This window comes from Streptomyces sp. NPDC057474 (genome assembly GCF_042802555.1).
Taxonomy (GTDB): domain Bacteria; phylum Actinomycetota; class Actinomycetes; order Streptomycetales; family Streptomycetaceae; genus Streptomyces.
In genome coordinates this window covers 1-45,216 of record NZ_JBHVDX010000057.1, presented here as the reverse complement: position 1 = coordinate 45,216, position 45,216 = coordinate 1, and the positions used below count along the sequence as shown (strand labels likewise).

Here is a 45,216-nt window from a genome sequence, read left to right as displayed (position 1 = left end):
GCCGGACGAAAACGGTCCGGGCCGGGAACACCATGTCGGCGTTCCCGGCCCGGACCGCTCGGCGCGCGCCGGGGTCGTGCTCAGCGCGCCCCGGGGTCGTACTTCCGCAGCGACTCCTGGACCTCGCGGGCGTACGGCCCCTCCCACCACGGGATGGTCTCGACGAGGACCGGCTTGGTGCCGGAGGCGAGGACGAGGGCGCGGCCGGGGGGCATGGCGCCGAGGTCGGAGACGCCGAGGACGCGTTGGCGGCTGACGGACTCGCTGACCGTGCGGTTGCCGCTCCAGCCGCCGAACTCCGACTCCCGGCTCGCCTGGTACTCGCGCTGGTCGTACTCACCGGCCAGCTCGCTGAGATCGCCCAGGAAGCGGGTGTCGGAGACACCGCCGCCGTAGACCCTGATGTTCGCGGCCGACCACAGCTTCTCCATGCCGCGCTCGCCCCACACCTCGATGCCCTGCGCCCAGGACTGGAGGATGGTCATGAGGATGATGCCGCGCGAGCCGTAGTGGGAGTACAGGTCGGGCAGAGTGCGCCAGCGGCAGACGTTGGCGGCCTCGTCGAGGACGCCGACGAGGGGGAGCGCGAGGCGGCCGCCGCGCTGCGTGGTGGCGTACTCCTCGGCCGCCTCGACGACGGCGACGGTGAGCGCGGTGACGAGCGGCCCGGCGGAGTCACGGCCCTCCCGGGAGAGGGAGTACAGGGTGCCGCCGGTGCGGACGAACGCGTGCGGGTCGAACTCGGGCGCGTTCGGGTCGGCCGGCGGCGTCACCCAGCGGTTGACCTCCGGGTTGACCAGGCAGGACGCCATCTGCTGGGCGACGCCGTAGATGCCGCTGCGCTGCTTGTCGGGGGCGGTGAGGACACCGTTGAGGCCGTCGGCGGACATGGTGTGCCCGGCGCCGCGCAGGATGCGCTCGGGGGTGTCGTCCTTGGGGTTGGACAGCCAGGTGTAGAGCTGGGTGATCGGCATCTTGCCGCAGGCGGCGGCGAGCAGCAGGTTGGCGAGCAGGTCCTGGCCGGCCGGGTCGAAGAAGGCGTCCGTGGAGGCGTTGGCGTCTCGCGACCCGCTGGCGAAGTGGTCGGCCATCTTGCGGGCCTTGGCCACGTCGGTGACGTACGACAGCGGGTTCCACCACCAGCTGGGCGTCTCGGCGGCGACCTGCTGCGGGTCGAAGACCCACACGGGTCCGCGCGCGGTGCGGGGGCCGCGGGTGGAGTCCACGATGTCGCGCTTGTTGGAGGTGACGAGGACGGCGCCGGGCGCGTCGAGGATGGCGGGGACCGCCCGCCGGGTGGTCTTGCCGGTCCTGGGCCCCCAGATGTCGACGTGCATGTCCTCGTACGAACCGAACAGCGGCTGCCGTCCCTTGACGGACCGTCCGATGAAGACGCCCGGGGTCCGCGCCTTCACGCCGAGCCGCTCGGCCGTGGCCGCCGCGCCCTTCATCGTCAGCTTGCCCAGTTCCTCACCCTTCGCGAGGTGCTGCGCCGCGCCGTCCACCTTCGGCTTCTTCTTGAACCGCTGGACCACCCGGTACGCGGCGGTCCCCAGGATGCCGAGCAGCACGGCCTCCCCGGCGGCCACGGCGCTGGCGGCGGACCCCGGCCAGCTGTAGTCGCCCTTGACCATGGCGACGACGAACGTCAGCGGGTTCGACGCCGGTGCCGGCGCGTCCGCGAACGGCGCGCCGATCTTCGCCGCGAGCCAGGCCCCGACGACACCCAGGAGCACGATCGCGACCACGATGACGATCTCGATCGTCCAGTCGTCCTCGGCGCGGGGCTTCTTCTGCTGTTCTGCGGTCACCCGCGGGTCCGTCCTTTCTGGGGGTGGGGGGTCGGGGCTGCGTCCGCCACGACGTCCGCTGCGTCTACTGCTTCGCTTCCGGGGCGAAGACGAAGAGATCCTGACCCGCCAGCACCGCGTAGCCGTCCGTGGTGAACTGGAGGACTTCGGCGTCCGCGGTCAGATCGGTGATCAGGTCCGGGGCGAGGTCGGAGGCCAGGACCTTCTTGGTCTTCAGCTCCAGCGCGGTGAGCCCCATGGTGTCGACGGAGGCATAGAGGACACCCCCGGCGGTCAGGCCCAGGGGCGTGATGGCGTGTTCGTCCGTCTCCTGCCGCCACAGTTCGGCGCCCGTCTCCGTGTTCCAGGCGACCGCACCGCCACCGAACCGGGTGACCACGGTGCCGCCGTCCGGGGCAAGGACGGTGTTCCCCCGGCCGCGGGACTTCTCGTCGAGGTCCTGCTTCGGCCCCTCGGCGATCAGCCGGCCGGTCCTGAGATCGACGACGGTCAGGATCTCGTCGTCCGCGTCGTCACCCGGCTGTTCCCAGGCGAGGATGCCCTGCTCGTCGGTGAGCGGGAGCAGACGGGCCTCCAGGTCACCGGAGTCCTCGACATCGGCGAGGGCGACGGGCCGGTCGACGTCCTCCAGGTTCCACAGCTCCTTGCCGGTGAGGCGATCGCTGACGGACAGGCGGCTGCCGCTGCCGTCGACCACGGACCAGGTCGAGACGGCGCGGTAACCGAACCCGGCACCCACCGGTGCCTGATCGAGGCCCCGGTCCCTGACCTCGACGGGGGCGCCGCCGCCGATGGGGGTGTACGTGTCGCTCTTGTACTCCTCCTTCGTGAGCAGATGGCCCGCCTCGACGGTCAGTCCGGAGCCGTCCTCACCGCTGAGGGTGGAGCTGCCCAGCTCCTTCCCGGACGGCGCGTACATGGTGTACGTCGTGGTGATCGAGGCCTTCTTCAGACCGTCGGCCTCGACCACGTCACCGGAGACGACCAGGAGCGCCGGGGAGCCGTCCTTCCACTCGGAGACCTGCATGAACTGATCCAGGGTGCGCTCACGCTCGCCCCGCCACTCGGCCGGGACCGTGACGTCGATGGTCCGGCGGACCTCGCCGGTCGCAGGGTCGTGGAGACGGGCCCGGAAGCGGCTCTCCGTCTCCTCCCCGCTCTGGGAGGACTCCGTCAGGTCCTCGGTCAGGACCACGGCGTCACCCAGCACACAGGTCTGCGCGTCGAAGTTGACGACCTCTGTCGCGGCGGCCTTGGCCGGGTCGTCGGCGCAGCCCATGGGGCCGGCGCCCTTCAGCCTCCACACCGGTTCCGCGGACAGGCCGGGCAACTCGGCACCCTCGTAGGCGGGGCCCGTCCGCTTCGTGGTGGAGGATGCCTTGGGCTTCGCCTCGCCGGTCGCGTCCGTGCTCTCGGGATCGCCGTCTCCGCCACAGGCGGTGACGAGCCCGAGAGACAGGATCGTCCCGGCGACCAGGAACGTACGGGTCTTCGTCAACGTGCTTGCTCCGTGGGGTGCTTGATGCCTGTGCGGCGATGAGTACGGGGTGCGCCTCATGCATGTTCCGTGTCGGTCTTGCCGTCCCCCTCGACCACGTTCGTGCCGGCCGGGATCGGCACGCGGTAGACGCCGGTGATCTCGTCCTGGACGTCCCAGGTACTGAAGGAGACGGACTTGCCGGGACGCGGGGCGTGGATGATCTTCTTGGTCTTCGGGTCCCAGACGATGCCCACGTGCCCGGAGAAGCCGCCGCCCTCGGGCCGGAAAAAGATCAGGTCACCGGGCTGCGCCTCGGACAGCGACACCTCGTACTTGCGGAGCCGGGGTTCCTGATCACGGGTCGTGGCACCGATGTTGATCTTTCCGTCGCTGGCCATGTAGTACGCCCACTGCGTGAGGCTGGAGCAGTCGAAGCTGGTCGGGTTCCGGCCCTGCAGACGCGGCGCGCCGTACACGTAGGGGACGCCGATGCCGCGCTGCGCCCAGCCGAGGACCGCCCGGATCACCGGGTCGTCGGAGTCGGGGAGGACACCGGAGGCGCCGGCGCCGTCGGGGGCGACGGCGGCGCCGCCGTTGTCCTCGGCGCACTCCTCGTACTGCGCGTTCCGGCCCTCGCTGCCGCTGTCGCCGGGGACGGTGCCGTAGTCGGGGTTGGCGGTGACGCGGCCCGCCATCCACGCCGCGGGGTCGACCATGCCGGGGCCCTGGTCCTGGCCGCCGACGAACGGGTTGTCGACGCCCGGGACGAGGACCTCCCAGTGCAGGTGGGGGCCGGTGACGTTGCCGGTCGCGCCGACCGTGCCGATCTGGTCACCGCGCTTGACGGACTGACCGGCGGACACCTTGATCGAGGTCTGGTGGGCGAAGAGCGTGATGACGCCGCCCGCGTGCTGGAGCTTCGTCATGTTCCCGTACGACCCGCCGGGGCCCGCGGTCACGACCTTGCCGTCGGCCGGGGCGTAGATCGGGGTGCCGCTGGAGGCCACCAGGTCGAGGCCGGTGTGGTAGCCGAGGCTCCACATGTTGCCCTGCTTGTGGTACGGCGTACCCATTTGGTACGTGCCCTGCTTCATGGGCCACTGCCAGTCCTTGCCCCCGGGGATGGGCTTGGCGACGGGGAGGGCGAGGGTCGTCGTGTCGGTGGAGTACGCGGCCAGCGACATCGCGGTGGTGGTGTCGTCGCCCGCGTCGTCCAGCGGCGGTGTCGACCAGGAGCGGGCCGGGGTCGCGGCGATGCTGAGGGCCCGGCTGGGCTGGGCGCCGTTGCCGACCGGCTCCGGGATGTCCGACTGCTTGCCCAGGGTGGGGAAGCCGGGGTTCTTCTCGATCGTCTCCGCGAGGTGGGCGTACCAGCGCTTGATGAGGTCCTTGTCGCCGGTGAGCACCCCTCGGTAGCGGGCGGACTGGGTGAGGACGACGCGCGGGTAAATGCTGTTGGAGGAGGACGAACCGGAGTAGATCTGCAGGGCCTTGAAGGGCTGGGTCTCCGCCTTCTTGGCGTGCAGGAAGTTGGCCGCGGCGTAGGCCGCGTCGTCGATGTTGTACAGGTCCTTCTTGCCGTCGCCGTTGCCGTCGTCGCCGTAGTCCGTCCAGGCCGGCTTCCCGAACTGCAGGATGCCCATGTAGCCGAGGAAGTTGGCGCCGCCGGGCGCGGCCGACGGGTCCTGGCCGTACTTGGTCTCCTGGTACATCTGCCCGGCGATCATCGTCCAGTCGAGGCCGTCGTAGCGGGCGGCGGCGCGCATCGAGGCGAGGATCATCTTCGGCGGGATCTCGTTGCGCGCGGTCGTGCTCGGCAGGTACACCTTGCCCGCCGGCATGACCGGGTTGGTGGCCGCCGCGTCGTCGGTGTTGCCGGCCTCGGCGTTGTCGGCGTAGTCGTCACAGGCCGCCGCGGCGGCTCCCGCACCCATCCCGCCGAGGAGCGACCCCAGCAGGACCAGGACGAGCGTGCCGATCCCGGCCAGGGGCAGGAAACCGACACCGGCGGCTATCCACAGCCACTTCTTGTTGCCGTTCTTCTTGCTGCCGCCGCCCGAGCCGTTCTTGGCCTGGGCCACCGCCTTGGCCGCCTTGGCGACCTTCGCCGCCTTGGCGGCGGCGGCCAGTACCGCCGGAGCAACCATCGCGCGTCACGCCCCCGAGTCGTCGGAGGCGCCCACGTCACCGAGCCCGAAGATGTCGAATCCCGAGACGACCCACTTGCCGTTGACCTCCTGGACGCTCACCAGCCACTGGTTCGACTCGGTGGTGGTCTCACCGCCCTCGGTGCGCGTGGCCTTCACCTCGACCAGGCTGGAGATGGAACGGCCGCTGTCGCGCACCAGGTCGTCCGAGATCACCGCGTCGCGCTCCACGACGGCGGTGCCCTTGGACGTGCACTGTCCGGCCTGGCAGGTGGCCCACGCCTTGCCGGTGGGCAGCGCGGTCAGCTCCTTCATCCGCGCGTCGTTCAGGGTGAGTTCGAGGAGCGGGGACTGCCAGGCCGCCGACTTGGCCGTGTGATCGTAGGTGTTGATGCCGGCCATGTACCGCGTCATGATCTCGTGGGCCTCGGTGGCTTCGGCGACCGAGACGATCGGGACGGTCGCCGCGCTTCCGCCCCCGTCGGCCGCGTCCTCGTCGGAGTCGGAGGTGTCCTGTCCGCCCGATCCCGTCCCGCCGCCCTGGCCCGCGGTGGCGGTGGGGGCCTCCGAACCGCCGTTCTCGTCGCTTCCGTCGTCTCCGTCGAAGACGGTGAACACAGTCAGGACGGCGATCAGGAGAACGCCGAGCACTCCCAGGGCCAACAGCCCCGTGCGCTTGTTCTCCTCAGGCAACTCCACGCTCCCGCGCCTCCCTTGTGCTGAGCCGGTACGGCGGTCGACGGGTGACCGGGACACGGTAGGGGGAGGTGTGGTGCGGGGGGTCGGAGGAATTCCCGGCGGGAAAAGCGCGGGGCGGTATCGGGAAAGCTCGGGAAATCCGGGCGGTGGACCCAACGGGTGCGCCCGCCTCGGCGGATGCCCGGCGTCACTCCTCCTCGGCGGGCCGTGCCCACTTCACCGCGGTGCCGTAAGCGAGATAGCGGGGCGCTCCGCGGCTTCCTTCTTGGCCACATGCTTCGAGCAGTTCACCGCGCCGTCCTCTCGTACGTGCCCTACGTGTCGTACGTGTCCACGGCCATCACTCCGGCCGCGGATCCACCGGCAGCGGATCGAACGGGTACGCCGTGTGCCCGTCCTTGGGCGAACATGCCGCGAACGGGCCCGAGTCGGCGTCCATCAGCACCCGTAGATGCGGGTCGGCATGGTGCAGCCACCACGTCGACATGCCTAGCGCCGGGTCCTGGCGCAGGTGTTCCCAGGCCAGCCACAGCGCGGAGAGCCGGGCGCCGGCCTCGGGGTGTTCCCACCACCGGGGGCACCAGGTCGCCGACGAACCGTTGACCCGGCGGCGGACCATCTGGGCGAGGTAATCGGAGACGAAGACGTAGACGTCCGCGAAGTAGAACTCCGGCTGCTCGGAAGACCCTGCGGTACCGCTCATCGCTCCACTCCTGCGGGCTGCTGTTCGGGGACCTGGGGCGGCGAACTGTCAGGTCAGGACGATGCCGAGGAGCAGCAGCACGACCACCACCGCGCCCATCACGATCCGCGCCGTCGGGTCCTCGCGTTCCCACAGGTCGTGGACGAGGGCCCAGCCGGTCAGCCGGGCGGCACGGCCGCCGTGGAGGCCGGGGGCCTGACTCTGCTGGTCCTCGTCGGCGTCCTCGCCGTCCTCGGGAAGCGCCCCGGTCTCGGGGTCGGCGTCGAAACCGACCGGCAGCCCCTGCTGCTCCTGGGCCACCAGGACCATCTGCTCCAGGAGTTCGGGGATCGTGTGCGGGGTGAGCGGATAGGTGAACGTCCCGTACGGCGTCTCCATGCACAGCCGCGCCTGCCAGGGATTGCCGGGCTCGTAGCCGTCGACCCAGGCCTGGTCGGCCTGGAAGACCTGGGGGGCCTGCGGTGCCCGAGGCGCCTGGGGAGCCGGGACTGCGGCGGGAACCGGGACTGCGGCGGGAGCCGGGACAGGCGCCTGCTCGGCCGTCGGCGTCTGCTGGACCGGTGTGGCCTGCTGGGGAACGTCCCAGGTGCGCGGGTCGGGCTGCGACTGCTGCTGCGGGTGCCCGTTCTGGTCGGTCAACTCTCGTCCTTCGCCGGGTCCGTCGGGTGCAGGGGGTATCCGGGGCGTCGTGCGTACGGCCGACGCGCCCCGCGCATTGTGGGCCCAAGGCGGGTCAGGACAGCTAGCCCACTTTCCCGTCGTGTTCCTGACACTTTTCCCGGCCGGTTTCCCGAACTCGGACCCGACGGGAATCCCCGGTCTCCCGACGAGGAAAGTGACAGCGGTCCCGTGACAGGTCTTTGTCACACTGCCTGCGCACCTGGCTGGGCCAGGGCCCGTCGTGCGGTGCGGTCGTGACCCGCCCAGGCGGACGGGGAACCGACTCGCTGGAGTAACCGACTCGATGACAGACCACAACAGCCCTGCTGGCGCGGTCGGCGGAGGCCAGCCTTCCGGGCAGCCCGGGTCCTTCGGTCCTCCCCAACAGCCCCAACAGCCGCAGCAGCAGGCGTGGCAGGCGCAGGGCCAAGGGCAGCACCCCGCTGCCCCGCACCAGGGCCAGCCGCCGGCCCCGCAGGCCTCCCACCCCCAGCCACAGCACCCCCAGCCGCAGCAACTCCCCTCCGACGCGGCCCGCGCCCAGGTCGCCGCCGCCTGGGTGCGCAACACGCCCCAGGCCGGCCACGCCGCCGTACCGGCGCTCCCGCCGCGCGAGACGCGCCCCGCGAGCGAGTCGAAGAAGGAGAAGCGCGAGCGGGAGCGGGCGGCCCGCAAGGCCGCGTACGAGCAGAAGAAGGCGGCGAAGGAGCAGCGCAAGAAGGGCGGCTCGGCGTCGGCCCCCGCCGCGGCTTCGGCTGCCCTGACCGCGACATCGTCCCCCACCACGGCCACGCCTCAGGCGCCTGCCGCCGGTGGTGCCGCTCCCACGCCCGGGGCCCAGCCCGTCGCCACGGCCGGCCCTGCCCCCTCGGCCGGGGCCTCCACTTCGGGCGGGGCTCCCGCGAAGGCCGCCGCCAGGCCCGCCCCCGCCCGCGACTTCGGCGTCCCCAAGCCCGGCGGCCGCGTCCCCGCCGGTGGCCGCGGTACCCATGTCGCCCTCCGAGCCACCCTGCTGATCACCACCTGTGTGTTCGCGCTGGGCTCGTGCGGTGTGATGGGACTGGTGATCGGCAAGTCGTCGACCCCCGCGACCGCCGGGCTCGACCCCGCCGACGCCGCCAAGTACCGCCTCACCGAGTTCCCGACCCGGCAGGCGGCGACGTTCGCGGAGCAGTACGCGATGCTGTGCATGACGTACTCCCCGGAGACCGCGTCCACACGCCGCGACGACCTCGCCCGTTACACCTCCGCCGGCGTCGACGGCGAGTGCGGCTGGGACGGCAAGGGAACGAACAAGGCCGTCTCCGCCACCTGGGACGGCACCGCCGAGACGCTGTCCGAGTACGGCGACCACGGCCGCTACCTGGGAGTCCAGGTCCGCAGCGAGGGCGACAAGCTGACCACCCTCACCGTGCCCGTCTATGTGAAGGACCTCGCGACCGGCGAGGGCATGCGCGTCGCGGGCGACGTCGGCCAGATGCCGCTGCCGCCCCGCGCGGACGTGCCGTCGGTCGACCAGGACGCCGAGGTCGTCGACGACACCTTGTCCGACCAGTTGCGGGAGCAGGTGCTGCCGGGCTACTTCGAGGCGTGGGGCGCGTCCGACACCACGGCGATGGCCCGTTTCACCACGTCCGACGCCACGCAGGCCGCGACGACCGGTCTGTCCGGCGAGCTGAGCGACCCCACCGTCAGCGAGGTCGACGCACTGGTGCCGTCGAACGTCCAGGGCACCGACCCGTACGCCTACGCCAACGGGCAGGCCGTGCAGCTCCGGGTGGTGGTCGCGTGGACCGACCCGGCGGGCGGGGCCGTGAACCGCTCGTACCGGATGACCGTGGTGAGCACGGCGCAGGGCTGGTTCATCAAGGACGTCCGCGGCGGTGTGCTGGACGCGGAGGGCGGCCGGGCCGACACCGACGAGGAGACCGCCGCGCCCGGCGAGGACGAGGACGCCGCGTCCGACGAGGACACCGAACCCGACGATGGCGACGCCGTCCCGCCGTCCCCGTCCGCCTCCAAGTCCCCCCAGCCCGCGAAGGACAAGCAGTCCGACAAGTCCTGAGCGGGACCACGCCTTCCCACTTCACAACGCCTTTCACTCCCTGATCGAGAGGAACCACCCCGTGTACCTGGCAGCCACCCTGGATTCGATGTTCGGAGAGATCCAGGACATCCTCACCAACGTCGGCACGATGGTCGCCGTCATCGCCCTCCTCGTCCTCGGCATCCGCATGCTGCTGTCCATGAAGCGCGGCGACGGAATGCGCGAGGCCTTCCAGGGCTTCGGCATGATCGCGCTCGCCGCCCTGATCATCGGCGGTGCCAGCGGCCTCGCCGGTTTGCTCATCGACCTCGGCAGCCAGATCGGCGGCGGCGAGGGCGGCCAGGGCAACTGACGACTGACGACGCCCATCAGACGTTTTAGGAACGAGGGGAGTCAGCCGCGATGGCCCAAGAGGCACCGGAGCCGCTGGTCGCGTACGACCACACCGATCTGGTCAACCGCCCCAAGCGGATCTGGAACTGGGGCAACATCCCGCTGCCCGGACTGCTGCTGCCCGCGCTGGGCGCGGCCTTCGGCTTCGGTCTGGTCTGGCTCATCACGCTGTTCACGCTGTCCGCGTTCCTGCCGTTCCTCGGCATGTCGATGTGGACGTCGATCCTCTACTTCGGGCCGCCGTTCGCCGTCTACTTCGTCTGGGGCCGACCACTGCCCTCGGCGCTCACGCTGAGCCAGCAATTGGTGGTGTGGACCGACTGGTGGTTCCAGCCCAAGCGGCTGCAGGGACTCTCCGCCGACCAGGAACCGGAGGAACTGCACTGGCAGGTCATCCTCTGGACCCCCGGTTCACCACGCTGGCAGGCGCGTTACGACGCCGCACGCCAGGCGGCGGCCGAACGCGGCACGGCGTTCTCCGCGCACCGCTGAGCCCGCACCGTCCTACCCGACTCCACCGCCGCCGCACCACCGCTGACCACTCCGGTCAGCCCCCGACCCACCGCAAACCGACCTCGATTACCGCAGGGTGAATCCACCATGTTCATGATGATCCTTCTGGGCGGGGCGGCCGCCTTCTTCGTGGTCGCCATGATCATGGCCGCCTCGTCGGGCAAGAAGCAGGGCCAGGGCGGCGGCAGTCGCTCGTCTTCCTCCCGCTCCAAGTCGTCCGGCTCCTCGGCCTCCGCCCGCCGCGAGGACCTCCGCCTCCCCTACCGCTACGCCGACGACATGATCTTCGTCCACGGCGACTCGGTGTGGACGGGCATGGTCCTGCCCACCGCCATCGACGAGTACCTGAACGCCGGCGAACTGCAGGCGATGGCCGAGGGTCCGCCCCGCGGTCTGCTCAACCTCGCCCGCGGTGACCGCAACGTCGAGTGCCACTACCGCAAGGTGTACCAGCCGATCACGGCGCTCACCTGGGCGGAGGACCTCAACGCGGTCGCCTGGGACCCGACCGACAACTACAAGGCGTACAACCTGCGCAAGGCCGAGTACCAGGAGCGCATCGGCGCCAAGCGGGAGCGCAACATCCTGCTGGTGAAGCTGGGTTCGGTGAAGCGCACGGGCGGCGGCACGGGCGTGCTGTCCCAGGACGACGAGCCGCACGACGACGCCGGGCTGCTCAAGGGCGTGAGCGGCGTCGCCGACCAGGTCACCGCCACCGCGACCGGTGTCGCGGACGAGTACCTGTCCCCGTCCGTGGTCGCGGAGTGGACGCAGGTGGCGTCCGAGGTCCACGAGAGCCTGGAGAACCTCAAGGGCACCCCCCTCACCCGCGAGGAACTCGTCTGGCTGATCCGCAAGCCCCTCCACGGCGACCTGCCCGTCCCGCCCGAGCCGGTGCTCGGCTCGCGCGCGTGGGGCCCCAACGCCTTCGACCTGGTCGTCGACTTCTCCGGCGAGAACCGCAAGACGCACATCGTCCTCAACCAGTACGACGAGGTCACCGGCGAACAGCAGACCAGCTACACCACCACTCTCGTCGCCGCCAACTGGCCCGCGGAGACACGCTTCCGCCAGTCGACGGCGTGGGCGCGTTACGCGGCCCAGCACGTGGACTTCCCCGTCGAGATCGACATGCGCTTCACGCTCATCCCGTATCTGAAGTTCAAGGACCGCGCCGACAAGATCCGCGGCAACCTCGTCGACGAGATGAACGACATGGCCAACTCCGGCCGCAGCCCGGACACCAAGCTGGCCCACCAGGTCACCCGCGCCCAGGAGCTCGTCGACGACATCGACGAGCACAAGATGCCGGGGATGGAGGCGCAGATCCGCTTCACGATCTCGGCTCCGGACCTCAAGGAGCTGGAACGCCGCCGCCGCGTCCTGGAAATGCAGTTCAAGCAGGACCTGAAGGTCACGCTGCTCCGCCCGACCCGTCAGCAGTGGCGTCTGCTCCAGTCCCAACTCCCCGGCGACGCGCCGAAGCTGCCGATCGCGCCGTACATCCGCCTCCAGGAGGTCGAGCAGCTCGGCGCCGGACTCCCCACCGCCGGAACCGAGTTGGGCGACAACCCGGAACATCGCTCCGGCAAGCGCCTCGGCTGGGTCGGCAACCTGGTCGGCTGGGCCGGCAAGATGCCGGTCCACTACTCGCTGCACGTCGGTCCGGCGCGCAATGACGGCGGTGGCCTCGCCATCGTCGGCGCGTCCGGCGGCGGCAAGTCCTCCCTCGCCCTCCAAAAGTTCTACGAGGAGTCGGAGTCGGGCGTCCGCTGCCTGGTCATCGACCCCAAGACCGACTTCGCCCAGCTCTGCTACTACCTGGGCTTCGGCTCCCAGGTGAACGACCCGGAGTTCGCCGGCGACGCGGAAACGGGCCTCCTGGGCACTCCGCAGAGCAAGTTCCAGCCGGTGAACCCGGAGTTCTGGGCGGAGACGGAGGTCGTCGACCTCCTCAAGGGCCAGGCGGGCGTCCTGGACCCCTGGGTCATCGCCCGGGACGTCCCGGCCGGCCGTCTGCTGGCCGAGTCGATGCTGCGCGGCTTCCTCGGCGACGAGGACTACCAGCGCGTACGCCTCCCCGTCATCGAGGGGATGGCCACGGTCATCGGCCGCTACAACTCCGCGATCCGCCAGGCGGTCGACCAGGGCCTGACCGCCCGCGACGCCGACGCGCAGGTGCCGCGCCCGACGCTGTGGCAGGTGGTCGACGAGGTCGTGACGGCGTACGACCACGCCATCGCGACGAACGACCGGGAGGCGGCGAAGGACCTGAAGCTCGCGCAGATGCTCCTCACCGAGCTGCGCACGCTCCCCTACGCCCGCCTCGCCTTCGCCGAGCGCCCGCAGTCGCTGTCCAGCATGCGCAAGCGCCGTACGGTCATCACCCTCCGCGGCTTCCAGTCCCCCGCCGCCTCCGACCCGCGCAGCTGGAACCCGGCGGAACGCCTCGCGGCGACGGCCCTGATGGCGGTCGTGGAACTGGGCAGCCAGATGCTCGACGTCGGCTACGAGAAGAACCCGGTGACGGGCGAGATCGGCCTGCGCCCCAAGGCGCTGTTCGTGGACGAGGCGTACGTCGTCACGGCCACGGAGTCGGGCCGCGACCTGATGCGCCGCGCCCTGAAGCAGGGCCGCTCGTACCTGGCGGTCACCGTCCTGATCACCCAGCAGGCCATCGACCTCGTCCAGATCGAGGACTCCGAGGCCCGCAGCGGTGGCGCCAACCAGATCCACACGGTCTTCGCCTTCAAGCAGAAGTCCGCGCAGGAGGCGTCCCTGGTGGCCCCACTCCTCGGCCGCCCCGAGGACGACCCGAAGGTCATCGCCGCCCTCCAGGAACTCCGCACCGGTGTCTGCCTCCAGCGCGACGCCGACAAGCGCGTCGGCACGGTCGCCGTCGACCTGGTCTTCAAGGAGATCCTCGCCGCGACGGACACCAACGGCACGACCCGCCCGGCCCGGCAGGGCATCAACCCGCCGCTGAGCGTGTGGGACTGGACGTTTTTGCAGGAGATGGAGGAGGACCCGGTACGGGCGACCACCCCGGAGAAGGCCGCCGTGTGACCTCCCCCCTGCCCGAGCTTGCTGATCCCCCCACTCCGATGTCCATTAGGCGAAGAAGGACCATGCGAATCAAACGAGCACTCACCGTCGGCGCCCTCCTCCTGATGTCGACGTCGGTTGCGGCATGCGGCAGCGACGACGACAAGGGCAAGTCCTCCGAGAAGGCGAGCGCCGAGGCGGGCAAGCCGGGCGGGGAGGCGGACGCCGAGGAGACGAGCGGGGGTCTGCCTTCGGCTTCGGACATGGCGTCGATCGAGTACTTCCTCAACCAGTCCGTCGGTTGTCTGGACCTGATGACAGGCAGGGACTACGACAATTCCTCCCTGGCGGAAAGGGAGCCCGCTTGGGGTGACTCGGACATGCTCAAAAATCCTGCATGGGCCATCAAGGAACGCGCTGTCTGCAAGGACAAGTACGACGACATCGTCACGCTGGTCCTGACATCGGACATGAAGCAGTTCCAAACCACCATGAAGGAAAAGGGCTACAGCGGCATTCTGGTCGGCAAGGACTTCGCGGTGGACCCGGACGATGGCCAAACGACCCAGGACCTCAAGACCTCCGGCCTCGTGTACCTGTCGTGCGATCCGGAATTCGAGATCCCCAGCGGTTACAAGCAGGAGCCCGCACTGGTCGACGGGTGTCTCCTGACCGACCACTTCCCCTCCTGATCGGCCCCGAAGGACTTCTCATGCTGACCCTCAGCCGGCCCCGCGCCGACCGCCCGGCACGGAGCCGGCCGAGGCGCTCCCTCCTCAAGACGCTGATCAATGCCGGTGTCGCGGCACGCGCCACGCTGTTCGTGGTGCTCGGAGTGATCGCGCTCTCGTTCTCCACCCCGCAGTCGGCGAAAGCCCTCTTCGACACCTGTGACTGGACGTCCGACAGCATCAACCAAATGGCCGACATGCCGGGCGCCGCGGAGAACATCTTCCCCTCGGTGCAGCAGTGGAGCGGCAAACGTGAGCTCGTCTCCGGTGCCGTACGCCTGCCAGGCGATCCCGGCGACTACACCGTCTACGAACTCGGCGCCATGCGGGGTCTCAACTGGTCCTCGACCCAGCAGAGCCGGGACCAGGCAAGCCGGGGCGACACCGGGGAAAAGGCCGACAACGACGACTGCAGCGTCCAGAACGAGATCTACAACTCCATCGCCCAGATGGTTTTCGACATCAGCAAGTTCATCACTCGCGCCTCCATCAGCATCAAGGAGATCTCCTCCAACCCCAGTCCTCTCGCCGCGCTGTACGAGGGCACCGTCGAGGGCGACAACAGTGTCGTCGACCGTCTGAACGACAACGTGTTCAAGCTGGCCGTACCCACCATGATCATGCTCACCGGGATCTGGGTGTTCGGCAAGTGGCGCAAGGGGGACATGCGTGAGGTCTGGTCCGGTGTGGGATGGGCCGCGTTTGTCGTGATCGCCGTATCGGCCTTCCTGGTCGACAACAACTACACGCGCGTGGTCGAGACCGCCGACTCCGGAATCGCCCAAGGGAACGCCGCGTTGACCGAGGCGGTACTGGGCGGCGCGGTGGACGACATCGATCCGCCATGCGACCTGGCCGCCAACGCGCCGCAGCGCGGCATGCGGATATCCAGCTGCGCCATGTACGACACCCTGGCGTTCCGCCCATGGGCCATCGGCCAGTTCGGCGACCCGGGCAAGAAGCGCATGGAATACAAGGGCTCCGAAACGTGTGATTTCGGAGAGAAGGCGCGGTGCACCGATCTGCGAGCCAAGCAGGTCAATGTCCAGTCGGTGACCAACTTCGACTACTACAAGGACTGGTCGAAGGTGGACGGCGGTGTCATCAAGCACAAGGAGAACCAGTACGGGCAACTGCGCAACTACATCGCCAAGAACGAGAAGTCGCGCGTGTACGAGCAGTGGAGCGGCCACAAGCCCGCTAACCGCATCACCATGGGGATCTACGCACTCATCGCCTCGCTCATCGTCGGCATCATGGTGGTCGTGCTCAGCGCCCTCACGCTGCTGTGGCACTCGGTCACGCTCATCATGATCATCCTGTTGCCGCTGATCGCGATCATCTCGATCCACCCGACCCAGCAGAAGCTGCTCAGGGGCTGGTGGCAGACCTTCGTCCACAGCTTCGTCCTGCGCGCCGGATTCGGCGTGATCCTGACCGTCCTGCTGCTCTTCTACCAGCTGATCCTGCCGCTGGCGGTCCCGCTGGGCATGCAGCTGCTGATGCTGCTGCTGGTCACGATCTCCGTCGTCATGCTGCTGAAGAACCTGCTGTCCGGGAAGTTCTCGCCGCAGGTCGCGGGGGCAGAGGACGCCCTCGGTGTCGCGGACGCGGCGAACAAGGCAACCGCCATGGCCCCCGGCCTCGCCGCCTCCACGGCCCGTACCACCGGCCGTGTCGCGGGTACCACCGCCCGTGCGGGCGGCAGCGCCGCACGGGGTACGGCCTGGGCGGTGGATCAACGCCTCTTCAAGGGCAAGTACCGGGGCAAGATGCAGGAAAAGGGTTGGCTCGGCCAGTCCAAGCGCGAGCAGAACCAGTCCGCCTACTGGGCGAAGAAGGATGCGGGCGAGGCCCGAGCGGACAGGGCAGCCCGCGTGGGGAACAACGGCAACACACCGCCGCCCCAGCCGGAACCGGAGCTGGAGCCGGAAGGGCAGGACCCCGCCAGCCCCAGGCGCAGCGGACGCGTCAGCGGTTCGAGCGGCACGCGGACCCCGCAGCCATCGCCCACACCCACGCCGAGCCCCGCGCCCACGGCCCCCGCACCGCGCCCGGAGCCGCAGCCGTCGCCCCGTCGGCCTGCTCCGGCGGATCCGGCTCCACCCGCTCCGCCGCCGACCCCACGGGACCCCCGTGGCCCGAGCGGTCGCGTCTAGTCCGCCGCCCTGCACACCGCCCCACTCCGAGGAGCCGCCCCATGCCCGCCCTGACCGCCGACCGCACCCCCGACCAACTGGTCGGGGAGATGCAGCGGCTCACCGGCGTGGACTGGCCCACGGTGTGGGCGGGGGTCCCGCAGGACGCCGACAAGCGCGCCCAGTGGTGCGCGGGCTTCGGTTGGCAGCCGCTGTGGTTCCAGTCCGGCCTGCGGGTCCACACCTCGATGGGCGGCCGTCTGCAGCTCGTCTCCCTCGGCCCTGCCCTCCCGGTGGTCCGAGCCGAGTACACGGTGTGGGCGGCGCGGGCCCGGGACCTGTCCGAGAACGACCGCGTAACGGACCTCTCGGAGATCCGCTGGCAGGCCCACTTCAATGCCCTGCGCGGCTGTCTGGGAAACCCGACCCACCAGAGCACGTGGGACAGCCCGGACTTCCCGGAACTGCCCGGTCCTCATCCATGGCCGGACAAGCGCTGGCGCACGGAGCACCGCGATCCCCACCGGGTGGCGGTATGGCGCTTCGTTCCGCCGCACGCACCTGTCGTCGAACTGCGGATGACGCTCGGCGCGGCCACCCGGGGCGGTCCGGTACCGGCCAATGCGAGGATCGTGCTCGCCTGCCACGACCCCGCCCATACGGAGGCGGAGCGGCAGGCACGGCACGGGTGAACCGGAGCCGTCCGGAACGCGAGGAAGGTGACAGACGATGACGACCCTCAGGATCGACCGCAGCCCTGAGCAACTGGCTCAGGAACTCAGGGGTCTGGAGCACGTGGACTGGCCCGCGGTGTGGGCGGGTCCACCCAACCCCGGCCAGGCGCTGGACGACTGGTGCGCACTGTTCGGCTGGAAGCCGACGTCGGCGGAGCGGGTGCTGACGGTGCGCAGTGCAGCGGGCCAGAGCATCGAGCTCACCCCTGTCCGCGAGGCCGGCTGGGCGCCGATCAGGCAGCTCGGCTGGACCAGTTGGAAACTGTCGGCCGACAACGTGTCCGAGAACGACGAGGTCCTCACGCAGGCAGCCGAGACGTGGGCCGCGTACATGGCGGCCGCACGCCCTGTATTGGGTGAACCCGTCTTCGCGGGCGCCTGGGACGACCCTGCCTTTCCGGAACCGCCGCACGACCGGCACTGGCTCATGCCTCGCGACATCCGCATGGAGGACATGGACCCCTACCGAATGGCCCTGTGGCGAGAGAACAGCCCGGAGGGCCGCGTCACCGTACTCACCGTCGATCTGGGACCCGCTCCGTCACCGCGAGGGCTCCGCAGGACCCTGATCGAAGTCAACTGCTATCCGCCGGAGGTCGTGTGATCCGGGTCCACATTTCGGAACACGTCGTCGACGACGCCCACAAACGCCAGCAGAACGACAAAGAGCTGACCGCGGCCGAGGCCAGGAAGGCCACGAAGAAGCTGCGTGAGGGCATCGACCATTTGCCGGACGACGAGTACAAGGAGCGGCTCCGCGAGCGGCTGCGCGAGTTCGTCACCGCGCAGGACGTGGACCTGCCCACCCCCGAAACCCGGTCGTCCTTCTGGTCCTACCAGCTGATGGACAATCTCGGGGTCGACGGGCCCGCCGGGCAGGAGCTCTACAGCATGAATGTGGCGGCTGCCTTCACCGAGGCGCAGAACTCGATCGCCGAAGACACTTTGCGGTACCTGGAAGGCACACCCGGTGGAAAGGCACTGGGCGAATTCCACCTGTGGGATCGCGAGGTCCGAAGGGCACTGAACCTGGAGAGGGACGAAGGCCTCAACCTGGCCTACGACGCCTGGGGCACACTCTCCAGGAATTACGCGGCGAAAACCGAGAACGAAGCCCTCTTCTTCATGGCCGAGCTCAACCCGGGAACCGTCGCCTACCAGACGGAAGCCCCACAGCTCCGCCAGGACGGCAAGCTCGACATCATCAACTTCATGTATCCGCCGCCGATGGACAAGTACGCGGACCTCGCCCCCGAAACGCAGGAGCTACTGGCCTCCCAGGCCGTACGCGCACAGGTCCACACCTTCGGCTACGACGAGACCGACCCCAAGTACACCCCCTCGACCAAGGCGGGTCACCTCGACCTGGAGCACCTGAAGTCGCTGCCCACCGCTGAGGCCCAGCGCGCCGCCGTCCTCGAGGTCTGCGCGCGTGTGGCAGCCATGGACGGCCCCGCCCGTACGGCCGACGTCCAAAAGTACGTCGAGGAGGTCAAGGTCCTGCGCCCGGACCACGAGGTGGTCCTGCCCAGTTCCACTGACCTGGCATGGGCGTACGAAGCGAGCGCGCAGACCACCCCCGTGGTCAGCACCCACGGCGCCTTCCTTCCCGGCGTCGAAGTGAATGCCAGGACGGGCCCCCAGTCGATCCAGCCACCCGAGGCCTCTGCGCAGGCCATCGCCGGCGCGCACTTCATGCCCGGAGTCACCCTGAAGCCCGCCCCGGCCCCCGCCACCCCCGCTCCCACACAAGTCCCGCCCGCCCCCGAGCAGGCGCAAGACACCGCCATGGGAGCGTGACCGGTCCATGAGCCGCACCCCGGGCACCCGCACCAGCCGCACCAGCCGCACCGACGGTCGCGGTTCGCCGTCACCGTCCCGTCTCGGCCGCCTCCTCCGCCAGGACAAGAACGACCCCTGGGCCGTCCGCATGCTCCCTCGCATCGTGTTCGGTCTGGCCGCCGCCTACACCTTCTTCATGATCGCCTCGCAGAGCGGCTCGTCCTTCGTGATGGTCGGCGTCGTGCTGCTGCTCGGCGGAGCCGTCTGGCTGCTCCGCCGCCGCACCCAACTCCTCCTCGCCCTCACCTCGACGATCCTCGCCACCGCCTTCACCGGCTACTTCTCGGCGGTGGGTGACGCGGCGCGGATGAGTACGAGCGCGGCCGTCACGGGGACGGCCGCGTTCGGGTACTGGGCGCTGGCCGGAATGGCGCTGCTGGGTGCGTGGATGGTGAAGGAACATCCGGGGCGGCGCGGGGTGACGGTCGTGATCGCCGATGTGATCCTGGTCATCGGAGCGGCCGTCGGCATGTTCGTCCCGGAGGCGGGCGTGCCGATCGGATTCGTCGGGGTGCTCGCGGTGCTCGCCGTTCGCGGTTCGGGCGCGAAGGCTGTGCGGGCCCGGGCCGACAGGCTTCGCCAGGTCATCGGCCGTTCGCGTCGGCGTGACGCCCGGAAAACGGCGGACAGTTGAGGCTCTTGTGAATGGTTCGTCGCGGCACTGTTCGTTTCCGGCCAGTACTTTGCACATGCGTTGCACCGGTTTGACAATTTGTTCTAGAGTCCCCCGCGATCACGGATCACCACGGGGGATATTACTCATGCGTATGGCAAGCCATACGACGCTGGCCAGGCTGCCCGCCCGACCTGCCCGCAAGGCGGTCGTACAGGAAGCCCACATACCCGACGCGGCGTTGCCGTGCCGGCGTAGGCCGGACGTCTTCCAGCACCCGCTTCTGGACAACTCGGCGAGCCCGCACGGCCTTTACGCCCCGGACGGTACGGCGACAGCGGCGGCAGCCACGGGCGTCTCGCCCGACCAGCGCCGCCAGCACCTCGTCCTGCTCCGTACCGCGCGCGACCTGTGCGCCTCCTGCCCGCTCTGGGCTGAATGCCTGCAGGACGCGGTCGCGTACGCGGAGCCGTACGGCTACACGGCGGCCACCACCCGGGAGGACCGGCGTTCGCTGCGCCGCACGCTCGGCATCGGCGACGAGAACGGCGACCTGCCGGCCCACGCAGCGGTCCGCTTCGACTCTGGTTCCGTACCCAGGCGACTGACCCGCCTCAGGTCCCGCGCCGACGAGTCGTCGGCGACGCACTCAGGAGCCCGCCGCCCGCTCGCCCCGGACCTTCCCGAACTGGAGCGGATCCTCGACGCGTTCGACCTGCTCCAGGGCCAACTGGCCCATGATCAACGCCTGTTGCGGGAACGTCCGCCGCGCGCCGCGTTGACACCGCTGTTGCAATCGCACACCACCTCACAGGCAACACACAGACAGACGCCCGGTCCGGGCACGTCGTCGCACACGCCCAGACCGTCGAACGACAGGAGCGAGGAACCCATGGCAGCGGCCGAGGCCGGGCAACGGATCACCTTCTCGTACGAGGATCCCGCCCTGGCCGTACGGCAGGCCGTGCTCGGCCCGCTGGTGCGCTCCGCCCTGCCCGCGCTCACCAGCCTCGAACAGCTCGTCGCCCTGCTGACGTGCATGCCCGGCGGCGCGGACACGGCCCCCGAATCCCCGCGGAACCTTCCGGCCGTACGGGAGGCCGTCGAGTCGCTGCTCCCGGACGGCGCCGACGCCCCCGAGGACGCCGAAGGCGGACTGCCTCCCCGACGCCCGCTCACCGGCTCCGTCTCCGTCGAACTCGCCACCACCGACCCGGTGGCCGCGCTGCGCCGCGACTTCCTGGAGCCGCTGCTGCGCGAACTGGCCGCCACCCTCGCGAACATAGAGAAGGTCGCGACCATGCTCGCGGCCACGGCGGACGAGACCGGCGCCGCCTCTCTGGAGACGATCCGCACGGCCCTGCGCGAGATCCACGACCGCCTCCCGCACCCGGCGGCCACACCCACGCCCCACCTGGCGGCACACTCCCTGCACGGCGCCCACCCGGCCGTCGGGACGGGAGCGGGACCCGCCCGCCGTACGCCCTCCGCCCCCAGCATCCGCGCCGCCGTCGAGAAGGCCGTGGCCGGCTTCCCCGGCGCCTTCTCCGCCCGCGACGTGCTGCGCGCCCTGCCCGCCGGCGTCTACGGCGACCCGTCGAAGACCATCAGCAACGTCCTGTCCGCACTGGTCAAGTCGGGCCGCCTGCAACGCCTCGCGCGCGGCACGTACGCTCGCGTCCTGGACGTCCTGAACGTCGAGGACATCGACGACACCCTCCTCCCCGAGCGGGGAGAGGCGAAGAGCGCCTGAGCCGGAAGGAACCAGCCCCCGATGACCGAGCCGATCCCCATCCAGGGTCCGCCCCCGCCCGCCGCGAACCCCGGCGCCTCGGACGCCCAGGTCCACGTCTTCTCCCCCAACGCGGGCCTCATCGACGGCGTCCCCGTCACCGCCCCGCCCTACGGCGACATCCAGGACGTCGTCCTGTCGATCCTCCAACAACGCGCCCAACAACTCGGCGCCCCCACCCCGGCGACGATCACGGACAACCGTTACGGCGGGGCGATCCGGCTGCTCATCCATCCGGACGGGACGACGGAACAGCTGGGCTGAGGTCCGTCGGCGGGGGTCAGTTCGACTTCCTGCCCCCCACCCGCAACCACCATCCGCGCTACGCTCCCGCGGTCGGCCGCCCCTCCTCCATCACTCCCTGTCCGCGTCAGCGGTCATGATGCCGACGCATTCTTCGAGCCCCGCGTACAACGCCGGTACGAAGGCGGCGAGTTCGGCGTCCGACGCCTTCCCCGCCTCCAGTACGGCCCCCACGACCGTCACCAGCACGGCGGCGGCCTTCAGCGCCTGCGCGTCAGCCAGCGCTTCGAGGAGACCACCGGGGCGCGTATCCGCGAAGGCTTCCCGGCCGGTCGCCGGATCCACGCCGAGGCTACGGAGACGCGGCCCGCTCATACGGCGGCCTCCCACGGGCAGTAGTCCTGGCCCGGCGTCGCCAGGACGGCCGTACGGCGGCGCGCCCGCTGCAGGCGCCGACGATCGAGTTCGTCCCGCTCGCGCTCCCACACGACGACGTACGGCCGGACCAGGGGCTGCCCATCGACCCTGATGACGTCACCCAGGAACGGGCACGGGGGTGCGGGCCGGTAGGCGGGCCCGGCCAGGCCGGAGGGGGCGGGTGCGGAGGGTGCCATGACCGCGCGGTGCGCTCCGCGACCAGGCAGGAAAAGGCTCAGGACCGCGGCCAGTAGGCTGCGCATAGGTCGACTCCTGTTCAGTCGGCTGAGGCCCCGGCGTGGAAGTAGCCGCTTCCCGGCGGGGCCGCTTACGTTCGGAGTCCACCATACCCGTGGATAACCGCAGATAACCACGGATGCACGGAATGCCATGGTCACCCACGCTGGAACCATGGATCTTGACCGTACGCGCCCGCTGTGGCGGCAGATCGCAGCGGAGATCATCCGGCGCATCGAGGACGGCACATACCCACCGGGAAGCCGCGTGCCGTCCACTCTGGAGATCGCCCAGGAGTTCGGCGTGGTGAACGCGACGGCGGCGAAGGCCATGCGGCATGTTCGGGAACAGGGCTGGACGCGCGGCGAAGTTGGACTGGGGACCTTCGTGGCCGACACACTGCCGCCCTCCCCCGAAGGCCCCCGTCCCCCGGCGTAGCCGGACACGGCCCGTTCGCGGGCGACCTACCCGCACGCAGGACGTCCGGGTACACGCCTTCCCTTCCTGACGGAGGGCGACCAATCAGGCTCCGGGGGTGGCGTCACCGGGTGGGGTGCTGTACGCGGCGATCTCGGAAGCGCGGTCCAGGCAGGCAGCGCCCGGCGACGCGGTGGCCCCGCGCCCGGGCATCCGCGCCAACGGCGGGCGTCAAGCCGTGGCCGGGGGCGCCCCGTCCTCCAGGTGGCGGTAGAACTCCCGCCACTCCTCGAAGGCCGCCTCGAACCACGGGACCCCCGCGGCGAGAGGTACCAAGTGGCGGCACGTCTCGCGGTAGTAGGAACGCCGCTTCTCGGGCCGCGGGTGCGTGTCGAGCCGTTGCACGTTGCTGAACCGGTCCGCCAGCTTGAGCTGCAGGACCTCCGGCGGGGCGGAACGCAGGCTCAGAAGGTAGCGGTCACGCACCTCCGCAGGATCCTCGTGGGCCTCGGGGTCCGGCTTCGTCACCCAGCCCACCCACTCCTCGACCCGGGGGCCGAACCGCTCACCGACCTCCCCGGCCGTGCGGTCGGTGTCCTCCACGACGTCGTGGAGGATGGCCGAGACCAGCAGGTCCTCGTCGCGAATACCCGCGCCCGAGACGAGGATCTCCACCACCTCCAGGAGGTGCTCCACGTACGGCTCACCGGCAGGCCTCTTCTGATCCCCGTGGGCCTCTTCGGCGAACGCGACGGCCTCCCCGAGGCGCTGCGCCGAAACCTCCGGAGCGAGTACCGCCAACTGTCGACGGGCGGTGTCCCAGTCGTGCCACGCGCCGAACACCCGATGGGTCAAGACGACTCCTTATCCGATGCTTCCAGCTGCCTCTTGTATTCCGCCCACCGAGGCAGGGTCGACGGCAGCTCGCCAGCCTTCGCCCTGCGGGTCTCGAATTCTCCGGCGATGCGTCGACGCTGGATCTCGGTGAGGGCTTCGTTCCTGATCGACTTCATTTCCGCAGGAGATTCGCACTCTCTCTCGTCGATGACGAAAGCCGCGAGCATAAATCCGTCCGCAGTCCTTCTGCGGAACGTCGAGATCATGACGAAATTCGACCCTGTCTCATCTGTCACGGGTACCTCCTGCGAGTCTCTTCCTGATCCAAAGCCGCCGCTTCTGCCTGCATCCTACGCATCACATCGCGTTCCTCCGGAGTCGTTTCGATATGCGACTTATACACGGTGTTGTGCTCAAGGTCAGCGGCCACGGAAGCCCGCTCTGTCGTGAGCTGGAGTTCGTACGTATACGGTTTTCCGTCGACCTCTATGGCTACGACCATGGGTATGACGCGGTAGCTCGGATTCCCGCTCTTGGGCTCCGCGTACATGTTCTCGACCTCCAGCAGGCGCCCGCCCTCGCCGGTACCGAAGTGCCCCTTGGCCTTTTCGAGAACGGTTTCGAGCTGGGCGGTGTCCTCGACGGTAATCCTTGCCCCCACGGCATCGATGACGTCCCCGATCTCGTAATCCGGGCGCGCTTTTCGGCCCTCGCTCCCCTCTGTCATTCGATTCACTTTGTCGACCAGGTCGTCTGCGGATTTCGTGCGGCTGCTCAGTTCGGCATCGTCGGCCTTCTCAAGGAGACTCGTCACGTCTTCGTAGACGGCCGGCTCCACCTCGTTCTGCAGCCTCATGCCGTAGTCGTCCAAGGCGTCGCGGTCGCCGTCCTCGATGGAGGCTCCGAGGGCTCGCACCGGGTCGTCCAACTTGGCCTGCTCAACGTACGCGTTCTTGCGGGACGTCCCGTCGGGCTCGTAGTTCACCTCATGCTCCACTGGCTCGAACAGGGGGCCGCGCCCGGGGTTCTCGGACCTGTACTCCTCCAAGGAGCGTCCCTCCAGGGTCTCGCCCTCGGCGAGCTCCTGAATGATCTCCAGGGTCCGTTCGCCCCCGCCCTCAGGATCTTTCAGGTTCTCGATCACGTTCAGCCTGTTCGCGTCGTCCGCACCGAGCTTGGTGATCACCGAAGCCACCTCGGGATGTCGCTCACCGAGGGCCTCCGCCACGTCGGCCAGCGGGTTCTCGGACTGATCCCCCGCCTCCGGAGCGTCGGCCGCGCCATCCACGCCGTCCCCCTCCGACGGTGCGTCAGGCTCGTTCACATCCTCTGCCTCGCCCCGGTCCGGTGCCTCGTCCGAATCCGCGGGCTCGTGGGGCTCGTGGGTCCCCTCGGCTTCGACGGACTCGATGGACTCGATGGACTGGACCGACTCTTCGGGCTCTTCGGGCTCTTCGGGCTCTTCGGGCTCTTCGGGCTCTTCGGGCTCTTCGGGCTCTTCGGGCTCTTCGGGCTGATCCGACCCTTCCAACTCCTCAACGTCCTCGGCAACCCCGGCCGATTCTTCGCTCCCTGACTCCTCAGGCTCTTGCGGATCCTCACTTCCCTCCGAGGCATCAGGCTCCTCGACAGCTCCTTCAGCCTCCTCGGGCGCTTCGGGCGTCTCAGATACTCCGCTCCCTTCGGGCGCTTCGAACTCCTCAGGCTCTTCGGGCTCCGCCCACGCATCCGAGGACTCGATTGCTGAGGGAGCCGCCGGATTCTCAGCGACGGGTGCCGCGTCGGGCTCCCTCTCCGCTCCGTACAACTCAGTCATGCCGACCCTTCACTGCGCGACGCGTCTGCGACAGGTTTCCGGATCTTGCGCTCGAAGCAGGACAAAACCGAGGAGAAGCGCTTGCCCCACTCCTCCGAGGGATCCACGCACCCGACGATCTCCTCCAAACCGGAGGGCGAATACCGCCCGTGGTAGTACTCCCGTGTCCTCGTCCCCTTGCGGGCCTTGTAGCACGGCTCGCCCACCGGGCACGGGTCCTGGCCTTCCAACTGGGCCCGCATCATCCCCGCCACATGTTCGGCAAGCGCGCTCGGATCCGCAGGTGCGCCCACCCGGCTGTGCACCGCACGGTCCGCAGCCTGGCCGATGGCGCAGTTGAGGAGACGGCGGTCGGCGGCCCGGTACGGTTCGAGTGCCCGCCGCATCGCCTCGCCCGGCAGCGGCGTGGTCCACCCCAGCAGATGCGCCGCGACCGCCATCTCCGCCCACAACGCGATCCGGAGCTCGGGCTGTTCCATCAGACGTTGCGCCCTGCGCAGGTCACGCAGGGTGCACGGCTCCGGCGTGCAGCAGGGCCCGCACGCGCGGCTGCGCTCACCCGTCAGCGCAGCCGCCGACGCCGGCCGGATCGCCCCCGCGTCCTCGCGATCCGTCCCGTCCCTCATGCGGACCAGGAGGGGATAGTCCATGCCGTCCGTGAAGACGGCGGCTTCGCCCGGCCGCAGGGTGACCAGGTACTCGGACTGGGCCGCCGTGATGTTCATGGTCGCGCCGACCGCCTCGCGGTCGTCCTGGGCCGGGAGACGGTGGACGACCTTCGCCGCCGTGTTCTTGATGACATCGGGCAACAGCTTGCTCGGGATCTGGTCGGCGATGATCAGGCCCTCGCCGTACGCCCGGATCTCGGCCAGCAGACCGGCGAACATCTCCACCGCATGGGCGCTCGCGCCGCCCTCCTCCGAGCGGCGGAGCAGCCGGTGCGCCTCCTCGAAGACGCTCAAGTGCCGCAAGGGGAACGACAGTCGGCGGGTCACGCGCTGTTCCATGCGCAGGTACTCGACGAGCCGGATGAGGATCGTGCCCATCAGGAACGCCTTGTCCTTGTCGTCGCCGACGTCCTCGATCTCGAAGACGACGTTCCGGCGCAGGAGTTCACCGAAGTCGAGTGGACGGCCACCCTCCAGGAAGCGGCCCGTCGTGCCGAGCCGCAGGCTGGCCAGGCGGATCTTGATGAAACCCTGGACGTTGTCGGCGACCTCCTTGCCGTAGCCGATGTCCGTCACAACCTTGAGGGCCGTGTGCTCCAGGTCCTCCAGGGTGGGGTAGCGCGGCTCTGTGCCGGGGACGAGCGGTTCGCCGAGGGTGAGATCCCAGCCCAGGTCCTCGTAGCAGCGGGTCAGCGCGGCACTCAGGACCTGCGGGAACGGTTCCTGCGGGTCGAAGGAGGCGAGGAACAGGGCGCGCACCATGTCGAGATGCGTCTGGAGGGGGAAGCGCTCGCCGCTCGCGTACGCCGAGGGTTCCAGGGGGTTCAGGCCGGCCGGGAGCGCGTCGGGGTCGCCGGGTTTGATGACGACGACCTCGCTCGTGTCACCGAGCCGCGCCGACATGAACCGGTACTCGGCCTTGGCCGGCTCCACCACCAGCCACGGGATGCCCGCATAGGTCGCCGCCTCCAACAGGCCGCGCACGGTCTGGGACTTGCCGCCGCCGGTGGCCCCGCACACGAAGGTGTGCCGATTGAGGGTGGAGCGGGTCAGTTCCAGGTCACCCACGGGGTTGCGGTTGCGGTCGAGCACCGAACCGAGCCGGACCGGAGGGGTGTCCGGCGTGGACGGCCGGCCCGCGGTCTCCGGGGTGACGTCGAACTCCGGCCGCAGCGCGAACCGTACGCCGGGTATCTCGTGTGCGGGTGGCCGGGCCAGGGATGCAAGCAGGTCGGATCCAGCGTGGAAGGGGTACTCCTCGGGGGCCGGGAGCACTCCGCCGAGCGCCGTGGGCAGGTCCCCGACCCGCCCGGTCGGCCGGAGCGCGTAGGGCAGCCCCTCCAGGTCCGCCGACGCGCAGACGAGCGCGGCGACCCGGGTCGCGTCCTCCGACGTACGGCCGCCCGCCAGCAGGCGTATCCGCCACAGTCCGGTGGCCGCTGCCTTGGCCAGGTCCTTGTGCCGTCGCTCCAACCGGGCCGCCGCGATGGCGTACTCGGGCGAACCGTCCGCCTTGGACATGGCGCGGCGCTGTTCGTCGGCGATGTCGCCGGTGAGGTCGTCGAGTTCGGTGGCGGGCACCGGTTCGGCGAACACCATCCAGGCGAAGGGCTCCTGCCACACCGCGAGGAGGCAGTCCTCCAGGCTGGGCCGCTGCCGTGCGGCGCCGGCCCCGGTGGCGTTCGGCTCCGCGTCGACGAGCAGTCCGTCGGTCACACCCGCGACGACGCTCCAGTGCGGGAAGTCGGCGAACAGGGATGCCGCGGTTCCCGTCGGCTGGGCCAGCCCACGTGCGCCGGCGGGGAGTCGTAGCAGAGTGGTGCCGCCATCCGCGTCCGCGCGACCGCCGAGCAAAGTGCTCCCCCCGACCAACACGTCGATGGGCCGGTCCGCCGCCCGGCGTGCCCAACCGACGCACACCGCTCCGCCCGTCGGGTCGTCGGGGCGCCGTGCGTGATGTGCGGAGACCAGGGCGGCGAGCCGTTGGGCGTGCAGGTCGTCGCCGGGACCGCCTGGCCGGTCGTCCGTGAGGCGTTGACGTGGGACCTCGCGCAGCAGGCAGGCCTCCATGCCGACGAAGCGCTGCCACGTGCCGCCGTACGGCGTGGTGTCCATGGGGTTCAGACCGCTCCTGCTCGCTGACCGACATTGTCGTCGACCGAATGGGACTGGACCGCACAACAGCAATTCCGAGCCGGGCTCACAGGATTCAGACAGGTGGACCCTTTGCCGTACGGCTCGAAGGTGTTGCCAGAAACGGCCGCTCCACCGACTTCACTCTGGCGAACGGGCGAACCACCCCAGATGCCGGAGATGTCCGGCAGCGTGAAGAAAGGGGCGCCATCCTTCACTTGGTCAGGATCGTGCGCAAGCAGTGCGGTTGGCAACGTCTCCCCCGTTGTCGATCTTGCGCATACACCCTAGGGCCGGTCGGGCCCCAGGCCAAGCCTTGCAACTGTGACTTCGTTTCCCGTGGTTCCAACTAGACTCGGGGGGCGAATGCGTGCAGCATGTTTCGGCTGCGAATCAATGACTGGCTGACCGCTTCGGCGGTCACGGGGGCGAGTTCAATCACCAGAGGCGTACATGCTGCCGCCCTCGGGACGGTCATTTCTCAACTGTCCATATGTGGCTGCCTCTTCGGCACACATTCTCCCCAGGGCGGACCCCTTACGTGACCCATCCTGTCGATCCGCACCAACCGGGCCAGCCGCACCAACCGGTCCCGCCGGTCGGCCCCGGCCACCCTCCCCACGGCCAGCCGCACCAGATGCCGCCCGCGTACCCGACTCCCGGTGCGCCCCCGACCGTGCCGCCGTACGGTGCCCCGGTCCAGCCTCCGCAGGCGTACGCGCAGGGCCCCGCCCACCCGCCTCCGACGCAGCCGCCCCACCAGCCGGTTCCACCCCAGCAGTTCGCGCCGCCGCAGTATCCGCAACAGCAGCATCCCGAGCAGCACTACCCGACGCCCCCGCAAATGCCTCAACCTCCCTACGCCACGCCTCAGATGCCACCTCAGGCCCCCCACCATCCGCTGTACGCGGCTCCGCAGGCCCCGGCGTATGCCCAGCCCGCCCAGCCGCAGGCGCCCTACACGCAGTACGCCCAGCCGCAATCCGCCTACGCGCAGCCCACACAACCCACACAGCCCACACAGCCCCAACAGGGCTACCCACCGCACCCTCAGCCACAGTCAGCTCTTCCGCAGACGACGCAGTACGCGCAGTACGCACCGCCTCCGGCCGCCCCCACCGCCGCCGCGATCCCCCCTGCGTACACCCCGGCGGGTACCCCCGAGGTCCGCCGCGGTGCCGATTCCTCCTCCGTGACCACCATGCTGCTCAACATCCCCCTCTTTCTGGGCAGCCTGCTGGTGATGATCCTGATATCGCTGTCCATGCCGAGCGGCGTGGACGTCGCGTTCGTCGTCGCCTGGCTGGCATCGGGTGCCCTGGTGTTCAACCGCCCGACCGAACGGGGCCTCGCGAAGCTGTACTTCAAGATGCGTGAGCCCCTGGCCAGCGAACTCGCCGTACTCCAGCCGCTCTGGGACGAGGTGACCCAGCGGGCGGGCGTCGACGGGTCCAAGTACGACCTGTGGATGGAGGACACCGACGAGCTCAACGCCTCGGCCGCGGCGGGCCACATCGTCGGTGTGACGCGCGGTGCCATGCGCAACCTCCCGCCCCAGCATCTGGCCGCCGTACTCGCCCACGAGCTGGGCCACCACGTCGGCGGCCACGCATGGGCCGGACTGCTCGGCCACTGGTACGCCCTGCCCGCCCGGCTCGTCATGAGTGCCCTGAGGCTGGTGATCCGCGTCATCGCCGCGATCTCCGAAATCCTCGCGGGGCTCTTCGTGCTGTTCCTCGGCGTACTGGCCATCGGTCTGCTGTTCACCTTCCCGGCCGCGCTCGCCCTCTACGCCGTACCGTTTCTGCTCGCCTGGTCCGGGCGTCAGAGTGAGCTGCGGGCCGACCGGTTCGCGGGCCTGATCGGCTACGGCCCCGTACTGGTCACCGTGTTCACCGCATGGCACGCGGAGGGAGCCGACGACGCCCGCCGAAAGCAGCGAGCGATGGCGCGCCTCATGTCCACGCACCCGCCGTTCCACAAGCGCATACGCGCGATCGAGACCTTCGTCGCCTGACCGGCCTGGAGCCCTCCCATGACGATCGAGAACACCGAGGCCGGGCAGCTCGGCCCGTATCTGAGACTCTTCGACGCCGGCCAGCGCGTCGGTTGGATCTACCGTGACCCCGAGTCGCTGCGTCAGTCCTTCGTCGAAGCCGAGCCGCAGCGCCAAGAGCTGGACGGCAGCTACGAGAACCGTGTGCAGGCCGCCCGGCTCGACCGCAAGGACCGCATCAGCTCCGCGCTGAGGATCGGTATCCCCGTCGCGGTGGTCTCCTACCTGCTGAGCCTCCTCTTCACGGTGATGCTCACCATCGGCGGTGTCATCGTCGGCATCCAGGTGGTACGCGTCCTCGTCGCCTCGTTGCGGTTCTCCGTCGCCACCCGCGCCCGCACCGCCCAGGCGAAGACGCTGGAGGAACGTTTCCAGTACGACTGGCAGTCATGGCACCAGCGCTGGACGCTTCACGAGACCCAGCAGACGCAGTGGGTCGCCGGTCTGGACGCCTGGGGCGCGCTGCCTTTCGGGGCGGGCACCCGGCGACTGGACGTCTTCGGCGGCAGCCAGCGCGGCCGCGAGGGTTTCCTCACGGTGTTCGGTGCGTCGACACTGCGCGAACGGCCGCTGATCGTGCTGGACCTGACCCAGTCCCTGGTGTGCCGTGAGCTGTCGGTGCTCGCCGAGGCGGGCGGCGTGCCCGTGGACGTGCAGCTGCTGCCCAGCCGTATGACGGAGAGCGGCATCGTGGGCGGGCTCGCGCCCCACGAACTGGTGCAGGCCCTGGTCGAGGCCATGCACGGGGACAGCCCCGAGTCGGACCGGGCCGAGCGTGCCGTGTACACCCGGATCCTCACCCAACTGTGCGGCGCGTTGGGCACAGACGTGTCCCTGGCGCGGCTCGGTGCCGGGTTGCGGGTCCTGGTGGGTGAGGCCGACGACGCCAAGGCGCTGAGCAGGGAGGAGCGCAACCGCATCGCGGACGATCTGTTCAGCGACAAGAACAAGGACCAGCTACGGGACAGCCTCTTCCGGCTGGCCTCCTTCGTGCACCCCTTGGAGCAGCTGGGAACGGCCCGTGAGGGGCGCGGGCCCGGCTATCTGACATGCGTCGCCCTGGACTTCGGCGCGGGTTCGGCGGGCACGGAGCTGCTGGCCGACCTCGCCGTGCAGAGCGTGATGCGGCGGCTCTCCTCGTTCCAGGAGGAGGCCCCGTGCGTCGTCGTGATGCTCGGCGACCAGGGCCTCCAGCGACGCCACCTCGAACAACTGGCCCAGCTCTGCGAACGACGGGGCGCCCAACTCACGTTGGTGCACTCGCATCTGAGGGAAGCCGGCGAGGAACTCATCGGCGGCGGAACGGTCGCCTTCATGCGGCTCGGCAACCACCAGGAGGCCACGGTCGCCGCCGACTTCCTGGGCCGCCACCACTCCTTCGTCCTGCACTCCCTGACGGACACCGAGGGCCGGACCGTCAACACGTCCGTCGCCAAGACGATCGGATCCTCCACCAGCCGCGGCACCACCACCAGCCACTCGGAGACGTACGGCCGGAACTGGGGCAGCAGCAGCTCCACGACCTACCAGGGCTGGTTCAACCCGCTCTCGACATCGGACTCCACCAACTCGGGCGGCAGCTACAGCGAGACGACCGGCACCTCCACGAGCGTCACCCACACCACGAACGAGTCCACCACTCACACGACCGGCGACAGTGACAGCACGAGCCTGGCGACCGGGCGGCAGCGCGTCTACGAGTACGCCCTCGAACCCACGCAGCTCCAGTCGCTCGCCGAGTTCAACCTGCTGGTGGTGGAGCGGCAGCCCGGCGGTGCCGTGCAGGTGCACGCCGCCGACTGCAACCCCAACGTCGTCCTGCTGGACCGGGTGAGCACGCAGCCGTTGCCCCGCTTCGACACCCTGCCGCACCACAGCCCCGCCCCCGCCATCGCCGCCGAGCAGGCGTACCCGGACCCACAGCAGCAGCACTACACTCCTGTGCAGCAGCCCGAGGCACCGCAACAGCCGTACGCCGGAGCGCCCCAGCAGCCGTACGCCCCGGCGCCGCCGCCGGCCCCGGGAACCCAGTGGCCGTCACCGGGACAGCCCGCCGACGCCCGTGCCTGGGGCATGCCCCAGCAGCCGGCCCCGCCCCAGCAGCCCCCGGGCGGCTGGACCCAGGGACCGCCGCCGAACTGGCCGGGGCAGCAGTAGCCGGAGACTCCCGATGGACACAGCAATCCAGGAGACGAGGCGCACTCCATGGCCCACCTGATCGCAGGTCGCAGCCCACGGCAGGTGCTCGACGAACTCCTCGCGCTCAAGATCAGCGGCTGGCCCGGGCGCTGGTCCGCGATGCCGGAGGACGAGGAAGACCTGAAGCAGTGGTACGGGGGCCTCAGCTGGGAGCCCCTCTGGCACCAAAACCCCCTGCAGTACGTGCGTACGGCGCCCGGCGGACGCTTTCGCTTCCTCCGGCACGGGAAGGCCAGACAGCCGGTCACGTCCATCAGTTCGACCGTCTGGGCGGTCCGCGGGGAGACGCTCGACGAGAACCCACGACTGCGCGATATGGCCTTCGAGCGTTCGCAGGCCTACGCGGACGCCATCACCGCGGAGTTGGGAACGCCCTCGTGGCAGGGCGCGCAGGACTTCCGTGACTTCCCCGTGGTGCCGCGGCACACTCCCCGAAGCGGCGCACCACGGCCGCAACGCCTGACGCTGTGGCACCTCGACGGCCCGGGATCACCGCTGATCGAACTCACCGTGTTGCTCGGCATGGGCTCCGAGGAACGGCCTTATCTCGCGAACACGCGGATCGAACTGCACTGCCACCGCGCAGAGGATCACCGTTGACACAGTCTTCGAGAAACGTCTGCGAGAGAGGTCTTCGAGAAAGGTGACAGGTAGTGGCGACCGTGAGAAGTAACCGGACTCCCGCCCAACTGGCCGACGAGTTCCGGGCGCTCGAGCGGGTGCACTGGCCCACGGTGTGGGCGGGACCGCCCGCTCCGGGCCGTCCGCTGGAGGACTGGTGCGCCCAGTTCGGCTGGAAGCCGCGGTCCGCCGAGTGGGTTCTGGACGTCACCGGTTCCACCGGGCAGGGCATGGTGCTCTACCCCGTCCAGGAGCGTGGCTGGGCACCGGTGAAGCTCGTCAGCTGGGCCCCTTGGGGGCTGAGCGCCGACAACACCTCCGAGAACGACGCCGTCCTCGACCGGGCGGCCGACGCCTGGAGCGCCTACGAAGCGGCCCTCCGGCCCCTCCTCGGTGAACCGGAGTACTCGGGCGCCTGGGACGACCCGGACTTCCCCGAGCCCTGGCACGAGCACCACTGGCTCATGCCCCGCGACCTTCGGCTGGAGGACATGAGCCCGTACCGGATCACGATCTGGCGGGAGCGCCATCCCGAGGACCGCGTCACCGTGCTCAAGGTGAACCTGGGCACCGCACTCGAACCGGGCGAACTGCGAAGGCCTTTGATCAACATCACCTGCCGCCCGCCCGAGATCTGATCCGCACGACATCGTGGCGCGGTCGTCAGATGACGCGGGGTGTGGCCGGGCGCCAGATCCGCAGGTCGAGCTGTGCGGCTTCGCCTTCGTGACCCCGCTCCAAGAATCCGCCTTGCATGAAGAGCCCGATAGCGGGAGCGGGCTCGCCCGCCGAGGGCCATATCGCCACGCAATGGGTGTCGATCTTGAAGTACAGGCCCTGGCTCCGGCTCTTCCACTCTTTCGGGTACCCCGATCCGTAGGGGTGACCGCAGTACCCGGGTTCGCCCAGGATCTCGGTGGCCGCCGCCACGCAGTCCGTCCACAGGGCGTCCGCAGGGTCGAGCACGTTCCTGTGGTGGCGCGAGGAGGGCCTGGAACTGATCCTCCAGAGCTTGGCCTCCAGCCAGTTCACGCGTGCGGGGTACCGGAGCACCGGGGGCAGCCACAAGGGGAGGCCCTCCCGCGTGGTGACGGAGACGCAGTCGGACCTGTCGATGCCTGACACGGTCCAGTCGAGTCGCCGCGCCCAGCGCTCCAGTTCGTCGACTGAGGCGAATGCCCGGTTCCACTGGTGGGCGCCGAAGATCGCGTCCCAGTCCCAGGTCGAGACCGCTCTCAGCTGTGCGGCCACGTCCTGCCAGGTCGTGTCGGGCTTGTCCACCGGGTCCGGATCGCCGAAGAATCGCCGGGTCCCTGGGGCCTCGCCCTTGGTGGTGACGTGGATGACCTTCTCCACCTCCGCGTCGCTGTCGTCCAGGACGATGCGTGCGGGGTCGTGCAGGTTCAGGTCGACAGAGTGTCGGCCGTAGGCGTCGGCGTAAACCTTGAGGGCGATCACGGCGGACCCGGGCTCCGACGGATTCCACACGGCCAACCGGTAAGGGTTGTACCGCCGCCGCTTGTCAGGGGATCCGCCCCTCCTGCCGAAGCTGACGGGAAATCCGGCGCCGTCCCAGGCGCCGTCCCATGTCGGCGCGCCGAGAACACTCCGAGCGGCCGCCAGGTACTCGCCCCACGCCGTGGCCGCCTCGGCCGCTTCCCTGTCGTGCACCCCCCTGTGCCGGTCTGGATCGCCGCCGGTCCAGAGTCGGTGGGAGGCCCGGGCGTAATCCTGCGAATGGGACGCCGTGGTCTCCAGGTGATGCCGCTTCCCGGTGCGGGTCTGCACCGTTATCGGCCCCCAGTCGTTGGTGCGCCACCGGAAGTCGATCACCTTCCAGTCGAACTGGGCGAGCCACGCGGGGTCGGGCTCGTAGCCTCCGCCTGCTCCTGGCCACACCTTCCGCCAGTCGACTTCGGTCAGTACGGCGAGCTCCATCGCCAACTCCTGCGGTGTCGTGTGGACCTTGGGGCCGGATACCGGCTCACCGTTCACAACTGACAAGGAAATCAACTCCCTCGGTACGGAGGCCGACCTTCGACGGCCGATCCTTACGCGCGCTGCCATCCTTGCGATTATCGTCTCTTTGACGATAAAGTCTAGATCATGAACAGCCCGGCACCGCGAACACCGTCCGACCTTTCCCGGATGACGGATGACGAACTGGCGCAGCGAGCGGCGGAACTGGCCGTCGGCTGGGTCTCCGCCGCCACCTCCTTGTCACGGGACCGACAGGACCGAGGGTGGCAACTGGTCGCTCTGCAACACCCCGGCTCCGGACACACGGAGATGTGGGCCTGGGAGGCAGTCGAGACCTGGGAACGCCGACTGTCCGAGACGCTCGCAACGGCCGATGACTCAGATGAAGGCCGCGCCCGTATCGCCAGGGCGAAGGGGGAGGCGGCTTCCCAAATGCGCGACATGCTCCTCTCCGGCATCCGCACAGCGGAACACCTCAACCCCCAACGAGAGGAAGCACGCCGCGCCGACCCCCGCGCCGACCTACGCCGCTTCATCAGTCGCAACGAATGAACTTGGAACGGGCTCCCAAACCGAGCCGACACCCGCCGATGCGAGGGGCGGGCTCAACTGTCACGCGCCGCAGGGCAGGGGGAATCCCGGGCCGGCGTGCGCGAGGAGGGCTCGGGTGCCGGCCGACTGGTCGTGGTAATCGAGGCGGACGGGGCCGTGGCGGCCCTTTTGTTCGACCCAGACAACAGTGCTCCGCTGAACGCGTCCCAGGCCGACCTGCACATGAAACGCGTCAGCACGCGTTTCCGCCCAGACGTCCACGTTGCCGAGATCCGCTGGCTGTAGGAGCGTCACAACCTGGGCTACTCGGCCCCGTTGCTCCAACATCTTGGCGATCCGACGCATAACAGGTCCTGGACAACCGCCTCCCATCGTCATCGCGAAAAGAGTCGAAGGCACCCCAGCAACCGCAGCCGCAACCATCGACCCAGCGGCCCCGCCTGACGGCACCGGAGCCGTCGGCACCGCACCCCCGACCGACGAACCCCGATCCGCCCGCCGCGCCACGGCCACCGGTCACCCCCCAGCCGCCGGCATCCCCTACCCCGCCCCCGAGGGACCCTCGCAGCCCGAACGGCCGCGTCTAGCGGCATCCCCGTACGCCCCGAGGAGCCACCCCATGCCCGCCCTGACTGCCGACCGCACCCCCGACCAACACGCCGCCCAGGCGGTGCTGGGCACGCCCGTCTGGGCGGGGGGGGGCACCGACGGTTCCCGGAGGCCCCCGGCCGCGCGTACTGGCGCGACGAGGAACTGGCCGCCTCGGCGCGTGGATGGCCCGGCACCGGGCTGATTGTCAGGGCCGCTCACGCCTGCCTGGCGTCGTCACCAGAACCGGCCGCCGATCTGGCGCCACGCCGGCGACTTGCCGTTCTCGTAGGGCTCGATCACGCCATCCTCACCCCCGGTGTCACCCCAGTAGCGAAGATGACCGTGGAACGCATGGTCCGCACCACCCATCCCCGCCGACAAGCCCCGAAGTCGCTCGTCGACCTCGAGCGACTCGACCCCGGGATCGCTCACACGCAGGTACTTGATGGCCCGCGGACGGCCCTGGTCGTCAGTGCCCGCGTCAGCGTCCGGAACGAGCACCCAGTGGGCCCGGGTGACCAGTTCGGCCAGCTCCGGCTCGTCCAGTCCGTACGGCGCGACCTGGAACCCTCCAGGGAACGCGTCCTGGTCGATCAGTTCCGACAGTCGTGCGAGCGGGACTGGTGGGCGCAGCTCGATGGTCCCCGCGACGTAGAAGTCAAAGGCCATTGGTGCTCCCTTCGTTGAGGCATTTCGGTGGTGTCGGTCGGAATCCCCGCCCCGTCCGCCCGGTCTACTGGCTTCGGCTGATGAAGGCACGCAGCTCGGCGCGGGGGTCGATGGAGTTGACCCAGGTCCTGTTGAGCTGTTCAGCCGAGCGGATGCCGGAGAGAAGCATGTCGCGCATCTGCGAGACCGCCTCGCTCCTCGCCACAGCGACGCGGCCGCGCGCCTCCTCGGAGTCGTCATCGGCCGCCAGTACCTGAACCAGATGTTGCTCCCAGGCCCCGACGCGGCGCCAGGCGTGCATCTCGCCCTGCGCGGACCCGGCGTACTGCAGACCGACCAGATCCCATCCTTGGTTCTGCGACAAGGGGGTGCCGGCGGAGACCCAGCTCGTGGCCATTTCCGCTGCTAGCTGGGCCAGTTCCTCGTCGGTCGTCTCTGAGGCCTGAGCGGTGGGTCGTGAAGGCACATGGTTCATGATCCCGAGATTATCGTCGACACGACGATAATGGCAAGGTGCGATTCTCTGCGCCCGCACGGCGCCATGCCTCCCTCAAGCGGCACGCACCCCGGCGGGCCTCTCAGCACGACGACCGGACAGCGCACCCGGTTCGTACCTGTGACAGCTGGGCGTACCCCAGAGCCGCACAAGCCGCCTGCAGCAACCACAGCAACTGCCGCCGGGCCACCAGCGTCCGGAGCCAGGGCTCGGCATGGGCGGCTGACGGACCAAGGCCGCCTTCTGCGGTGAGCGCGGTCGGCCCTGCTTCAGGCCCGCTTCGGCCCCGTGACCGTCTCTCCGATCACGAACCCCTTGGCCGGGCCCTCGGGGATGACGACCTCGGTGCCGTAGGGGACGCGATGAACGTCCTCCCAGTCGGCCTTGTCGGGGCGAGGCCTGGTGAAGAGCGTGACGGCGCCCTCGCCGTCGTAGCCGTCGATGATGACGTACACCGGGATACCTGCGCGGGCGTACTCGCGCCGCTTCTTCACCCGGTCCCGGTCCTGGTTCCGCTTGCCCGGGGAGACTACTTCGACGATGAGGTGGACGGAGTCGGCGACGACGCCCATGTCTTCCTCGTCGCGGCACGGTTCGGTGTCCTCAAGAGCGACGAAGGCATCTGGAACCCATGCCTTGCGGTGGTGGATCACGTTCACATCCTGGTGGCAGGCGTACTCGCCGCCGTCCAGGAACCTGTCCAGGGCCCTGCGGACACGATTGGTGATCAGGCCGTGCGAGCGGCGGGCGGTGGGCGACAACTCGATGGCTCCCTCAATGATCTCAGCGCGGTAGCCCTCGGGTGGGTCCATGGCCTTCCATACCTGCCACAAGGCTTCGTCCAGGCTGGGTCCATTCGCGAATTCAGTCCCTGCCTCGGACATGGTCTCGGGCCTCTCATGTGCAAGAGCGGTCAAGGTGGCACCTCCTCCTCAAGTGTGGGCTTGGCGTGCTTGGCACACAAGCAACGCCGTCACGTTAGGTAGCCATACGGGCTCACCTGCGGAAACGTCCCCGGTTCACTCGAACTGGTGACGCAGGAACGACTCACCCCACGAGCTCCTGGAGCCCCAACTCGAACCACACCCCCTTCGCGAACCGCCCCGCCCGCCCGTCCGCCCCCCCCGTCCGCCATCTCATCCACCAGGGCCAGCCCCCGCCCCCAGCAGACGGCACCCCCGTTCGCCGGCCGCACCACGACCGGAGGGTCCGCGCTCTCGTCGAACACGCTCACCCGCACCCGCACCCGCACCCGGCAATGGCGTACCCGGTTCACACCTGTGGCAGTTGGGCGTGCCCCAGTACCGCCCAGGCCGGCCGCCCGGCCCCACCCAGCAGCCACAGCAACCGCCGCCGGGCCACCAACGACCAGAGCCGGGGCTCGACATGGGCGGCTGACGGCCCGCGCGGGCCTTCGTCCTGCCGGCCGACGAAGGCTGGGTATACGCCGTACCTCAGCGGGGGTGGTTCGTCACCGACTCACTGCCACCTTTCCCCGAGACCTCCGTGCCCTCCGCGTAGCCGGGTCCTCCAGCGCGTGAAGGCTGCGCCGGCTGGAGGCGCCCCTCGACGGCGCCAAGAGCCGAAACCATCCGATCTCCCCTGCCCGGGTGATAGGAAGTTCGGCAAGCAATGCGCGCTTGGCGGTTCTCGGTGAGGACTGGGGTGTCCCAGCTCATGGCGGCACGGGGACGGCTGTCGACGAAGGAGCAAGGGGCACCAATGACCACGGAACTGTCGGAGCTCGGGCAGTTGGCTCTGGAGGCCGCCCGGCGTGGCTGTGACGTCATCACGAACGCGCAGGTGGAGGGAGGCTTCGCCGTCCGCACCAAGTCCTCGCACCGCGACCTGGTCACCGATGTGGACACCGCGGCGGAGAGCGCCGTGACCGACTTCTTGCACCGGCACCGGCCACACGACGCCATCCTGGGCGAGGAGGGTGGGCAGCGGGAGGGCAGCGGGAACGTCCGCTGGATCATCGACCCCATTGACGGCACCGCCAACTTCGCCCACGGACGCGCCGACTTCGCCGTGGCCGTCGCTGCCGAGGTGAACGGCACTCCCTCGGCCGCCGCGATCATCCGGCCCGCCACGGGGCGGTGGATCGCCTGCGACGAGACCGGGACGATCGTGTCCAGTCACGGGCCACCGTCCGTGTCCCCCACGAAGGAACTGAGCGCCGCCCTGGTCTCGGTGAGCGTGTCCATCAGCGAGGAACGCCGACCTCTGACGCTGTCCACTCTTGTCCGGCTCCTACCGGAGGTGCAGGACTTCCGGCGCACGGGATCCACCTCGTGTGATCTCTTCGACGTCGCGACCGGGGGGTTGGACGCTTACATCGGCATCGGCACCAAACCCTGGGACGTGGCTGCGGGTTGGGCTGTGGTGCGGGCTGCGGGCGGGCAGTGTCTGGAGTTCCCCGTGGCGGGCGGTCAGACCGCCTACGTCCTGGGCACGTCCGGTGTCGCCGAACGTGCGGCCGCTCTCGTCGAGGAACACGCTGCTGTCTTCGCCGCCACGCAGGGCCGCACGGGGTAGCGGGAGGCGGGCCGCCCCGTGACGGCTTCCAAGGCGGCTTCGCCCGCGCCAGGAAGTACCTGAGGTCCACGGGAAGTTCGCCCGCTCAAGGAAACATGAAGCCGTGTCCGCTCGCGAACACGGGCAGCGAAGGGAAATCCAGCAACCATGACGCAGGAAGAAGCGCGACAGCTTCCGCAGGAGAACGGTGCCGCCTATGAAGTGGCGCGTGATGTTCTCCTCCAGCTGATCGGTCACGCCGCGAGCCGGGTGGTGGCCGGCGAGGGGGAATGGGTCGAGAAGCGTGACCGGTGGAACTCGATGCTTGTCGGGCTCGACCCGAGGGACTCCGACGCCGTCCAGAAAGTGCTCGACCGTGAGGCGCCGGTACTGAAGTCCATCGCGGAGGACCTGAGCCGGTGAGGGACCCCGGAGGCGACCGGACGTACGTGCTGCCGCAGGAGCAGTCCAGTCTGCTCTTCGAACAGATCACCCAAACCCTGCTCGCCGGTACCGTCCCGCAGGACCAGCCCGTCGCGACCATACTGAGCGCGCAACCCGGCGCCGGAAAGACCGTCATCGCTCACGACATCAGGGCCACCTATCCCGAAGGCAGCCGGCCCGTCGCGATCGACATGGACGCGTTTCGGGGGTTCCATCCGGAGTACCAGCGCCTGCGCGCGGAGCACGGCCCCCAAGGAGCCGACGACCTCATCCAGGCCCAGACAAGGATGTGGTTCGAGTCCGCGATCGACTATCTCGTCGACCAGGGCTCACATCTGATCGTCGAGCACGGCCTCCGCGACCGGGAGGTCACCGACCGCCTGCTCACCAGACTGTCCGCCGAGGCCGACGGCAGGGCGCCGTACCGGATCGAGGCGGCGCTGCTCGCGTGCCCGGCCGCGGTGAGCGACCTCGGCATCCTGGAGCGCTACCAGCTCGGTCATGAGAGGACCGGTCAGGGGCGGATCGTGGCCGCGGACCTGCACGACCAGCGGTACGCGCACCTCGCCGAGATCGCCGACTGGCTCGACGCGGACCCGCGTATCGCGGCGCAGGCCGTCTACCAGCGCGGAAGCATGGAGCCAGTACACCGCAACGAACGTCTGGGCGACGGGGAACTGCGCCATCCCGTGGCCACGCGCACCGTGCTGGACGACGTGCGCAACCAGCCGTTCACCCTGGAGCAGAGCCGGGCCTACCTCACCCTCCACGCGAGCCTGCGGGCCCGGATGGCCCACGAATGGGAACCGCGGCTCCAACGGGCGCTCGTCATCGCCGCACCTCTTCTTCATCCCGAGGTGGATGCGGGTCTGCCCGCCGAGACCGCTGACGCCGCCCCCGGCTTCGCCACGGGGGCCGAGTCGGCGGCGACGTTGCCCGCCACCGAGGCCGGCGACAGGAACGCCGTACGCCGCCTGTCGACCGTCCCGGAACGCTGGCAGCGCCCGGAACAACGCCCGGAGACGCGGACAGCGACGGAAACGGGCACGGAATCACCGGGCGGAGGCCCCGGAACCACCACCCCGCTCCAGGAGAAGACGCCGCTTCCGGAACACGCCCCATCTCCGGCCAAGGCCGCCGAGGCAGAGCGGGATGCGACGCCACCCACCGCCGAGCCCAAGCCCGCGCCCCACAAAGGCGTACCCGGTTCACACCTGTGGCAGTTGGGCGTACCTCAGGGCCGCACCGGCCGACCGCCCGGCCCCGCACAGCAGCCGCAGCAACCGCCGCCGGACCACCAGCGACCGGAGCCGGGGCTCGGCATGGGCGACTGACGGCCCGGCTTCGCGCTTCAGCCCCGCTTCGAACCCGTGATCGCCTCGCCGATGACGAAGCCCTTCGCCGGCCCTTCGGGGATGACGACCTCCGTGCCGTAGGGAACGCGGTGGATGTCGTCCCAGTCGGCCTTATCGGGGCGAGGACCGGTAAAGAGGGTGACAGTACCCTGGCCGTCGTAATCGTCGATGATCACGTAGGCAGGAATGCTTGCGCGGGCGTGCTCGCGGCGCTTGCGGACGCGATCACGGTCCTGGTTGCTCCTGCCTGGCGAGACCACGTCGACGACCAGCGAGACAGCCTGCGCTTTGATCCCGAGACCGTCCTCGTCCTCGATCAGCTCCGCGGTCCGGGGCGCAACGAGTCCGTCCGGAATCCACGCCCTGCGCGCATGGATCACGTTCGCGTCGTTCCAGGCGCCGTAGTCGCTGTCCTTCAGATGAAGCGCCAGGGCATCCCTCAGGCGGTTGACGACCTGGGCATGTGCGAAGCGATCGGTGGGCGACACCTCGATGGCTCCCTCAATGATCTCAGCACGGTAGCCCTCGGGGATTTCCATGGCCTTCCATACCTGTCACAGACCCTCGTCATGGTCGGGTCCGTTCACGAATTCAGCCCCAGCCTCGGACATGGTCTCGGGCCTCTCGTGTGCAAGAGCGGTCAAGGTGGCATCTCCTCCTCAAGTGTGGGCTTGGCGTGCCCGGGGCACAAGCAACATCGTCAAGCTAGGCACCCATACGGTCTCACCTGCGAAAACGTCCTCAGCTCACTCGAACTGGTGACGCAGAAACGGACTCACCCGACAAGCCCCAACTCGAACCACACCCCCTTCGCGAACCGCCCCGCCCGCCCGTCCGCGACCCCCCACCCGTCCGCCATCTCGTCCACGAGCGCCAGCCCCCGCCCCCAGCAGGCGGCACCCCCGTTCGCCGGTCGCACCATGACCGGAGGGTCCGCGCTCTCGTCGAACACGCTCACCCGCAGCCGGGCCGGAGTGAGGCGGATCCGGAGCATGGCGGTGCCCTTGGTGTGCAGGTGGACGTTGGTGACGAGTTCGGACGTGCACAACGCGGCAGGCATGACGAGCTGTTCCCGGTCGTGGGTGAAGAGGACGGCCCGTACGAAGTCCCGGCACAGGCGGGGCGAGGTCGCGTCGGCCTGGGCGAACAGGCTGTATTCGTGGGTGAGTTGGGCGGAACGGTGGGGGGCACGGCGGGCTGGGTCCATGGGGGGGCTCCTGAGCGGGAGGGAGGGGAGTCGGATACCACTGCTCGGCGATGGCGTTGCCCTCGCGGGTGCTCTGTCGGCTTACGGGCAGGGAGAGTCGAGCGATCTCATTACGTGACCGATTCAACACTCACGGTAGAACTCAAGGGCTCTACATCTCAACCTAGTCACCTGATCGAGTGGACCGATCACGCACCGCCGTGCAGACTTTGCGCGAGCCAGCAGGGAGTCACCGTGGGACTACGCACCACCATCAGCGAACGCCAGCGCCGCCTCGGATTCGAACTCAAACAACTGCGCGAACAGGCGGGCTTGAACGCGGCGGAAGCCGCTCAGAGGATCAGCATGAGCCGGGCGCAGCTGAGCCATATCGAACTGGGGCGCACATCGATCCTGACCGAGCGACTTTTGGAGCTATGCCGTACGTACGGTTGCACAGACGAGCCTTACGTTGACGCACTGGTGTCCATGTCCGAGGCAAACGGCAGAGGATGGTGGAGCGCGTACAAGAAGCGGCTGGGGCCCGGTGCTCTCAACCTGGCCGAGTTGGAGGCGGAAGCCGTGACCCTGCGTTTGCACGAGTCGCTGTTCGTCCCGGGGCTCTTCCAGACCGCCGACTACGCACGGGCCATCTTCAACAGCCCCAAGCTGGGCTTCGAGAACATCGAGGAGGGCCTGCGGTTCCGTATGGAGCGGCAGCACGTCCTCGCCCGCAAGAGCCCGCCCTCCGTGCATGCGGTGATCCACGAAGCGGCGTTGCACATGCGGTTCGGCAGCGTTCAGGTCGTACGGGAGCAGTTGCTACGGCTCGTCGAACTGGCCCGCCTGCCACACGTGACCATCCAGGTCTATCCGTTCAGCGCGCAGGCGTACGCGGCACTCAGCGGGAACTTCGTCCACGTCATTCCCGGCAGAGCGCGACTCGGCACGGTGGTGCTCGACCGGGCCACGGGGCCCGACTACCTACGGGAAACAACTCAACTCCAGCAGTACAACGCGTTGTTCGAGCGATTGGCCGAGAACGCCCTCAACCCGGTCGACGTATCGTTGGCCCCCGAAGCACACTCGGTGAAGGACTCACTGGCCCTCATCCAGCATCTGCTCTACACGCTCTAGGAGGCACGGATGTCCGAACTGAACTGGCAGAAGTCCTCGTTCAGCGGCGGCCCCGAAAGCAGCTGCCTCTACATAGCCACCGCCCCCGACCGAACCATCCGCCTCCGCGAGAGCGACACCCCGGACGTCATCCTCGGGACAGACACCCGCGGCCTGTCGCGGCTCCTGCTGCACATCAAGTCGGAGACTGATCGCCGATGAGGTGACGACCTCACCCCGCCTCACTCCGCCTTGTCCGGCCTCGGTGTGCCCGACGCGTGTCGTGAGTCCCTCGGGGAGGAGTCGGCCCAGTTGGGAGACGGCGTAGGCCAGGACCGCCACGTACACGTCGAAGGCCAGGACGGCGACCACGTTCCGCGCGGCCGCGCAACCGCGCCGGGGCGGATTCCCGGTTCGTCCTCGGTGCCGTGCAGCATGCCGGTCCAGATCTGCCGACCATCAGCGGGACCCCCGCCTCACGAGCCTTCTCAGCATCCGGAACGCTCTCGCATTCAACAACTCATGGCTTATTCTCACGCCTACGCGTACAGCTCCCCCAGCAGCCCCACCTGCGCTGTGGCGCCTCACGTCCCCCATGCCGACACCGTTCGCTCCGTCCCCATGGGCCGCCGAAAGGGCTGCAACTCATGACCGCGGGTTCCTCTCACGGGCAGGCAGGACCGATCAGACGCCGCCGTAAGCGTGGCCGCATGCGCACCACGGCCCTCGCCACCGCGCTCACCGCCGCCACCGGCACCGTCTACGCGCTGACCGCCGAGGCGGCCTCGACCTGCGTTTTCCCCACCTTCAAGCGGCAGATGTACGCGAACACCACCTTCTCCGGTACGCCGAAGAAGACGGACTGCGACGCGAAGGTCAGCGAGAACTGGGGAACGGCGGCGCCCGCCAGGACCCTCCCGAAGGACAACTTCGCCGTCCGCTGGACCCTCACCCGGGACTTCGGCTCCGGCGGCCCTTTCACCCTGACCGCCACCGCCCGCGACGGCGTCCGCGTCTACGTGGACGGCGAACGCGAGGTGAACATCTGGAAGAACGTTTCCTCCACCCAGTGGAAGACCGTCGCCGTCACCATCCCGTCCGGCAAGCACACCCTCCGCGTCGACTACGTCAACTGGACCGGCGCCGCCGACATCACCTTCACCTACGCCCCCCGCACCTACGCGGCCGCCTCTCCGGACCTCGACTGACCCGTACAACCAAACCCCCACCCCGGCTGTCTGATCGTCGGCGGCAACGTCCCCGGCCGCCGACGATCAGCCATCGGCCCAGGCACCAGCACCAGCACCAGCACCAGCAC

42 protein-coding genes and 1 pseudogene are annotated in these 45,216 nt (G+C 69.4%); 25 read left to right on the top strand and 18 right to left on the bottom strand.

Going from position 1 to position 45,216, the window contains the following annotated elements; all coding sequences use genetic code 11:
• Window positions 1-80: 80 nt before the first annotated feature.
• The 6 genes from ACFU53_RS18560 to ACFU53_RS18535 form a co-directional block, all read right to left on the bottom strand.
• Window positions 81-1,811 (bottom strand): type IV secretory system conjugative DNA transfer family protein, encoded by a 1,731-nt coding sequence (locus tag ACFU53_RS18560; protein ID WP_383993025.1) that lies wholly within the window; start codon window positions 1,809-1,811, stop codon window positions 81-83.
• Window positions 1,812-1,875: 64 nt separating this feature from the next.
• On the bottom strand, window positions 1,876-3,309 hold the full coding sequence (locus tag ACFU53_RS18555) for a PQQ-binding-like beta-propeller repeat protein (protein WP_383993022.1): 1,434 nt from the start codon (window positions 3,307-3,309) through the stop codon (window positions 1,876-1,878).
• 56 nt (window positions 3,310-3,365) lie between these two features.
• Window positions 3,366-5,438: a peptidoglycan DD-metalloendopeptidase family protein gene (locus ACFU53_RS18550; protein ID WP_383993019.1), complete on the bottom strand. Its 2,073-nt coding sequence runs from the start codon at window positions 5,436-5,438 to the stop codon at window positions 3,366-3,368.
• 6 nt (window positions 5,439-5,444) lie between these two features.
• The gene (locus tag ACFU53_RS18545; protein WP_383993017.1) at window positions 5,445-6,137 is read right to left on the bottom strand and encodes a hypothetical protein; all 693 of its coding nucleotides are present in this window, start codon (window positions 6,135-6,137) and stop codon (window positions 5,445-5,447) included.
• Window positions 6,138-6,477: 340 nt separating this feature from the next.
• The gene (locus tag ACFU53_RS18540; RefSeq protein WP_383993014.1) at window positions 6,478-6,840 is read right to left on the bottom strand and encodes a DUF4913 domain-containing protein; all 363 of its coding nucleotides are present in this window, start codon (window positions 6,838-6,840) and stop codon (window positions 6,478-6,480) included.
• 48 nt (window positions 6,841-6,888) lie between these two features.
• Window positions 6,889-7,479: a hypothetical protein gene (locus ACFU53_RS18535; protein WP_383993011.1), complete on the bottom strand. Its 591-nt coding sequence runs from the start codon at window positions 7,477-7,479 to the stop codon at window positions 6,889-6,891.
• Between the two features lie 325 nt (window positions 7,480-7,804).
• On the opposite strand from ACFU53_RS18535, the gene ACFU53_RS18530 reads away from it, so the two are divergent.
• The 12 genes from ACFU53_RS18530 (at window position 7,805) to ACFU53_RS18475 (ending at window position 21,612) form a co-directional block, all read left to right on the top strand.
• Window positions 7,805-9,565: a conjugal transfer protein gene (locus ACFU53_RS18530; protein WP_383993008.1), complete on the top strand. Its 1,761-nt coding sequence runs from the start codon at window positions 7,805-7,807 to the stop codon at window positions 9,563-9,565.
• A 61-nt stretch (window positions 9,566-9,626) separates the two neighbouring features.
• Window positions 9,627-9,899 carry a TrbC/VirB2 family protein gene (locus ACFU53_RS18525; RefSeq protein WP_383993005.1) on the top strand — a complete coding sequence of 91 codons (273 nt, stop codon included), beginning with the start codon at window positions 9,627-9,629 and terminating at the stop codon, window positions 9,897-9,899.
• Window positions 9,900-9,949: 50 nt separating this feature from the next.
• The gene (locus ACFU53_RS18520; protein WP_383993002.1) at window positions 9,950-10,432 is read left to right on the top strand and encodes a hypothetical protein; all 483 of its coding nucleotides are present in this window, start codon (window positions 9,950-9,952) and stop codon (window positions 10,430-10,432) included.
• A gap of 108 nt (window positions 10,433-10,540) precedes the next feature.
• Window positions 10,541-13,519, top strand: coding sequence for an ATP-binding protein (locus ACFU53_RS18515; RefSeq protein ID WP_383992999.1), 2,979 nt, complete (start codon window positions 10,541-10,543; stop codon window positions 13,517-13,519).
• 62 nt (window positions 13,520-13,581) lie between these two features.
• Window positions 13,582-14,190: a hypothetical protein gene (locus ACFU53_RS18510; protein ID WP_383992996.1), complete on the top strand. Its 609-nt coding sequence runs from the start codon at window positions 13,582-13,584 to the stop codon at window positions 14,188-14,190.
• A 20-nt stretch (window positions 14,191-14,210) separates the two neighbouring features.
• Window positions 14,211-16,388, top strand: a complete 2,178-nt coding sequence (locus ACFU53_RS18505; protein ID WP_383992993.1) for a hypothetical protein — start codon at window positions 14,211-14,213, stop codon at window positions 16,386-16,388.
• Window positions 16,389-16,429: 41 nt separating this feature from the next.
• Entirely contained in the window at window positions 16,430-17,059 is a 630-nt protein-coding gene (locus ACFU53_RS18500; protein WP_383992991.1) for a hypothetical protein, read from the top strand.
• 37 nt (window positions 17,060-17,096) lie between these two features.
• A complete protein-coding gene (locus ACFU53_RS18495) occupies window positions 17,097-17,705 on the top strand; it encodes a hypothetical protein (protein WP_383992988.1) in 609 nt (202 codons plus the stop codon).
• Window positions 17,702-18,901, top strand: coding sequence for a hypothetical protein (locus tag ACFU53_RS18490; RefSeq protein ID WP_383992985.1), 1,200 nt, complete (start codon window positions 17,702-17,704; stop codon window positions 18,899-18,901). Before ACFU53_RS18495 ends, ACFU53_RS18490 begins: the two co-directional genes overlap by 4 nt.
• A gap of 7 nt (window positions 18,902-18,908) precedes the next feature.
• Window positions 18,909-19,577 (top strand): LPXTG cell wall anchor domain-containing protein, encoded by a 669-nt coding sequence (locus ACFU53_RS18485; protein ID WP_383992982.1) that lies wholly within the window; start codon window positions 18,909-18,911, stop codon window positions 19,575-19,577.
• A gap of 127 nt (window positions 19,578-19,704) precedes the next feature.
• Complete coding sequence (locus tag ACFU53_RS18480; protein WP_383992980.1) at window positions 19,705-21,309, top strand: WhiB family transcriptional regulator; 1,605 nt, start codon at window positions 19,705-19,707, stop codon at window positions 21,307-21,309.
• Between the two features lie 21 nt (window positions 21,310-21,330).
• Window positions 21,331-21,612, top strand: a complete 282-nt coding sequence (locus tag ACFU53_RS18475) for a hypothetical protein (protein WP_383992977.1) — start codon at window positions 21,331-21,333, stop codon at window positions 21,610-21,612.
• Between the two features lie 90 nt (window positions 21,613-21,702).
• On the opposite strand, the gene ACFU53_RS18470 is transcribed toward ACFU53_RS18475, so the two are convergent.
• Both ACFU53_RS18470 and ACFU53_RS18465 read right to left on the bottom strand, forming a co-directional pair.
• On the bottom strand, window positions 21,703-21,966 hold the full coding sequence (locus ACFU53_RS18470) for a hypothetical protein (RefSeq protein ID WP_383992974.1): 264 nt from the start codon (window positions 21,964-21,966) through the stop codon (window positions 21,703-21,705).
• On the bottom strand, window positions 21,963-22,271 hold the full coding sequence (locus ACFU53_RS18465; protein WP_383992971.1) for a hypothetical protein: 309 nt from the start codon (window positions 22,269-22,271) through the stop codon (window positions 21,963-21,965). Before ACFU53_RS18465 ends, ACFU53_RS18470 begins: the two co-directional genes overlap by 4 nt.
• Window positions 22,272-22,419: 148 nt before the next feature.
• Here ACFU53_RS18465 and ACFU53_RS18460 point away from each other — a divergent pair, with 148 nt between their 5' ends.
• On the top strand, window positions 22,420-22,683 hold the full coding sequence (locus tag ACFU53_RS18460; RefSeq protein ID WP_383992968.1) for a GntR family transcriptional regulator: 264 nt from the start codon (window positions 22,420-22,422) through the stop codon (window positions 22,681-22,683).
• A gap of 210 nt (window positions 22,684-22,893) precedes the next feature.
• On the opposite strand, the gene ACFU53_RS18455 is transcribed toward ACFU53_RS18460, so the two are convergent.
• Genes ACFU53_RS18455 through ACFU53_RS18440 form a run of 4 tightly spaced genes read right to left on the bottom strand, consistent with a single transcriptional unit; the run spans window position 22,894 to window position 28,098 of the window.
• A complete protein-coding gene (locus ACFU53_RS18455; protein WP_383992965.1) occupies window positions 22,894-23,517 on the bottom strand; it encodes an HD domain-containing protein in 624 nt (207 codons plus the stop codon).
• Entirely contained in the window at window positions 23,514-23,795 is a 282-nt protein-coding gene (locus ACFU53_RS18450) for a hypothetical protein (RefSeq protein ID WP_383992962.1), read from the bottom strand. Before ACFU53_RS18450 ends, ACFU53_RS18455 begins: the two co-directional genes overlap by 4 nt.
• A complete protein-coding gene (locus tag ACFU53_RS18445) occupies window positions 23,792-25,315 on the bottom strand; it encodes a hypothetical protein (protein WP_383992959.1) in 1,524 nt (507 codons plus the stop codon). The genes ACFU53_RS18450 and ACFU53_RS18445 overlap by 4 nt, the downstream gene beginning before the upstream one ends.
• Window positions 25,312-28,098, bottom strand: coding sequence for an ATP-binding protein (locus ACFU53_RS18440; RefSeq protein WP_383992956.1), 2,787 nt, complete (start codon window positions 28,096-28,098; stop codon window positions 25,312-25,314). Before ACFU53_RS18440 ends, ACFU53_RS18445 begins: the two co-directional genes overlap by 4 nt.
• 892 nt (window positions 28,099-28,990) lie before the next feature.
• Between ACFU53_RS18440 and ACFU53_RS18435 the strand changes: the two genes are divergently transcribed.
• The 4 genes from ACFU53_RS18435 to ACFU53_RS18420 are packed head-to-tail and all read left to right on the top strand — an operon-like array spanning window position 28,991 to window position 33,630.
• Window positions 28,991-30,133: a M48 family metalloprotease gene (locus ACFU53_RS18435; RefSeq protein ID WP_383992953.1), complete on the top strand. Its 1,143-nt coding sequence runs from the start codon at window positions 28,991-28,993 to the stop codon at window positions 30,131-30,133.
• Between the two features lie 18 nt (window positions 30,134-30,151).
• Entirely contained in the window at window positions 30,152-32,329 is a 2,178-nt protein-coding gene (locus ACFU53_RS18430; protein WP_383992950.1) for a hypothetical protein, read from the top strand.
• A 48-nt stretch (window positions 32,330-32,377) separates the two neighbouring features.
• Window positions 32,378-32,971, top strand: coding sequence for a hypothetical protein (locus ACFU53_RS18425; RefSeq protein ID WP_383992947.1), 594 nt, complete (start codon window positions 32,378-32,380; stop codon window positions 32,969-32,971).
• Window positions 32,972-33,024: 53 nt separating this feature from the next.
• Window positions 33,025-33,630 carry a hypothetical protein gene (locus ACFU53_RS18420; RefSeq protein ID WP_383992945.1) on the top strand — a complete coding sequence of 202 codons (606 nt, stop codon included), beginning with the start codon at window positions 33,025-33,027 and terminating at the stop codon, window positions 33,628-33,630.
• Between the two features lie 25 nt (window positions 33,631-33,655).
• On the opposite strand, the gene ACFU53_RS18415 is transcribed toward ACFU53_RS18420, so the two are convergent.
• The gene (locus ACFU53_RS18415; RefSeq protein ID WP_383993031.1) at window positions 33,656-34,987 is read right to left on the bottom strand and encodes a hypothetical protein; all 1,332 of its coding nucleotides are present in this window, start codon (window positions 34,985-34,987) and stop codon (window positions 33,656-33,658) included.
• A 153-nt stretch (window positions 34,988-35,140) separates the two neighbouring features.
• Here ACFU53_RS18415 and ACFU53_RS18410 point away from each other — a divergent pair, with 153 nt between their 5' ends.
• Complete coding sequence (locus ACFU53_RS18410; RefSeq protein WP_383992942.1) at window positions 35,141-35,524, top strand: hypothetical protein; 384 nt, start codon at window positions 35,141-35,143, stop codon at window positions 35,522-35,524.
• A gap of 825 nt (window positions 35,525-36,349) precedes the next feature.
• Here ACFU53_RS18410 and ACFU53_RS18405 read toward each other — a convergent pair.
• The 3 genes from ACFU53_RS18405 to ACFU53_RS18395 form a co-directional block, all read right to left on the bottom strand.
• Window positions 36,350-36,784: a hypothetical protein gene (locus tag ACFU53_RS18405; protein WP_383992939.1), complete on the bottom strand. Its 435-nt coding sequence runs from the start codon at window positions 36,782-36,784 to the stop codon at window positions 36,350-36,352.
• A 64-nt stretch (window positions 36,785-36,848) separates the two neighbouring features.
• Window positions 36,849-37,259 carry a hypothetical protein gene (locus tag ACFU53_RS18400; protein WP_383992936.1) on the bottom strand — a complete coding sequence of 137 codons (411 nt, stop codon included), beginning with the start codon at window positions 37,257-37,259 and terminating at the stop codon, window positions 36,849-36,851.
• 290 nt (window positions 37,260-37,549) lie between these two features.
• Window positions 37,550-38,092 carry a Uma2 family endonuclease gene (locus tag ACFU53_RS18395; RefSeq protein ID WP_383992933.1) on the bottom strand — a complete coding sequence of 181 codons (543 nt, stop codon included), beginning with the start codon at window positions 38,090-38,092 and terminating at the stop codon, window positions 37,550-37,552.
• 910 nt (window positions 38,093-39,002) lie between these two features.
• Between ACFU53_RS18395 and ACFU53_RS18390 the strand changes: the two genes are divergently transcribed.
• From ACFU53_RS18390 to ACFU53_RS18380, 3 genes are all read left to right on the top strand, one after another.
• Window positions 39,003-39,818 carry an inositol monophosphatase family protein gene (locus tag ACFU53_RS18390; protein ID WP_383992931.1) on the top strand — a complete coding sequence of 272 codons (816 nt, stop codon included), beginning with the start codon at window positions 39,003-39,005 and terminating at the stop codon, window positions 39,816-39,818.
• A 147-nt stretch (window positions 39,819-39,965) separates the two neighbouring features.
• Window positions 39,966-40,220, top strand: a complete 255-nt coding sequence (locus ACFU53_RS18385; protein WP_383992928.1) for a hypothetical protein — start codon at window positions 39,966-39,968, stop codon at window positions 40,218-40,220.
• Window positions 40,217-41,575, top strand: a complete 1,359-nt coding sequence (locus tag ACFU53_RS18380; RefSeq protein ID WP_383992925.1) for a zeta toxin family protein — start codon at window positions 40,217-40,219, stop codon at window positions 41,573-41,575. The genes ACFU53_RS18385 and ACFU53_RS18380 overlap by 4 nt, the downstream gene beginning before the upstream one ends.
• Window positions 41,576-41,592: 17 nt before the next feature.
• Here ACFU53_RS18380 and ACFU53_RS18375 read toward each other — a convergent pair whose 3' ends face one another.
• Together ACFU53_RS18375 and ACFU53_RS18370 are read right to left on the bottom strand one after the other, a co-directional pair.
• Window positions 41,593-42,135, bottom strand: a complete 543-nt coding sequence (locus tag ACFU53_RS18375; protein ID WP_383992922.1) for a Uma2 family endonuclease — start codon at window positions 42,133-42,135, stop codon at window positions 41,593-41,595.
• Window positions 42,136-42,371: 236 nt separating this feature from the next.
• A complete protein-coding gene (locus ACFU53_RS18370; protein WP_383992919.1) occupies window positions 42,372-42,803 on the bottom strand; it encodes an ATP-binding protein in 432 nt (143 codons plus the stop codon).
• Here ACFU53_RS18370 and ACFU53_RS18365 point away from each other — a divergent pair.
• From ACFU53_RS18365 to ACFU53_RS18350, 4 genes and pseudogenes are all read left to right on the top strand, one after another.
• A pseudogene (locus ACFU53_RS18365) lies at window positions 42,756-43,235 on the top strand (helix-turn-helix domain-containing protein); the annotation flags it as partial. The gene ACFU53_RS18370 and the pseudogene ACFU53_RS18365 overlap by 48 nt on opposite strands.
• 36 nt (window positions 43,236-43,271) lie before the next feature.
• A complete protein-coding gene (locus ACFU53_RS18360; RefSeq protein ID WP_383993028.1) occupies window positions 43,272-43,919 on the top strand; it encodes a DUF5753 domain-containing protein in 648 nt (215 codons plus the stop codon).
• A 9-nt stretch (window positions 43,920-43,928) separates the two neighbouring features.
• Window positions 43,929-44,120 carry a DUF397 domain-containing protein gene (locus tag ACFU53_RS18355; RefSeq protein WP_383992917.1) on the top strand — a complete coding sequence of 64 codons (192 nt, stop codon included), beginning with the start codon at window positions 43,929-43,931 and terminating at the stop codon, window positions 44,118-44,120.
• Window positions 44,121-44,608: 488 nt separating this feature from the next.
• Window positions 44,609-45,106, top strand: a complete 498-nt coding sequence (locus ACFU53_RS18350; protein ID WP_383992914.1) for a PA14 domain-containing protein — start codon at window positions 44,609-44,611, stop codon at window positions 45,104-45,106.
• Window positions 45,107-45,216: the final 110 nt, after the last annotated feature.

What these genes read in the sequence shown, in the direction of transcription:
- ACFU53_RS18550 (WP_383993019.1), bottom strand. Translation starts at nt 5,438, where the DNA reads ATGGTTGCTCCGGCGGTACTGGCCGCCGCCGCCAAGGCGGCGAAGGTC.
- ACFU53_RS18540 (WP_383993014.1), bottom strand. Translation starts at nt 6,840, where the DNA reads ATGAGCGGTACCGCAGGGTCTTCCGAGCAGCCGGAGTTCTACTTCGCG.
- ACFU53_RS18530 (WP_383993008.1), top strand. Translation starts at nt 7,805, where the DNA reads ATGACAGACCACAACAGCCCTGCTGGCGCGGTCGGCGGAGGCCAGCCT.
- ACFU53_RS18520 (WP_383993002.1), top strand. Translation starts at nt 9,950, where the DNA reads ATGGCCCAAGAGGCACCGGAGCCGCTGGTCGCGTACGACCACACCGAT.
- ACFU53_RS18515 (WP_383992999.1), top strand. Translation starts at nt 10,541, where the DNA reads ATGTTCATGATGATCCTTCTGGGCGGGGCGGCCGCCTTCTTCGTGGTC.
- ACFU53_RS18510 (WP_383992996.1), top strand. Translation starts at nt 13,582, where the DNA reads ATGCGAATCAAACGAGCACTCACCGTCGGCGCCCTCCTCCTGATGTCG.
- ACFU53_RS18505 (WP_383992993.1), top strand. Translation starts at nt 14,211, where the DNA reads ATGCTGACCCTCAGCCGGCCCCGCGCCGACCGCCCGGCACGGAGCCGG.
- ACFU53_RS18500 (WP_383992991.1), top strand. Translation starts at nt 16,430, where the DNA reads ATGCCCGCCCTGACCGCCGACCGCACCCCCGACCAACTGGTCGGGGAG.
- ACFU53_RS18495 (WP_383992988.1), top strand. Translation starts at nt 17,097, where the DNA reads ATGACGACCCTCAGGATCGACCGCAGCCCTGAGCAACTGGCTCAGGAA.
- ACFU53_RS18485 (WP_383992982.1), top strand. Translation starts at nt 18,909, where the DNA reads ATGAGCCGCACCCCGGGCACCCGCACCAGCCGCACCAGCCGCACCGAC.
- ACFU53_RS18480 (WP_383992980.1), top strand. Translation starts at nt 19,705, where the DNA reads ATGCGTATGGCAAGCCATACGACGCTGGCCAGGCTGCCCGCCCGACCT.
- ACFU53_RS18475 (WP_383992977.1), top strand. Translation starts at nt 21,331, where the DNA reads ATGACCGAGCCGATCCCCATCCAGGGTCCGCCCCCGCCCGCCGCGAAC.
- ACFU53_RS18470 (WP_383992974.1), bottom strand. Translation starts at nt 21,966, where the DNA reads ATGAGCGGGCCGCGTCTCCGTAGCCTCGGCGTGGATCCGGCGACCGGC.
- ACFU53_RS18465 (WP_383992971.1), bottom strand. Translation starts at nt 22,271, where the DNA reads ATGCGCAGCCTACTGGCCGCGGTCCTGAGCCTTTTCCTGCCTGGTCGC.
- ACFU53_RS18460 (WP_383992968.1), top strand. Translation starts at nt 22,420, where the DNA reads ATGGATCTTGACCGTACGCGCCCGCTGTGGCGGCAGATCGCAGCGGAG.
- ACFU53_RS18445 (WP_383992959.1), bottom strand. Translation starts at nt 25,315, where the DNA reads ATGACTGAGTTGTACGGAGCGGAGAGGGAGCCCGACGCGGCACCCGTC.
- ACFU53_RS18440 (WP_383992956.1), bottom strand. Translation starts at nt 28,098, where the DNA reads ATGGACACCACGCCGTACGGCGGCACGTGGCAGCGCTTCGTCGGCATG.
- ACFU53_RS18435 (WP_383992953.1), top strand. Translation starts at nt 28,991, where the DNA reads ATGCCACCTCAGGCCCCCCACCATCCGCTGTACGCGGCTCCGCAGGCC.
- ACFU53_RS18430 (WP_383992950.1), top strand. Translation starts at nt 30,152, where the DNA reads ATGACGATCGAGAACACCGAGGCCGGGCAGCTCGGCCCGTATCTGAGA.
- ACFU53_RS18425 (WP_383992947.1), top strand. Translation starts at nt 32,378, where the DNA reads ATGGCCCACCTGATCGCAGGTCGCAGCCCACGGCAGGTGCTCGACGAA.
- ACFU53_RS18410 (WP_383992942.1), top strand. Translation starts at nt 35,141, where the DNA reads ATGACGGATGACGAACTGGCGCAGCGAGCGGCGGAACTGGCCGTCGGC.
- ACFU53_RS18405 (WP_383992939.1), bottom strand. Translation starts at nt 36,784, where the DNA reads ATGGCCTTTGACTTCTACGTCGCGGGGACCATCGAGCTGCGCCCACCA.
- ACFU53_RS18400 (WP_383992936.1), bottom strand. Translation starts at nt 37,259, where the DNA reads ATGAACCATGTGCCTTCACGACCCACCGCTCAGGCCTCAGAGACGACC.
- ACFU53_RS18395 (WP_383992933.1), bottom strand. Translation starts at nt 38,092, where the DNA reads ATGGACCCACCCGAGGGCTACCGCGCTGAGATCATTGAGGGAGCCATC.
- ACFU53_RS18390 (WP_383992931.1), top strand. Translation starts at nt 39,003, where the DNA reads ATGACCACGGAACTGTCGGAGCTCGGGCAGTTGGCTCTGGAGGCCGCC.
- ACFU53_RS18385 (WP_383992928.1), top strand. Translation starts at nt 39,966, where the DNA reads ATGACGCAGGAAGAAGCGCGACAGCTTCCGCAGGAGAACGGTGCCGCC.
- ACFU53_RS18375 (WP_383992922.1), bottom strand. Translation starts at nt 42,135, where the DNA reads ATGGAAATCCCCGAGGGCTACCGTGCTGAGATCATTGAGGGAGCCATC.
- ACFU53_RS18370 (WP_383992919.1), bottom strand. Translation starts at nt 42,803, where the DNA reads ATGGACCCAGCCCGCCGTGCCCCCCACCGTTCCGCCCAACTCACCCAC.
- ACFU53_RS18360 (WP_383993028.1), top strand. Translation starts at nt 43,272, where the DNA reads ATGTCCGAGGCAAACGGCAGAGGATGGTGGAGCGCGTACAAGAAGCGG.
- ACFU53_RS18355 (WP_383992917.1), top strand. Translation starts at nt 43,929, where the DNA reads ATGTCCGAACTGAACTGGCAGAAGTCCTCGTTCAGCGGCGGCCCCGAA.
- ACFU53_RS18350 (WP_383992914.1), top strand. Translation starts at nt 44,609, where the DNA reads ATGCGCACCACGGCCCTCGCCACCGCGCTCACCGCCGCCACCGGCACC.